Raw genomic sequence first — 57,671 nt, 5'->3', positions numbered from 1 at the left:
TGTACGAGACGCCGTGGACCTTGAGGCCGTTCGCGTCGAGGAGGGTGATCTCACCGCCCTTGTTGCCCAGTTGGACGCCGTCCGTGAGCGGGACGAGGAGCGGGGCGCCTGCGGCGAGGAGGCCGACGGCCGGTACCGCGCAGGAGCCGCCCAGCCGGTCCCGGACGCGCCAGCCGGTCAGGTCGACGGGATCGGGCGAGGCGTTGAGGAGCGTGACGCTCTCCGCCTCGGGCGCCGGGCCGCGCGGGTTGACCAGGGCCGCGACGACCCGGACGGGCTGTCCGCCGGGCTCGTCGCGCGAACCGTCGGTGCCATCCAGGGTGTGGCCGGTGGTGTCGTCGGTGTGCCAGGACTGGCTCTGGAAGGCGAGGAAGACGGCCACCCACCGCGACTGCGCCGGGAAGTGGATCAGCAGGCCACCGTCCTGCCAGATCCCGTCGTCGCCGCTGAAGCGGCGACTGTTGCCCTGGTTCATGTGGATGTCGTGGACGCCGTTGCCCGGCAGGAAGCCGAACACCTTGTCCTTGACGGTCGGTTCGGGCCCGAAGCGCTCGCCGAAGACGTACAGCCGGGCCTCCGGGTCGTCCACCGCGCGGCGTACGTAGTGGTCGAGGAGGTCGGCCAGGTCGTTGTCGGGACCGCTCGCGTCCGGAGGCAGCGTGCGCAGGTTCGCCGGGTCGAAGAGGTTGCCGCGCACGAAGTCGAGGTTCGGGCCGCCGGGTCCGGGCGGCAGGGTGTTCCAGCCGCTCGAGAGGCCCTCCAGGCGCGCGGTGACCGGGTGTTGGAAGTCCTCGCCGACGAGGTAGAGCAGCTCGGAGGGCTGCTCGGCGGACAGGACGTTGACCGCGGCACGGTAGTGCGTGCCCGAGTCGTCCGTGAGATGGATCTGGTAGTGCGGTGTACCGGCGGCGCCCTCGCGCCGGGTGTCCACCGCGCGTGTGATCAATACGCCATAGGCCTTCAGTGGCATGACGACCGACTCCCCCTGTGGTGTACGTCTGCATACCTGTGAACCGCTGGGCCAAGGGTGTGAGCCCTCGACGAAAGTACCGCCGATCAAGAAGCGTTCTCTACGATTCCTACATGGTCGACTTCCGTCTCGAACGCACGGCCCCGCTTCCCCTTGAGGAGGCGTGGCGCCGGCTGACGGAGTGGCCGCGCCACGGCGATGTGGTGCCGCTGACCCGGGTCAGCGTGCTGACTCCTCCGCCGACCGGCGAGGGCACGGTGTTCGTGGCCCGCTCCGGGCTCGGCCCGCTCGGTTTCGACGACCGGATGGAGGTCACCGTGTGGCGACCCCCGACGGACGACGAGCCCGGTCTGGTCCGGCTGGAGAAGCGGGGGCGGGTCGTCACCGGCTGGGCGGAGATCGAGGTGCGGCCGGGGCCGGGGGGCCGTAGCCGGGTGGTCTGGCAGGAGGAGCTGGCGGTCAGTTTCCTGCCGCGCCTCTTCGACCGGCCGCTTGAGTGGGCGGCGCGGTCGATGTTCGGGCGAGCGGTGAACGGGCTGCTGAGACAGCCGTAGCGGAGACGGTCGTGGCGCAGCCGGCCGTAGCGGAGACGGTCGTAGCGCAGTCAGCCGGTAGCCGGGACGGTCGTGGCGGAGTCAGTCCTTGCGGCCGGTCACCGCGACCGTCACGCCGAGGCCGATCATCGTGAGGCCGCCGACGCCGCCCACCGCGGAGAGGCGGCGGGGTGAGCGGGCGAACCAGTCGCGGGCGGTGGCGGCGACCAGCCCCCACAGGCTGTCCGAAGCCACGGCGATGAGGTTGAAGACCAGGCCGAGCAGCAGCATCTGGGTGGTGACGTGGCCGTGTTCGCGGTCCACGAACTGGGGCAGTACGGCGGCGAAGAACACGATCGTCTTGGGGTTGGCCACGCCGACCGCGAACCCCTCCCACAGGGTGCGCAGGCCGCTGTGCGGAGCGGTCTCCTCCCCCGCGAACGCGCCCCGCAGCGAGCCGCGTTGACGCCACGCCCTCACTCCGAGGTACACGAGGTAGGCGGCGCCGGCGAGCTTCAGTGTCGTGAAGACGAGCACCGAGCGTTCCACCAGCGAGCCGACGCCGAGTGCGACGGCGACGACGAGGAGGTAGGCGCCGAGCGTGTTGCCGACCACGGTGGTCAGCGCGGCGCGGCGGCCGTGGGCCAGCGCCCGGCCGATCACGAACAGCACGCTGGGGCCGGGCACCACGATCAGCAGGAAGGACAGGGCCGCGAAGGCGAGCAGTCGGTCGGTGGACACCATGGGCCCATGGAAGGCGGGACCACCCCCGGCTCGCAACCCATTTCCCGCTCCCTCGACGGCAGTGTCCGCTGACAGGTGCGCACGCTTTAGTGTGATGGGGCTGAACGGCCTTTGTGGGCACGGGAATCAGGGAAGGGTGACCGGCCGATGTCGCTTCACCGTGGTGACGCGGAGTCCGTGGGCGGCTATGTGCTGGGCGACCGGCTCGGCAGCGGTGGGATGGGCGTCGTGTATCTCGGGCGGTCGGCCTCGGGGCGGCAGGTCGCGGTCAAGGTCGTGCACGCGCAGTACGCGCAGGACGAGGAGTTCCGGGCCCGGTTCCGGCAGGAGATCGCCGCCGTCCGGCGGGTGAGCGGCGCCTTCACCGCGCCCGTCGTGGACGCCGACGCCGAAGCCGAGGTCCCGTGGATGGCGACGCTCTATGTGCCGGGTCCCACGCTCGCCGAAGTCGTCGAGAAGGACGGCCCGTTGGACGGCCGGACCCTGCGCACCCTGGCACTCGGGCTCGTCGAGGCGCTGCGGGACATCCACCAGGCCGGTGTCGTGCACCGGGACTTGAAGCCGAGCAACGTACTGCTCGCCGAGGACGGACCCCGGGTCATCGACTTCGGCATCTCGCGCGCCGCCGACAACCAGACCCTCACCATGACCGGGCGGCTGATCGGCACCCCGCCCTTCATGTCCCCGGAGCAGTTCGCGGCGCCCCGGGACGTCACCGCCGCCTCCGACATCTTCTCGCTGGGCTCCCTGCTGGTGTACGCGGCCACCGGCAACCGGCCCTTCGACGGCGCCAGCCCGTACCTGACGGGTTATCAAGTCATGCACGAGCAGCCGCGGTTGGACGGTGTGCCGGAGCCACTGCGGAGCATCGCCGCACGCTGCCTCGACAAGGAGGCGCCGGCCCGTCCCCAACTCACCGAACTCCACGGAATGTTGCTGGCCCTGCCCGAGTCCACGACGGTGGTGGACCTCCCGGGAGCGGCACGCCCCGGCACCCCCTCGACCGTCCAGGGCGGCGGACGGCGTCCGCGCCGGGTACGGCGACTCGTCGTCCCGCTCGCCGTCGCCCTCGCCGTCACCGCGCTCGGTCTCGCGACCCTGCACCGGGTGTCGGAGAGCGGCACGGGCTCGGGCACGCCCGCCGCGGCGACGCGCTCCGCGTCCTCGGCCGCCGTGGCGCTGCCCGCCGGCTGGCAGCCGTGGCGGGCGGGTCTGCTCACGGCCAAGAAGGGCGACCCGCTGGACGAGTTGGAGTCCGGCTGTGTGGCGGGCGGCACCACCGTCTACTGCGCCGGTACCGGCTTCACGGTCACCGCGCTCGACGCCGCCTCCGGCCGGGTCGTCTGGCGCTCGGGCACCAGTCCGGAGACCTCGCGCCCCATCGGCGTCCAGGACGGCCGCGTCTTCACCTACGTCAAGCCGGACTCGACCCAGACCTTCATCACCCGGCGCCTGGTCGCCCTGGACGCGAAGACCGGCGCCCGGCTGTGGGCGCACCCGGTCTCCGAGGACCGGAACGCCGTCCTGTTCGACGGTGGCGTCCTGGCGATGGACGAGGACGCGACGAAGTTCGTCGCCTACGACACGGCGGGCCACGAACTGTGGACCGCGCCGGCGAAGTCGTCGGCCGGGGACGCCTGTACCCCGGCCGTGCTGGACGGCGCCCCCTACGGCCTGTGCACGCCGGCGGACGATCCCAGCACGGGCGGTGTCGGCCTGCTGCATCTGAACCCGGCGGACGGCACGTCCAAGGAGATCGCCCAACTGCCCACGGGTGCCGATGCGTTGGGCGTGATCGGCGAACGGCTGGTGTTCGCGGTGCCGAAGCTCGCGGAGGGCTCCTTCGGCAGCGGCGAGGACCAGCCGTACACCACGCTGGAAGAGGTGGACCCCGTCGACGGAGGCGTACGGGTCCCGCTGCCGAGCGCGGTGCGCGGCACGCCCACCCTCGTGAAGGGCGTGATCCATTTCGTCCGCCCGAACGGCACGGTCACCGCCGTAAGGGCGACCGACGGCAAGCAGCTGTGGCAGCGGGAGACCGACATCGAGAACCTGTCGGCCCCGGTGCTCTCGGCGAAGTTCAACACCCTTTATTTCTCGAACCAGTTCGGCCGACTGCTTGCTCTGGACGTGAGCACCGGCGCGGTCCACTGGCGCACTTCGGCGCTCCGGAACCCCGGTGACTCCACGAGCGACACCGTCCCGTACATCCTGCTCGTCAAGGACGCCCTCGTGGCGGTGGCGGGCGACACGGCCTTCTCCGTACGACCGGACCGGCCCGTCCTGCCGCGCTGAGAGCGGGAGTTCAGGCCACCGAGCCGATCCGCCCGACGCTCGCCGAACTCCCGTCGTGATGGATCGGGGTGTGCGCGCCGGTGAGGGAGATGCCGCTGCCGCCACGCCTGTTGGCGACGATCTCGGAGGCGATCGACAGGGCCGTCTCCTCCGGTGTCCGGGCGCCGAGGTCGAGGCCGATCGGGGACCTCAGGCGGGCCAACTCCAGTTCCGTGACGCCGACTTCACGCAGTCGTTCGTTGCGGTCGAGGTGGGTGCGTCGGGAGCCCATCGCGCCGACGTACGCCACCGGGAGGCGCAGCGCGAGCCGCAGCAGCGGCACGTCGAACTTGGCGTCGTGGGTGAGGACGCACAGCACGGTGCGGGCGTCGGTGTCCGTGCGGTCGAGGTACGTGTGGGGCCACTCGACGACGATCTCGTCGGCGTCGGGGAAGCGGGCCCGGGTGGCGAAGACGGGGCGGGCGTCGCACACCGTCACCCGGTAGCCGAGGAACTTGCCGATGCGGACCAGTGCGGAGGCGAAGTCGATCGCGCCGAAGACGATCATCCGGGGCGGCGGCACCGAGGACTCGACCAGGACGGTGAGCGGGGCTCCGCAGCGGGAGCCCTGCTCGCCGATCTCGACGGTGCCGGTGCGGCCCGCGTCCAGGTGGGCAGCGGCCTCGGCGGCGACCGTGCGGTCCAGTTCGGGATGGGCGCCGAAGCCGCCGTCGTAGGAGCCGTCGGGGTGGACGACAAGTGCGCGGCCCCGCAGGTGAGTCGGGCCCGAGACGATCCGGGCCAGTGCCGCCGCCCCACCGCTCGTCGCGGTCGAGAGGGCGGCGGTGATCACCGGGCGTGCGGGGTCCTCGGACCGTACCGGTGTGACGAGGATGTCGATGACCCCACCGCAGGTCAGACCCACGGCGAAGGCGTCCTCGTCGCTGTAGCCGAAGCGCTCCAGGACGGTTTCGCCGTCCTGGAGGGCCTGTTGGCACAGGTCGTAGACCGCGCCTTCCACACAGCCCCCGGAGACCGAGCCCATGGCCGTGCCGTCGGTGTCCACCGCGAGGGCGGCGCCCGGCTGGCGGGGTGCGCTGCCGCCGACGGCCACCACGGTGGCGACGGCGAAGTCGCGGCCCTGCCCGACCCACCGGTGCAGCTCTTCGGCGATGTCCAGCATCTCTCGGTCTCCTGACGGGGTTGTGGGGAAGGGGAGTTGGGGGCGGGGCTAGTGCACGCCCAGCCAGCTCTCGACGGGGTTGAGGGCGAAGTAGACCAGGAAGATGACGGTCAGGCCCCACATGAACGGGCCGATCTCCCGCGCCTTGCCCTGGGCCGTCTTGATGGCGACGTACGAGATGACTCCCGCGGAGACGCCCGCGGTGATGCTGTACGTGAACGGCATCACGACGACGGTCAGGAAGACCGGGATCGCGGTGGCACGGTCGGCCCAGTCCACGTGCCGGGCGTTCATCAGCATCATCGAGCCGATGACGACCAGGGCGGCCGACGCGACCTCCTGCGGGACGAGCGCGGTGAGCGGGGTGAAGAAGAGACAGGCCGCGAAGAAGAGGCCGGTGACGACCGAGGCGAGGCCGGTGCGCGCGCCCTCGCCGACGCCCGTCGCCGACTCGATGAAGACGGTCTGGCCCGAGCCGCCCGCGACACCGCCGATCGCGCCGCCGGCGCCGTCGATGAACAGCGCCTTCGACAGACCGGGCATCCGGCCCTTGGAATCGGCGAGTCGGGCTTCCGTGCCGACGCCGATGATGGTGGCCATCGCGTCGAAGAAGCCGGCCAGCACGAGCGTGAACACGATCATGCCGACCGTCATCGCGCCGACCTTGCCCCAACCCCCGAACTCCACATGCCCGAAGAGCGAGAAGTCCGGCATCGAGACCGCGCTGCCGTGCAGTTCGGGGGCGGCGCCGCTCGCCCACTGCTTGGGGGCGATGACCCCGGCGGCGTTCAGGACCGCGGCGACGACCGTGCCGGTGATGATGCCGATGAGGATCGCGCCGGGCATGTTGCGGGCCTGGAGCATGAAGATCAGCAGCAGGGTGCCGGCGAACAACAGGACGGGCCAGCCCGTGAGTTCACCCGCCGGGCCGAGGGTGAGCGGGGTCGCCCTGCCCTGGTGCACGAAGCCCGATTTGTAGAAGCCGATGAGGGCGATGAACAGCCCGATGCCCATCGTGATGCCGTGTTTGAGCGCGAGCGGAATCGCGTTCATGATCATCTCGCGCAGGCCGGTGACGACGAGCAGCATGATGACCACGCCGTACATCACGCACATGCCCATCGCCTGCGGCCAGGTCAGCTGCGGGGCGACCTGCGAGGAGAGCACCCCGGAGACGGAGAGACCGGCCGCGAGGGCGAGCGGCACCTTGCCGACGAAGCCCATCAGGAGCGTGGTGAAGGCCGCCGCGAACGCGGTCGCGGTGATCAGGCCCTTCTGTCCGAGCGTGTCGCCCGCGACGTCCTTGCCGGACAGGATCAGGGGGTTGAGCAGCAGGATGTACGCCATCGCCATGAAGGTGGTGACTCCGCCGCGCACCTCGCGCGCGACGGTCGATCCCCGGTGCGTGATGTGGAAATAACGGTCGAGCCAGGACCGGCCGGCCGGGACGCGGGTTCCTTCGCCCGCGTCGTCGGCGGCGGTCCTGGGTTCCACTGACTGCTGGGTCATGGGGCCATCTCCCAAGGTTCACAGGGGCACTCGCGAACCGCTCTCGGCGGTGCGCGGGATTTGGGATGGACGACCCGGGGGACGGCCCGAGACGAACAAGGGGGCGCGGAGGCTCACATACCGGTGAGGTGCTCCGGGCGTACCGGTGTCCTGTTCAGTTCCAGCCCGGTCGCGTTCCGAATCGCCGCGAGTACGGCGGGAGTCGACGACAGGGTCGGTGCCTCGCCGATGCCGCGCAGCCCGTACGGGGCGTGCTCGTCGGCGAGTTCGAGCACATCGACCGGAATGGTCGGGGTGTCGAGGATGGTGGGGATCAGGTAGTCCGTGAAGGACGGGTTCCTGACCTTGGCGGTCTTCGGGTCGACGATGATCTCCTCCATGACCGCGATGCCGAGACCCTGGGTGGTACCGCCCTGGATCTGGCCGATGACGGACAGCGGGTTGAGCGCCTTGCCGACGTCCTGCGCGCAGGCCAGTTCGATGACCTTGACCAGGCCGAGTTCGGTGTCGACCTCGACGACGGCGCGGTGCGCGGCGAAGGTGTACTGGACATGGCCGAAGCCCTGTCCGGTGCGCAGGTCGAAGGGCTCGGTGGCGCGGTGGCGCCACTCGGCCTCGATCTCGACGGCCTCGTCTTCGAGGACGTCGACGAGATCGGCGAGGACCTCGCCGGCGTCGGTGACGATCTTGCCGCCCTCCAGGAGGAGTTCGGCGGTGGCCCAGGCCGGGTGGTAGGTGCCGAGCTTGCGGCGGCCCATCTCCAGGACCTTCTCGCGGACCAGCTCGCAGGAGTTCTTGACGGCACCGCCGGTGACGTACGTCTGCCGGGACGCGGAGGTCGAACCGGCGCTGCCCACCTGGGTGTTCGCCGGGTGGATCGTCACCTGGGTGACGCCCAGTTCGGTGCGGGCGATCTGCGCGTGGACGGTGACTCCGCCCTGGCCGACCTCCGCCATCGCGGTGTGCACGACGGCGACGGGCTCACCGGCGACAACTTCCAGGCGGACCTTGGCGGTTGAGTAGTCGTCGAAGCCCTCGGAGAAGCCGACGTTCTTGATGCCGACCGCGTAGCCGACGCCTCGTACGACACCTTCGCCGTGCGTGGTGTTGGACAGTCCGCCCGGCAACTGCCGTACGTCGGCGGCCTCTCCGGCGGCGAGCCACTGCTGCTCGGGCGGCATGGGCATCGCCTTGACTCGGCGCAGGAGTTCGGCGACCGGCGCCGGGGAGTCGACCCGCTGCCCGGTCGGCATGATCGTGCCCTGTTCCATCGCGTTGAGCTGACGGAACGCGACCCGGTCCATGCCCACCTTGTCGGCGAGCTTGTCCATCTGGGCCTCGTAGGCGAAGCACGCCTGGACCGCGCCGAAGCCGCGCATCGCGCCGCAGGGCGGGTTGTTGGTGTAGAGGGCGATGGCCTCGATGTCGACGTTGTCGATGACGTAGGGGCCGGCGCCGAGCGAGGACGCGTTTCCCACGACCGCCGGGGAGGCCGACGCGTAGGCGCCGCCGTCCAGGACGATGCGGGCCTTGAGGTGGGTGAGCTTGCCGTCCTTCGTGGCGCCGTGCTCGTAGTGGAGCTTGGCGGGGTGGCGGTGGACGTGGCCGAAGAAGGACTCGAAGCGGTTGTAGACGATCTTCACGGGTTTGCCGGTGCGCAGGGCCAGCAGGCACGCGTGGATCTGCATCGACAGGTCCTCGCGACCGCCGAACGCGCCGCCGACGCCGGACAGCGTCATGCGCACCTTGTCCTCGGGCAGGCCGAGCACGGGCGCGATCTGGCGCAGGTCGGAGTGCAGCCACTGGGTGGCGATGTAGAGGTCGACACCGCCGTCCTCGGCGGGTACGGCGAGGCCGGACTCGGGGCCGAGGAACGCCTGGTCCTGCATGCCGAAGGTGTACTCGCCCTCGACGACGAAGTCGGCGCGCTCCCGGGCCGCCGCCACATCGCCGCGAATGATCGGCTGGCGGTGGACGATGTTCGGGTGCGGGACATGGCCGATGTGGTGGTCGTCGCGGCCCTCGTGGACGAGGATCGCGTCCGGCGCGGTCGCGGACGACTCGTCGGTGATGACCGGGAGTTCGCGGTACTCGACCTTGATCTTCGCGGCTGCGCGCCGTGCGGTCTCCGGGTGGTCGGCGGCGACGATCGCGACCGGCTCGCCGTGGTGGCGGACCTTGCCGTGCGCGAGGACGGGGGTGTCCTGGATCTCCAGGCCGTAGTTCTTCACGTCGGTCGGCAGGTCGTCGTAGGTCAGGACGGCGTAGACGCCGGGGGTCTTGAGCGCCTCGACCGTGTCGATGGAGACGATCTCGGCGTGGGCGACCGGGGAGCGCAGGATCTGGCCCCAGAGCATGTCCTCGTGCCACATGTCGGAGGAGTACGCGAACTCGCCGGTGACCTTGAGGGTGCCGTCCGGGCGGAGCGTGGACTCGCCGATGCCGCCCTTGGTCTTGGAACCCTGGGTGACCTTGGTGGGAGTGCCGATGGGGGCGCCTTTTGCGGAGATGCCGGGCATGTCAGACCGCCTCTCCCTGCCGGGCGGCCGCCAGGCGGACCGCGTCCATGATCTTCTCGTAGCCGGTGCAGCGGCACAGGTTGCCCGAGAGCGCCTCGCGGATGTCCGCGTCGGTCGGGGTCGGGTTGTGCTCCAGCATCTCGTCGGCGGCGACGAGGAGACCGGGGGTGCAGAATCCGCACTGGACGGCGCCGGCGTCGATGAACGCCTGCTGGATGGGGGCGAGTTGGGTGCCCTCGCCGGTCTGCGAGTCTAGCGGCTTGGCCTGTCGGCCCCTGGCCTCGTCGACCGACGTACCGCAGGCGGCTGTTGCGCAACTCCCGTGCTCCGCGCGCTGTTTGGCGTAGTCCGCGAGCCCCTCGACGGTGACGACCTCGCGGCCCTCGACCTGGCCGGCGGCGACGAGACAGGAGCACACCGGGATGCCGTCGAGCCGGACCGTGCAGGAACCGCACTCGCCCTGCTCGCAGGCGTTCTTCGAACCCGGGAGGCCCATGCGCTCGCGCAGCACGTACAGCAGGGACTCGCCCTCCCACACGTCGTCCGCTTCCTGCGGGCGGCCGTTGACCGTGAAATTGACGCGCATCAGGCGACACTCCCCTTCTCGATGGAGCGGCCGTCAGTGCCGCGGTAGGACTCCCAGGTCCAGGTCAGGGTGCGGCGGGCCATGATGCCGACCGCGTGGCGGCGGTAGCTCGCGGTGCCCCGGACGTCGTCGATCGGGTTGCAGGCGGCGGAGCAGAGGTCCGCGAACTGCTTGGCGACCGACGGGGTGATGATCCGGCCGTTGTCCCAGAAGCCGCCCTCGTCGAGCGCCGCGTTCAGGAATTCCTCGGCGGCCTTCGCCCGTACGGGGGTCGGCGCGGCCGAACCGATGCCGGTGCGGACCGTGCGGGTGTCGGGGTGCAGGGCCAGACCGAAGGCGCACACGGCGATCACCATGGCGTTCCGGGTGCCGACCTTCGAGTACTGCTGCGGGCCGTCCGCCTTCTTGATGTGGACGGCGCGGATCAGTTCGTCGGGGGCGAGCGCGTTGCGCTTCACTCCGGTGTAGAACTCGTCGATCGGGATGAGCCGGGTGCCGCGCACCGACTCGGCCTCGACCTCGGCGCCGGCCGCGAGGAGCGCGGGGTGGGCGTCACCGGCCGGGGAGGCGGTGCCGAGGTTGCCGCCGACGCCGCCGCGGTTGCGGATCTGCGGGGAGGCGACGGTGTGCGAGGCGAGGGAGAGGCCCGGCAGTTCGCCGCGCAGGTTCTCCATGATCCGGGTGTACGGGACCGAGGCCCCGAGCCGCACGCTGTCGGCGCCGACCTCCCACTCGTAGAGATCGCCGACGCGGTTCAGGTCGAGCAGGTACTCGGGCCGACGGTGGTCGAAGTTGATCTCGACCATCACATCGGTGCCGCCCGCGATCGGGACTGCGGTGGGGTGCTCGGCCTTCGCGGCGAGCGCCTCCTCCCAGCTGGCGGGGCGAAGGAAGTCCATGACCGGCTCTCTTCTTCGTCTCGTGGGTCGTACGGATCAAGCCAGTTCGTGTGCGGCGGGCCCGGCTCGTTCATGCGCTGTTAATGCAGCGTGAGGTCAGTACACAGCGCCGTGCGCGGAGTGGGTCAGTCACGGAAACCATGAAGGAGTTGGCTGGCCAGCGCGGGCATCTTGTAGATTCATATGAACAGAGGTCATCAGTAACCCCTTCGATTCCCTGTGGAAACGTGGGAAACAGCCCCGCACGGCCTCGCACCCACAGCACCTCTTGGTTCATCGTAGTTTTCTAGACAAAGAACGGCGGCGACGGCGATGCGGCTGCGCGCACTTCTGGACACCGATGCGCTGGGGCTGCGGCTGCTCGGCGGCACGGACGAGCTGGACCGCACGGTACGCGGGGTGATGACCACCGACCTGCGGGACCCGAGCCGTTATCTGGCGGGCGGCGAGCTGGTCCTGACCGGTCTGGCCTGGCGCCGGAGCCCGGCCGACGCCGAGCCGTTCGTACGGCTCCTGGTGTCCGCCGGGGTGGCCGCGCTGGCCGCCGGCGAGGCGGAGCTCGGCGATATCCCGGACGACCTGATCACCGCCTGCGCCAAGCACCGGCTGCCACTGTTCGCGGTCCACGAGTCGGTGGCGTTCGCGACGATCACCGAGCATGTCGTACGGCAGGTGTCCGGCGAGCGGGCCGGTGATCTGGCGGCCGTGGTGGACCGGCACCGCCGGATGATGACCTCGGGCCCGACGGGCGGCGGCCCGGACGTGGTCCTCGACCTGCTCGGCTCGGACCTGGATCTGCGGGCGTGGGTGCTGTCGCCGACCGGGCGGCTCATCGCGGGCGCGAAGATGTCGGGGGCGGGGCCCGCGCTGCCCGTCGACGTGTGCGCGAAGCTGGCCGCCGAGCATCTGACCGCCGCGCGCACGGGCCGCCGGGGTCCGCACCGGCTGGCGCTGGGCGGTTCGACGTACTCCCTGTTCCCGATCCGGGGCGGCGGGCGCTCCGCGCAGGGTTCGCGGGACGTGCGCGAGACGGTGCTGTCGGACTGGCTGCTGGCGGTCGAGGCGGACGCCGGGGACTGGCCGGACGAGCGGCTCGATCTGCTCCAGGGCGTCACGCAGTTGATCGCGGTCGAGCGGGACCGGCGGGACGCGGCGCGCACGGTCCGCAGACGGCTCGCGCAGGAGGTCCTGGAGCTGGTGCAGGCGGGCGCCGCACCGGCCGAGATCGCCGCGCGCCTACGGGTCGCCGCTCCCGTCCTGCTGCCCGGCCTCGGGGCGGCCCCGCACTGGCAGGTGATCGTGGCCCGGGTCGAGTGGGACGGCGGCGACATCGAGGCCGGGCCGGTCGCCCAGTCCCTCCTGGAGGAGATCCTGGTCGACCCGCTGGCGACGGGGCCCGAGCCCTCCGACCGGATCGCCGTGGCCCACTCGGGCGACGAGGCGATCGCGCTCGTGCCGCTGCCCGCGGTGTCGGCGGAGCACGACGGTTCCGAGGCCGGGATCCACGCGGACGTCCTGCTGGAGGCTGTACGGGATCCGCTGTCGGCCGGGCTCGACGACGACGGGCGGGTCACGCTCGGGGTGAGCGCGGCGGTGCACTCGGCGGAGGGGCTGCGCGGGGCGCTGGAGGAGGCGCGGCACGCGCGGCGGGTGGCGGCGGCACGGCCGGGGCGGGTGTGCGCGGCCGGGCACCAGGAACTGGCCTCGCATGTGCTCCTCCTCCCCTTCGTGCCCGACGACGTACGGCGGGCCTTCACCGCGCGCCTGCTCGATCCGCTGCGGGACTACGACCGGCGGCACCGCGCGGAGCTGATTCCGACGCTGGAGGCGTTCCTGGAGTGCGACGGTTCCTGGACGCGCTGTGCGTCCCGGCTGCACCTGCACGTCAACACGCTGCGCTACCGGGTCGGCAGGATCGAGCAGTTGACGAGTCGGGACCTCTCTCGCCTTGAGGACAAGCTGGATTTCTTCCTGGCACTGCGGATGAGCTGACCGGAAGATCCCACGACTTTGTGAATTCTTTCACCCACCCTCTTGGCCGGGCCGCCCGATCCGTGCTGAGATGCGGCCACCACTCAACAGCTCAATGGTGTGCTCGGGGAGGGCAACGTGGCGTATTCCGCCATGTCTGGGAACGGAACGACCGAAGGTGACGATCCCCTCCAGACCGCGGTGTGGCGGTTGCGCTCGCGGGCCTGCTGGGTCGACGCGGCGGCGCTGCTGCGGCCCGACGCCGCGGCACCGGCCCTGCAGCGGACCGCGCTGCTCGTGGAGCGGTGTCTGTACACCGAGCAGGGCTGGGAGGACGCCGACGACGCGCTGCGCACGGCGGAGGCGCTGGCCCACAGCGACGACGAGCGGGGCGCGGCGGCCTGTGAGCGCGGGTACCTCGCCTACGCGGCGACGCTGCACGGGGTCCGGGACCGGGCGGACGAGGCGCGGGCCGCGCTCGGGCGGGCGGCGGCGCTGATCCCGCCCGGCGGCGAGGGCCGGGCGTTGCTGGACTTCCGGCGGGGGCTGGTCGCGGAGAACCTGGCGCGTTCGCCGCAGGCCGCGCGGGCCGCGTACCGGCGGGCGCACGCGGGGGCCGCCGACCAGGCCGATCCGCTGCTGCTGTCGTTCACCTGGCGTCATCTGGCCGGACTGGCCCTGCGGGACGGGGAGTTGGCGGAGGCCCGGCACGGGTTCGCCGAATCACTGCGGATCCGGGAGGAGTTGGGCTACCTCGTCGGCACGGCACCGGCTCTCGTGTCGCTCGCGGACGCGGAGGCCGAGCCGGAGGCGTCCCGGTTGCGCGAGGAGGCGCGGCGGCTGTTCCGGCTGCTGGGCGGTGTACCGACGTGGCTGGCGCGGCAGTTGGCGGTGCCCGCGCCGGGCGCGGCCACGGCGTAGGTCAGGAGCCGTTCGTCCGGTTCTGCGCGACGTTCACGATGTGGTGGACGAACTGCAGGACGGACGACCGGAGTTCGGGGTCGCGGACGACCAACACCCCGACGGCGACGAGCAGCAGGAAGGACAGGAGGCCGCCGCCGCGACCCGGGCGGGAGTGGCCGCGCCGGGCTCCCGCCTGCGCGGCCCGCATGCCGTCCTGCGCCGCCTGTCGCGCCGACTGCTCGGCACCTCGCCGTGCGGACTGCTGTGCGGCCTGTTGGCCGGGATTCGGAAACATCGGCGCTCTCCCCCACGGAACGGTCGTCCCTTTCCGTGGAGCACGTCGCCACCGTCCGGGCGGGTTCCCGGTGCGGCCCGCGGTGGCCGGACCCGGACCCGCTCGTGACCGGAGTCACATATTCGGGTTCACGCGGACCCCGCGAGGCTCACGCGGCTCCCGCGAAGTGCTCCTGCACCAGGGACCGCACCACGTCCCACTCCCCCGCGGCCAACGCGTCGAGGAGCGCCAGGTGTTCGGCCGCGTCCGCGACCAGGTCGGCCCGCCCGCGCGTGACCGGAGCGCCGACCAGCGGCCACTGGGCGCGGCGGTGCAGGTCCTCGGCGATCTGGACGAGCTGTTCGTTGCCGGCGAGGGTGAGCACCGCGCGGTGGAAGGCCCGGTCGGACTCGGCGTACGTCGCCCGGCACCCGGTGGACGCGGCGCGGACGGTCCCCTCGGCCAGCGGGCGCAGGTCGGTCCAGCGGGCGGCGGGCACGGTACGGGCGAGCCGGAGCATCACCGGCACCTCGATCAGGGCGCGGATCTCGGCGAGTTCGGCGAGTTCGCGGGCGCCCCGCTCGACCACCCGGAAGCCCCGGTTCGGTACGACCTCGACGGCGCCCTCGGTGGCGAGCTGCTGCATGGCCTCGCGCACGGGGGTGGCGGAGACGCCGAACCTGTCGCCGAGCGCGGGCGCGGAGTAGACCTCGCCCGGGGTCAGTTCGCCGCCGAGGAGCGCGGTGCGCAGGGCGTCGAGTATCTGGCCGCGCACGGAGGACCGTTGGACGACGACACGGGGACGCGGGACAGGCGTCTCGCTGTGCGTGTGCTCACCGCGCACCGCACCGGCACCGTCCGCGAGATCCCGGGCCCGGGCCACCTCGGCGCGCGACTGCGGCGGCACCCGGGAGCTCCGGGGACGCGGATCCGGAATGCCGGTACCGGCGGAGCCCTGCGTGCCTTGCCTCACGGGTCCTCCTCCGGACGTGTCGGTACTTGGGGTCATTACGGCGTCTTGTTACTCGTCCGTCAAGCACCTTAGGCGCAGATCGGACTAGTTCAAATCTCCGGAGGGTTGGGTAAGGTAAGCCTTACCTCTAAACCAACGGTGAATCGGTGGTCCCGGCATGCCCCTGCCCTCTTCGGCCGTAGCGGACTCCTACGCCCGCCTCACCGAGGTCATCCCCGGGCTCGCGATCACCGAACTCCCCCTGGAACAACCGCTCCCCAGCGGCGGCGGCTGGGCCTCGGCCGCCGAACTCGCCGAAGGCGGACCCGGCCTGGAGGCGTTCCTGGCCCGGGACGACGCCCAGGTTCTGCGCGACCACGGCCGGCCCGGCCGCCCGGACGTGATAGCCACCTTCGGTCTGCACCGCTACGCCTGGCCGGTCTGCCTCCTGTTCACCGTCCCCTGGTTCCTGCACCGCCGGGTCCCCCGTCTCCCCGTGAGCCACGTCACATACGACCGCACGGCCGAGGGTCTCGACATGGGCCACCTGGTCGTGCGTACCGACTCCTTCACCTGTCTGCCCGGCGACCCGGCGTCGGCGCTGCCCGGTGCGCGGGTGGTCGCGGACGAGGAGGCGCTGCGGGCCGAGGTGCGGGTCGCGGTCGCCGAGCACATGGAACCCCTGCTGGCCGGCTTCGGGCCGCGGATGCGGCGGCGGGGCCGCGCCCTGTGGGGCATGGCGACCGACGAGGTCGTGGAGGGGATCTGGTACGTCGCCGACCTCTTCGGCGAACAGCCGCGCGCGGTGCGGGAGTTGGAGCGACTGCTGCCCGGCGCGACCAAGCCGTACGTCGGTTCCGCCGCGTTCCGCGAGGTCACCGGGCCGAACGGCGAGGCGCTGCCCACCCGGGACCGGGCGAGCTGCTGCATGTACTACACGCTGGACGCGTTGGACGCCTGCCCCGCCTGCCCGCGCACCTGCGAGGCGGAGCGGGTCACCAAACTGCTGGCCGCCGCCGCGAGTTGAGGGACCCTCAGTGCGGTGCCCGGATCCGGGCCCGCTAGGATCGGCCGCGAACGAGACGCCCGCCCGGTTACAGGTGCTTCACAACTTCCTCACTTGTCGCAGGAACTTTCCGTGGAACCACCCGTACGGGTAGTCTTATTCGAACTCAACTCCCGCCCCTCAAGCGGCAGTTCGAGCAGAAAGCCGCCCTGGGCATCCCCTTGCACCTCCTTGGCGGCCTCTTGCCCCGAAAACGCCTGAGGGCCGTTGGGATTGGGCCACTATGGCGGGCGTTACGCCCTATCCCAATGCAAGGGACCCCAGATGAGACTGACCGACATATCGCTTAACTGGCTGCTTCCCGGCGCCGTACTGCTCCTGGGCATGCTGGCGGCGGTTGCGGTGCTCGCGCGGAGCAAGCGGTCCGGCGGGGAGCACGCGAAAGACGACTCGTGGGAGCGCACGGAGGAGCGCCGCAGGCGCAAGGAGGCCATATACGGCATCGCCTCCTACGTCCTTCTGTTCTGCTGTGCGGCGGTCGCCGCGGCACTCTCCTTCCACGGACTGGTCGGCTTCGGCCAGGAGAACCTCGGCCTGACCGACGGCTGGGAGTACCTGGTTCCGTTCGGCCTCGACGGCGCGGCCATGTTCTGCTCCGTCCTCGCGGTGCGCGAGGCCAGCCACGGTGACGCGGCCCTCGGCTCCCGCATACTCGTGTGGACGTTCGCGGCCGCGGCCGCCTGGTTCAACTGGGTGCACGCGCCCAGGGGTGTCGACCACGCGGGCGCTCCGCAGTTCTTCTCCGGCATGTCCCTGTCGGCCGCGGTCCTGTTCGACCGCGCGCTGAAGCAGACCCGTCGGGCCGCGCTGCGCGAGCAGGGTCTGGTGCCGCGTCCGCTCCCGCAGATCCGTATCGTCCGCTGGCTGCGGGCCCCCCGCGAGACCTACAGCGCCTGGTCGCTGATGCTCCTGGAGAACGTGCGCAGCCTGGACGAGGCGGTCGACGAGGTGCGCGAGGACAAGGCGAAGAAGGAGGAGACCCGACTGCGCCGCCGCGACCAGCAGCGGATCGAGCGGGCCCAGCTCAAGGCCATAAGCCGCGGCCAGCGCGGCCTCATCGGACGGGGCGGCGGCCGGTCCTCGGAACCGCAGGCCCTGGAGCGCGGCTCCGGACAAGCATCCGCGGAGCCTGCCCTATCGACGCCGGAACAACTGCCGGTTCGCACGCGTCCCTCACTCCAGCCAGTCCGCGGGGCATCTGACCCGATAACCGTCGACCTCACGGCGGAGGACGACACGATGGCCCTGCCGCGGCTCGACTCCCTGGAGCGCAAGCTCAAGGACCTGGAGCAGCAGTTCGGCTGAGATCCGGGACCACGAGGTCCGGGACCGGGCGACAACGGGACGGGGGCGGCATCCAACTGGACGCCGCCCCCGTCCCGTTGCTCATGCCGCGTCCGAACCCAGCTCGAACCAGACGGACTTGCCGACCCCGTGGGGCGACACTCCCCAGGCGTCCGCCAGGGACTGCACCAGCACCAGGCCCCGCCCGTGCGTACCGTCGTCGGCGTCCGGTACGCGCAGTCGGGGCCTGCGGGCCACGAAGTCCCTTACTTCCACGCGGAGTCCGGCCGGTCCGACGGTCGCCGTGAGCACGGCGTCGTGGTCGGTGTGGATCAGCGCGTTGGTGACGAGTTCACTCGTGAGCAGCTCCGCTATCTCCGATCGTCCCGGCCTCCCCCAGTGCCGTAACAGTTCACGCAACGCTCTGCGCGCCTCGGGCACAGCCCGCAGGTCCGCGCGTCCGAGTCTGCGCCTCAGTTGAGGCGGCTGCGCCGGTTCCGTGGCGCTGTCGGCCTTGTCCTCCACCGCTTTCGCCGAGGAGGCCCCGATCGCCATGGGACCGCCCCCTCGTGCTTGCCTCTTCATGACCCCCGCCTGCACGCCGGTTTCCGGTTCCCTCCTGCTCGCACACGTTCACGGGGATCCATGCCCTCGCCGGGAACAGGGCAGTCATGTCGAGTTGTCAACGACCAGGTGTTCGGCCACAGTTGCGCCGAGTCCGGCGGGGCGGAGGAATCGGGGGCGATCCTGTCCGTACGGTCGAACGACCACCGTACGGAGGATGCGACGCGGGTGGGGCGGTCGGGGCGTTCCCCTCCGGGGTGAGCCGGTTCCCGGCGTCGGGACCAGACACCCCGTGACGTCCTGACCACCGGCGATCGAACCGACTGCCGATGCGGGGCTGCCGATCCGGCCGTAGTCCGCGAAGGCGTGGGGCGGTTGGTCCCCCCGGACCTCCGTAGGACCCACGCTCCGCGAATCTGGCCGGAATCAGCCGCTCAGGAATCGCGAACGGCTCCGCCACGGGGGCTACTTGCCGCCGATCCCCTTCGTTCCGATGTGGAAGATCTTGTGGGTCGTGCGGGTCATGTCGACGATCAGTTTGGTGGTGTCCCCACCGCCCCAGGTGAGGGTGATGGCGGCCTCGGTGTAGTCGGCGGTGCCGTTGTCGGTGACCTTCCAGCTCAAGGGGGTGTTCTGGGCCTGGAGGACGCCGTCCGCGTGGTTCTTGTTCTCCCAGGCCGTCAGCTCCCTCAGGTAGGCCGGGGTGAGGTAGTACGCGCGCAGTTGCCGGGCGAGCTTTCCGCCGCCGCCGTCGAGGTCGCTCTCGGCGTCGACGTAGGCACCGTAGAAGTCGGCGATGCGGGTGATGTTGTCGTCGGGCGAGCCGCTCACCGAGCGCGGGGCGCCGGCGGAGGCCTGGGCCGCCACGCCCAGCCCGAGGGCGAGGGCGAGGCCGGCGGCGAGGGCGGTGCGGCGCGTGGCCTTCTTGCTGTTCACGTGTGGTCCCCGTTTCGGATCTGTGCGGTGCGGTGCGGTGATCGGTTGCCGTGGTGCGTTTCCGCGGTCGGTCAGAGCTTCGGCGCCCGACGGCGGCGACCGCAACGACCGACACCGATCGCGCAACGATGGAACCGTCCCACCCCTTCTGACCTCCTGATATACGGAGTGCCTGGGATGCCGTCCCGGGACGGGACACGCACGGGGGCGCGGTGTCGGACCAGGGTCAGGACATGGACGTCGAGGAGTTCGCGGCACTGCTGCGGCGGCTGAAGGACCGCACGGACCGCAGCTACAGCCAGTTGGCCCGCCGCCTGAACATGAACGCCTCGACCCTCCACCGCTACTGCGTGGGCGAGGCGGTCCCCCTCGACTTCGCCCCCGTGGAACGGTTCGCGGCGCTGTGCGGGGCGACACCGGAGGAGCGGCTGGAGCTGCACCGGTACTGGATCCTGGCGGTGGCGGCACGGCAGCGGCCCCGGCCCGCCGGGAATCCGGTCCCTGAACCGGTGCCGGAGGAAGTCCCCGCGCCGGCGCCCGGCCCCCGGTACCGACGGCGGCTGACGCTCACCGCCGCCGTGGTGTGCGCGGTGCTCGCGGTGTGGGGCACGCTGTCGGCGGTGAGCACCCACCACACCGCGAAGCCGAAGGCATCATCGCCCGCGCTCCCCGCCCCCCTCGCCTGGACCGCCGACTCTCAGGTGTGGGACCTCCATTGCAGCCACGACTACGTCGTCGACGCGTCCCCCGCGCACGTGCCGCCGCCCCCGGCCCAGGAGGGCGCCGGTGCCTGGGCGGCGCACCAGCACGCGGTGCACGGCAGGGAGACGGACGTCGAGATCTCGGTGCAGGGGCGGACGTCCACGGCGGTCGTCCTGGAGGCGCTGCGCGTCCACGTCGTGGGCCGGGCCGCCCCCGTCCACGGCACCGCGTACGCCATGGACCAGGGCTGCGGCGGCGAGGTCACCCCGCGCTACTTCGGGGTGGACCTGGACGCCCGCCGCCCCCTGGCCCGCCCGGTCGCCGGGAGCAGCCTGGGCACTCCGGTCCCGGCGGCGCACCTGCCGTACCGGGTCTCCGCACAGGACCCCGAGGTGCTGCTGGTCAAGGCCCGCACCGGTACCTGCGACTGCCGCTGGTACCTCGAACTGGACTGGTCCTCCCAGGGCCGCACCGGCACCCTCCGCATCGACGACCACGGCAAGCCGTTCCGCACGACGAGCGTCAAGGGCCTGCCTCGCTACTGGTACTCGGCGAACGGCTGGGCGCCGTACGACGGTTAGAGCCCGCGTACGTTCCTGATGTTGGACCGGGCCATCTGCACCATGCGTCCGACTCCCCCGTCCAGCACGATCTTCGACGCCGACAGCGCGAAGCCCGTCACCATCTCGGCGCTGATCTTCGGCGGGATGGAGAGGGCGTTGGGGTCGGTGACGACGTCGACGAGGGCCGGCCCCTTGTGCTTGAAGGCGGCCTTCAGCGCGCCTTCCAGATCCTTGGGCTTCTCGACCCGCACACCGTACGCACCGCAGGCGCGCGCCACGGCACCGAAGTCGGGGTTCTTGTTGGTGGTGCCGTACGACGGGAGACCGGCGACCAGCATCTCCAACTCGACCATGCCCAGGGAGGAGTTGTTGAACAGGACGACCTTCACCGGCAGGTCGTACTGGACGAGGGTGAGGAAGTCGCCCATCAGCATGGAGAATCCGCCGTCGCCGGACATCGACACGACCTGCCGCTCGGTGTCGGTGAACTGCGCGCCGATCGCCATGGGCAGCGCGTTCGCCATCGACCCGTGCGAGAACGAACCGATCACCCGGCGGCGGCCATTGGGCGTGATGTAGCGGGCGGCCCACACATTGCACATGCCCGTGTCGACGGTGAACACGGCGTCCTCGTCGGCGAGTTCGTCGAGCACGGCGGCCACGTACTCGGGATGGATCGGGACCTGCTTGTCGACCTTGCGCGTGTACGCCTTGACGACACCCTCCAGCGCGTCGGCGTGCTTCTTGAGCATCCGGTCGAGGAACCGCCGGTCCTCCTTCGCCCGCACCCGCGGGGTGAGACAGCGCAGCGTCTCCTTCGCGTCGCCCCACACCGCGAGGTCCAACTTCGTGCGCCGGCCGAGGTGTTCGGGCCGTACGTCGATCTGGGCGATCTTCACGTCGTCGGGGAGGAAGGCGTTGTACGGGAAGTCGGTGCCGATGAGGATGAGGAGATCGCACTCGTGGGTGGCTTCGTAGGCGGCGCCGTAGCCGAGCAGCCCACTCATCCCGACATCGAACTTGTTGTCGTACTGAATCCACTCCTTGCCGCGCAGGGCGTGTCCGATCGGGGACTTGATCTTCTCGGCGAACTCCATGACCTCGGCGTGCGCGCCGGCGACGCCGCTGCCGCAGAACAGGGTGATCTTGTCCGCCGCGTCGATCAGCTCGGCGAGCTTGTCGATCTCGGTGTCGCCGGGGCGGACGGAGGGGCGGGAGGTGACGAGGGCGGTCTCGGCGGCCTTGTCCGGGGCGGGTTCGGAGGCGATGTCGCCGGGGAGGGAGACGACGCTGACGCCGCTCTGTCCGACCGCGTGCTGGATGGCGGTCTGGAGGAGGCGGGGCATCTGCTTGGGGTTGGAGATGAGTTCGCTGTAGTGACTGCACTCCTGGAAGAGCCGCTCCGGGTGGGTCTCCTGGAAGTAGCCGAGGCCGATCTCGCTGGACGGTATCTGCGAGGCGAGGGCGAGTACCGGGGCCATGGAGCGGTGGGCGTCGTAGAGGCCGTTGATGAGGTGCAGGTTGCCGGGGCCGCAGGAGCCGGCGCAGGCCGCGAGCTTGCCGGTTATCTGCGCTTCCGCGCCGGCGGCGAAGGCGGCGGTCTCCTCGTGCCGTACGTGGATCCAGTCGATGGCGGAGTTGCGGCGGATCGCGTCGACGACGGGGTTGAGGCTGTCGCCGACGACGCCGTAGAGGCGCTTGACTCCGGCGCGGACGAGGATGTCGACGAACTGTTCGGCAACGTTCTGCTTGGCCATGGTTCTCGCGTGCCCTTCGGTTTCCGGTGTGCTGCGGATCCCTCTGGGTTCCATGAATTCACAGCCCGGGCGCTCACGCCTCCCAAACGGCAGCCGCCGTGCGGTCGTCCGCGTAACCCTTGACCCGCACTTGGGTGTCGGCGAGGAACGCGGCGAGACCGGGCGGGGTGGTGCCGGCCCACCGCCCCGCCAGGTGGGCGGAGAGCGCGGGCTCGCCGCGCAGCGGTTCCGCGAGACCTCCGGTGCACATGAGGAGCGTGTCTCCCGGGCGGGCGACGGAGGCGCGGAAGCGGAAGGGTTCGCGGGGTGGTTCGGGGGCGGGTTCGTACGGGCTCGGGGGTGTCGGGATGCCGAGGTCCATGGTGAGCCGGTCGCCCTCGGGGGTCTCGGCGGGCTGCGAGCCGAAGCCGAGGACGGCCTCGCCGGTGATGTCGCCGACCGCGGGCTCGATGTCCTGCCACTCGCCGTCCCGCAAGCGGAACAGCCCGCCGGGGCCGACGCCGAAGAAGACGCGGGTACGGCATTCCGGGTGCGCGGGGAGGAGGAGACAGCGCAGGCCGGCCGAGTACTCCTCGGGGTCGATGCCCTGTTCGGCGGCGCTGGCGCGGAGCTTGCCGAGACTCCGGTCGGTGAGCCGGTGCAGGCCGGACTTGAGATCACCGCGCCGGGCGGCGCGAATGTCCTCGGCGAGACGGGCATGGCTCCGCCCGACAGCCCGCCCGATCCAGTGACAGGCCTCGGCGGCGGCCCGGTGCGCCCCCGGCGTGGCCCGGGCCCCGGTCGCCATCGCCACCAGCACGAGGGCCTGCTCCCCGACCCCGAACCGCGCCGTCAGCAACGAGTCCCGCCGCGGCTCTCCCCGGAACCTCGCGGAGTCCCCCCGCACCGAAGCGGCTCGGAGCGTACTCGTCCCGTACCGCGCCCCGTCCAACACCGTGTCCGCGACCAGATCGTCGAGGTCGTCCGGGTCGGCGAGCGGGAGGGCGGTGGGCTCGGCGTCGTAGGTGGGAGGGCCCGAGCCGACGTAGTCGAGGGTGAGGGATTCGGGTGCGGGTGGGGGTGGTGCGAGGGCGGGAAGGTTCGGGGGTGGGTCGATCGGGAGGGGTTGGCGGTGCGGGGACGGGCGGGGGAGGTTCCTCGGGGTCGGGATGGGGGTGGGGTTGCCGACGAGGGGTGCGGGAGCGGCCGGAGGCTGGGGGTAGGGGCGGGGGTCGAAGGGGCGGGGGGGTTGTGGGGGTGAGGCGGGGAGAGCGGGAACGGCGGACGACTGCGGGTAGGGGCGGGGGCTGGACGGGTCCTCCGCACGCAGATCCCGCGGAGCGACCGCGGGACTGTCGACGGGGGGTGCGGGAACGGCCGACGGCTGCGGAAAGACGTGCGGGGAGGACGGGGCATCCGGACTCCGGCCCTCCGCAGCGATCGCGGGACTGTCGGCAGGGCGTGCGGGAGCCGCCGATGGCTGCGGGGCGGACAGCCCGTCCGGCCGGCTGTCCTGCGGAGCGGCGGTGGGCCTGTCGGCAGGCGGTGCGGGAACGGCCGACGGCGGCGGGTAGCCGGGCGGGAACTCCCCACCGGCCTGCCGCTGAGGCGCTGCCGGTGGGAGGCCGGGAGGTGTTGCGTCCGAGGGGAGACCCGGCCAGGTCGGGACGGGCTGGGCCTGCTCCCCTGGGACGGCGGGGGTCAAAGGCGTGAACAGCGGAGCATCAAGGTACGGGTCGGCACCGTCACCGGGCGCGGAAGGCGCCACGGGCGTGAACGACGGAGGCCCGACAGGCCGGTCCGCGCCAGCACCCCCCGGGGCCGAAGGAAGCGAGCCCCCGTCGCCGGGAGCAGCGGGTGCCACCGGCGTGAACAACGGAGCATCAAGATACGGGTCGGCGCCATCGCCGGGCGCGGAAGGCGCCACGGGCGTGAACGACGGAGGCTCGACAGGCCGGTCCGCGCCAGCACCCCCCGGGGCCGAAGGAAGCGAGCCCCCGTCGCCGGGAGCGGCGGGTGCCACCGGCGTGAACAACGGGGGATCAAGATACGGGTCGGCACCGTCACCGGGCGCGGAAGGCGCCACCGGCGTGAACAGCGGACGCTCGGCGTATGAATCCGGGCGAGTGCCTCGCGGGGGCGGCGGCGGTGAAGTGCCATCAGCGATGGCCACGGTCGGGCGGTCGCCCGGCACCCCGGCGCCTGCCTCGTCGCCCCGGAGGCCACGGGACCCATCGGTGCCGCCCGCCGAACCGCCCCCGGCACCACCCGTCCCTGAATCGCCGGACGAGCCGCCTCCACCGCCGTCCCAAACCTCACCGGGCGTCGGCCTCCCGACCGGCACCCGTGGCGCCGGGGCAGAGGCGGCCGGTGTCCCCGTCGGCCCATGGAGCGGGGGGCGTGGTGGGAATGCCGCAGCACCCGGAGGCGCACTGGACGGTGGCTCCCAGAAAGCACGCGGGGCGGCCGAATCGGCGCCGGCCGGCACCTCGGAGTCGGCTGCCGCGCGGGACCCCGGGCCACCCGGACCCACCCGGCGCGTCACCTCGTCCACCGGACGCGTCAGCTCACCCGCCGAAGCCACACCCTCCCCGGCATCGAGGGACCCGGACTCACCGGACCCCCCACTCACCGTCCCCGCCGCCGAGACAAACCGGTCGTCGACGGAGTCGCCCGCGGTCGTGGGCCCCGTGTCCTCCGGGGTGTCGTCGTACAGCTGGCTCCACCAGTCGTCCTCGTGACCGGTCGGCGTTCCCCCCTGCTGGCTCATGCCCCTAATTGTCCACCGCCAGGGCCAGTTGGAAACGGGGCGTCCGGAAAATCGGGTGCGCGCCCCTGCTCGAAGGGCGTGTCGGACGACGTACCGAACGCTCATCCGGAACAGGTCGGCGCAGGACAGCACAGAGCCGCCGGGCGGACCCACCCCCCACGGGAGGCCCGCCCGGCGACATCTGAGTGACCCGGCCCCAGCTCCCCTGCGTGCCGGCGCACCGCATGGGTCCGGGTCACGTTCCAACTGGCCGGATCCCGTTGCGGGTTCGGCCCGTACAGGCCCGAGTGTGACCCGCTTTCCTGAAGATCCGCTGTGATTCCCGCCCGGCTTCCCCACAGCCCGTCGGACACGAACCCGCAGGCCAACCACGCCCAATACGCGCATTACGGGCGGCAGTTGATGCCCCTGGGGCGCAACCTTGGCAGAGTGACGGGTGGTACGGCGATGATGTGCCGAGGCGGGTTCACGCCGTGGCTGTTTTCCGCCACACCGCACACACCAAACCGCACACATCGCACACGTCGCACAACGCACCGCACCGCACACCGCACCGCACACCGCGAAGGAGGGACGGCACCTCATGCTGGCCGCGATAGGCCTCGACGGGTGAGGCGGCTGATGGAGCTGACCGGCGCGACGACCCGGCTGCAACTGGGCTGGCACGCCCACAACCGGGGCTGGGTTGCCCGTGGCTGACCTGCGGTTTCACCCGGGATCCCGCAGGCTGGGCAGATGGGAGTGGGTGAACTCCTGCTGGTCGGCGTTGTCATCCTGCTCGGCCTGTGCGGAGTCTTGGTGCCCGGAGTGCCGGGGTCGTGGCTGGTGTGGGCCGCGGTCCTGTGGTGGGCGCTGAAGGACCCGCAGCCGGTGTCCTGGGGCGTCCTCGTGGGCGCCACGGTCGTCCTCTTCCTCTCCCAGGTGGTGCGCTGGGCCCTGCCGCCCCGCCGGCTGCGCGCGAGCGGCGCGACCCCCCGAATGGGCGTGTACGCGGGAGTCGGCGCGTTCCTCGGCTTCGTCCTGGTCCCCGTGCTCGGCGCGATCCCCGGCTTCATGGCCGGGATCTACCTCCACGAACGCGTACGGCTGGGCCGCCACGGCGAGGCCATGGCCTCCCTGCGTACGGCGATGCGCTCGGGCGGCTCCAGCGTGCTGACCGAGCTGTTCACCTGCCTGCTGATCGCGGGCGCGTGGCTGGGCGCCATCATCTGGGGCTGACCCGTCCAACCCATCCGACCCATCCGACCCACCGGGTCCGTCACGTCAGCGCGGTGAGGTCGACCGCGTCGGCCAGTGCCCGCATGCCCGCGTCGCTGAAGTGCAGATGGTCGCCGCTGTCGTAGCCGGGCCGGATCCGCTGCGGCTGTGCCGGGTCGCGGACGGCGGCGTCGAAGTCGACCACCCCGTCGAAGGGCCCGCCGCCGCGGATGAAGACGTTGACCTTCTGCCGTACGGCCTCCCGGGCGGCCGTGAAATTGCCGGCGCCGCCGTACGGCGTGAGGGTCGCGCCGATGACACGGATGCCGTGCGCATGGGCACTGGTCACGAGGGTGCGGTACGCGTCCTCGAAGGCTCCGGGGTCGGTGGCGTTCGGGGTGCCGTTGATGTCGTTGATGCCTTCGAGGACGATCAGCACGCGCACGCCCGACCGCGACAGGGCGTCGGCGTCCACGCGGGACAGCGCGCTCGGGCCCACGCCCTCGCGCAGCAGTCGGTTGCCGGAGATGCCGGCGTTGAGGACACCTAGGTGGCGGTACGCGGGCAGGGCGCCGAGGCGTTCGGCGAGCCGGTCGGGCCAGCGGTGGTTGGCGTCGCGGGTGGAGCCGTTGCCGTCGGTGAGGGAGTCGCCGAGGGTGACGACACTGCCGGCCGCCGGGGCGTCGAGGACGTCGACGCCGGTGACGTAGTACCAGGAGGTGGTGGTCGTCCTGTACGCGGAACCGTCGACGTCCGCGGCCCGATCGCCGCTCGGGGCAAGGTAGTTGGTCTGTCCGGCCGCCCGGTGGTAGGTCGCCGGGCCGGAGTCGTCGGGCGTGTGGACCGTGACGAGCAGGTCCGCGCCGTCGGGCACGGCGAGCGCGACGGGGTCGCTGACCAGGTCCTGGCCCGCCGGGATCGTGACCGTCCGGGCGCCCGCGAAGGTGGCGACGCGCATCGAGCCGGGCACCGCGTCCGGACCGTCCTCGCGCAGGGCGACGGTCACCGCGTCGAGCCGCAGGGGCGCGGTACCGAGCCGGTTGGTGAGCCGGACGCGGGTGGCAGTGCCGCCGACGCTGAGGTGGACGACGTTGCGGAGGGAGGCGCCGGGCCGGGCCGGGGCGGTTCCGGAAGGGGCGGCTTCCCAGGTGCCGGTCCAGGTGCCGAACGGGTCGGCGGCCGGGGCGTCGGCGGTCGCCGTACCCTGCCCAACTCCCGCTCCCAGTACGGCCACCAGCATTGCCACGACGATCCGTCCGGCCCCGACCATGAACGCTCCACCTCTCCCCACCGACCACGAGGAGGCGACCGTGCCACGCGGGAACGGGCCGACGGCGGAGCATCACCGGGGAAGGGCTGTGCGTCCCCTGTCCGGCCTATGTCCGGGCCTATGTGCGGCCCGTGCCCGGCTTGGGGCGCAAGGCCCGGGACCGCAGGCCGATGCGCGGGGCGGGCAGGCGTGTTTGGCTGCGGTCATGACCGAATTCACCGCGGCCGAACGCGCGTACCTCACCTCGCAGCGGCTGGGACGCCTCGCCACCGTCGACCCGCAGGGCCAACCGCAGGCGAACCCCGTCGGCTTCTTCCCGCAGCCCGACGGGACGATCCTGGTCGGCGGCTACGCGATGGGTACGACCAAGAAGTGGCGCAATCTGCGGAAGAACCCGAAGGTCGCCCTGGTCGTGGACGACATCGTCAGCGTCAGTCCCTGGAAGGTACGGGGTATCGACATCCGCGGCGAGGCCGAACTCCTCGTCGGCCCGCACGAGTTGGGGCCACACATGAGCAAGGAAGTGATTCGCATCCATCCGCGCCGGATCCACAGTTGGGGCCTGGAGGCCGACTAGTCCGAGGATTCCAACACGTCCTCCAGGGTGAGGAGTTGGACCTTGCGGTCGAGGCCGCCCGCATAGCCGGTGAGTGATCCGTCCGCGCCGATCACACGGTGGCAGGCGCGGACGACCAGCAACGGATTGGCGCCGATCGCCCCGCCCACGGCTCGAACTGCGGCCCGGGACGCGCCGATCCGCGCGGCGATCTCGCCGTACGTCGTCGTCGCGCCGTACGGGACGGAGTCGAGGGCGGTCCACACACGCTCGCGGAAGTCGGTGCCGGAGGTGTGGAACTCCAGGTGGAATTCCTTGAGTTCACCGGCGAAGTAGGCGGCGAGTTGGTCACCGGCGGCGCGGAAGGGGCCGGGGTCCCGCCGCCACTCCGGCTGGACGGTACGGCCGCCCTTCTGCCCAGGGACGGAGAGGGAGGTGAGGGCGCCGGACTCGTCGGCGGTGAGGAGGAGTTGCCCCAGGGGGCTCTCGAAACTCGTCCAACGGGTGGTGTTCGGAGCGGTCATCGGCGTGGTGATCGGTGTGGTCATCGGTGTGCTCATCGGGACTCCAACTCCCCTGCGGTGTACAGGTGTTGTGCGGCATAGGAACGCCAGGGGCGCCAGGCTTCCGGAATGTCGACGCCGGGCGGCGCCACATCGGGGTCGCCGAGGGCGCGGGTGCGGATGACGGCGACGATGGCGGCGTCCATGCCGGGCAGCGCGAGCAGGGCCTGCTGCGCGTCGTCCCGGTCGGCGCCGGCGTCGAGTCGTAGGGTGCCGTCGGCCAGGGCGGTGGCGAGGGCGGTCAGGGGGTCGCCGGGCGCGGCCGCCTCCAGCAGCGCGGACGGCTCGGGGAAGAGATGGGTGAGGCCGCCGGACGGGACGTCGAGCGCCTTGCCGTACCGCCGCACCAGCCGCTCGGCCGCCGCCCGCCCGACCAGCGCCCGTACGGCGAGTTCCTCGGGATCGGCGGTGCCCGGTGAGCGCAGGCCGGGTCGGGCGGCGACGAGTGGGGCGAGCCGGGGATCGTCGCCGAGCCGTTCGTCGACGGCGTACGGGTCGGCGTCGAGGTCGAAGAGCCGGCGCAGCCGCTGGACGGCGGTGGTCAGGTCGCGGTGGTCGGTGAGATGCAGCCGGGCGTCGAGCCAGCCGCCGGGATGGGCGGGGGACGCGGCTCTGAGGGCGCCGGGTCGTTCGTCGACGGCGGCGATTCCGGTGCCGTAGGGGAGGCGGAGGGTGCGGCGGTAGGTGCGGCGGCCGGGGGTGCCGGTGATCTCCTCGATGCCGGGGACGGCTTCGTGTGCCAGCAGGTCGAAGACGGCGGTGGAGCGGTAGGGGCCCCGGCAGGCGAGCCGCAGCGGGATTCCGCCGGCCGGTCCGGTCGCCTTCGTCGCTGCCTTGGACGCGCCCGGTGCCTTGGGTGCGTTGGTGCGCAACTCGCTCGGGGTCGACGCGTACACGGCACGGATCGTGTCGTTGAACTGGCGGACGCTGGCGAAACCGGCCGCGAAGACGATCTCCGTGATCGGCAGATCGGTGGTCTGTACGAGCACGCGGGCGGTGTGCGCCCGTTGGGCCCGGGCGAGGGCGACGGGGCCTGCGCCGAGTTCGGCGGTGAGCTGCCGCTGGACCTGCCGTGCGCTGTATCCCAGCCGCACGGCGAGCCCGGCGACACCCTCGCGGTCCACCACGCCGTCGCCGATCAGCCGCATGGCGCGGCCCACCACGTCGGCCCGCACGTTCCACTCGGCCGACCCCGGCACGGCGTCCGGACGGCACCGCCGGCAGGCCCGGAACCCGGAACCCTGCGCGGCGGCGGCCGTCGCGTAGAACCGCACATTGCGCCGCTTCGGCGTCACGGCGGGGCAACTGGGCCGGCAGTAGATCCCGGTCGTGGTCACCCCGAAGAAGAACTCACCGTCGAACCGGGCGTCCCGGCTCCGTACGGCTTCGTACCTGGTGTCTTCGTCCATCACGCGATCCAGTCTCCGCCATCCCCGGGGGTGGGGCTGGCGGAAATCGGACGCGGCGTTGACGTGCCGCCGAGCCGGGCCGCTACACCCGGCGCCCCCGCTTGGCCTCCATGGCGGCCTTGCCCTCCGCGCCCTTCCGCTTCCAGTCGCGGCGCAGTTCGGCCCGGGCCCGGGCGTCGGTCTTGGCGACGATCCACTGGTTCTCGCGCATGAGCTTGCGGTAACTGTCGAGCCGACGCTCGGACAGTTCACCGCTCTCGACGGCGGCGAGCACCGCGCACCCCGGTTCGGCGACATGGCCGCAGTCGTGGAAGCGGCACCGCCCCGCCAGTTCCTCGATCTCGGCGAACACCTGCCCGACCCCGGTCTGCGCGTCCCACAGCCCGACCCCGCGCAGCCCCGGTGTGTCGATCAGCACCCCGCCGCCGGGCAGGGCGAGCAGGTTGCGCGTGGTGGTCGTATGACGGCCCTTGCCGTCGACGTCACGCGTCGCCTGGACGTCCATCAGGTCCTCGCCGGTCAGCGCGTTCGCGAGCGTCGACTTGCCCGCACCGGACTGCCCGAGCAGCACGGACGTACCCCCGGCGGCCACCGCGGCGAGGACATCGATCCCGTCCCCGGCTGCGGCACTGACGGTCAGCACCGGCACGCCCGGCGCCGTCGCCTCCACGTCGTCGACGAGATACGACAACGTCGTCGCGTCCGGCACGAGGTCGGCCTTGGTCAGCACGACGACGGGCTGGGCGCCGGACTCCCAGGAGTCCGCCGCGTTATGCAGCAGTGCCTCGCCAGTGGAGCAGGACATGGCCAAGGCCAGGAACCGCTCGATCCGCCCGAGGTCCAGCTCGGCCGCGAGCGACACACAGATGACGACGTGATCGATGTTAGTAGCCAGCACCTGGCCCTCGGAACGCTTCGACGAGGTCGAGCGCACGAAGGCGGTACGGCGGGGCAGGAGCGTCCGCACGTAGCGCGGGTTACTGCCTTCAGGGTCGATGGCGACCCAGTCGCCCGTGCATACGACCTTCATCGGGTCACGGGGGACGACGAACTCGGTGTCGGCGCGGACGGTGCCGGCCGGAGTGACGACGTCGCACAGGCCACGGTCGACCCGTACGACACGGCCGGGCAGGAGCCCCTGCCCGGCGAACGGGGCGAACTCGGCTTCCCACTCCGCATCCCAGCCGTACGGCTGCAACGGATGCATGGAGGAGAGCGACGAGGACGAACCCGGGAGCGAAGAGAAAGACAAGGGGTGACCCTTCACAAGGGTGGCCCCGGCACCGCGCACACAGACGCGGGAGAAGAAGAGAGGTCAGCCGGTGGCCACAGGGGTGGACTTAATGAACTTCCGGATGCGGGCAGCGCCCATCTCAACGACAGCCATCGGTCACACCTCCCACAGCACAAGCAGAGTCGCCAACGACACCTCGGGGGCGCCGCTCGAACGAGACCGATCTTAGGAGAGGCACGGGCCACGACGCCACCGATTTTCGGCACACACCGCGCAAGACCTTCACGTCCTCTGCGGACACCCGCATCCTGCGCCCACACCACCAGGTAACGAGGAGCCGTTGCCACTGCACGCCGACCGTCCGCCTCATCGGCTCGTGCTCCACCGGCCGTTCGACATTCACTGGTGTGATCCGACCATCTCGGCGTCGGGCCTGCGACGACGTCCGATCGACGTGGCCGGTCTCACGGACTGTGGCGCCCTGTGCGCCGGCACATGGTCAGGGCTGTAGTCGCCATTGCTGGCAGTAGTTGTTCAGCCAGGTCCACAGCCGTACGTCGGTGCCGTCGGTGCTCGCGCAGTTGGCCACGTCGGCAACCTTGCCGCTGTTGGGGTTCTGTAGGCGCGTCCATCCGCTGTCGGTATCAGTGAGGGTCCAGCGCTGGCAGGCGTTGTCCAGCCAGGCCCACTGCTGGATGTCCGTGCCGTCCGAGGTGCCGCAGTTGGACACGTCGAGGGCCTTGTCGCTGTTGGTGTTGATGATCCGGCTGGTGCCGTCGCCCAATGCCTCGACCCGCCAGCGCTGGTTCGTGCCGCCGGTGCAGGTCCACTGCTGGACGTTCGCTCCGTTGTCGCTCGACCAGCCGTTCACATCCAGGCACTTGCCGGTCGCCCGGTTGACCAGCGTGAAGTCGTTGGGGGTGTAGATGAAGCCGATCTTGTCGACCTCGTCGCCGGTGCGGCCGTGGAAGCCGGAGATCTGCCAGCCCGACGGCGCGGTACGTGTGACGCAGTCGGACGTGGTGGCCCCGCCGGCCAGCGTCCGGCCGAGGCTGGTGGTGAACTTGACGTAGAACACGCGGGTATGTCCGTCGTGCTCGGCCCGGCACAGGAACGCGCTCGTCACGTACTCGGTGCTGCCCAGGGTCAGTGACGCGGCGTCGCCGCCTGTCCCGCCGTGCTTGAGTGTCGTGCCGTTGCTCAGTGTGACACCGACCTGGTCGACACGGGCGCCGGTGCGGATCGAGATCGCGGTCGCCTGGGCACCCCACGGCACGCTGTCGACGTCGTCGAAGTAGTCGCCGTGCGGGCCGCCGAACTGCTCGCTGAACTGGTAAGCGGGGTTGGTCTTCCAGGTGAACCCGGCCGTGATCGGGTCGTGGTCGGACAGCATGAGCCCGTCGGAGTTCAGGAACTTGGCGTGTTCGTTGTTGTAGGACGTCGCGTTGAGAGTGACGAACTTGCTGCTGCGGTAGAGGATCTTGTCGACGACCTCGCAGGTGTTGGTCACGGCGGACTCGTCGCAGAGCAGCGGGTCAGTGCCCTTGGCAGGGGCGACGCCGCCGTGCTCCAACTGCACCCAGGCGTCGGTGAGTCCGTTGGCCGCGCCGAACTCCGCGATGGTGTCGGCGAATCGGGTGTAGCGGGTGTTGGTGTCGCCCATGACGACGACCGCGTTGCCCGCGGAGTGGGACTGGATGAACGAGGTCAACTGACTGAGGTTGTCGGCTCGGGAGGCCTCGTCGCCGTCGTTGGTACCGGCGTTGGTGTGCAGGTTGTAGAAGTCGACGTAGACGCCCTCGGAGAGGCGCTCGCGCATGAACGTGAAGCCCTTGGGGGTCAGGCAGTCACCTGAGTCCAACTGGCAGGAGTTCCAGTGGACGCGCTCGAAGTCGTCGCCGTCCCAGGCGTAGTTGGAGACGGTGTTGAGCCCGCTGCCGATGCCCGCGCCGCCGCTGGTCGCGGTGCGATAGGGGTGGGTGTCGGTCGAGTACAGGTAGGCGTGGTAGTTGAAGTCCTCCTGCACGTTCACGATGTCGTAGGAGGCGATGCGCCGACCGATTTCCGTCGTGCTGGTGTCGCGCGGGGTGTCGGCGCTCGACAGCGACTCGGGGAGACCCGCGACGTTGTACGCCAGCACGCTGAAGCTGCCGGAGTCGGCCGCGGCGGCGGGGCCCGCCGCGGCGATGGTCACCCCGGCCAGGCCGGTGAGCATGAGGGCTCCGGTCGCCAGACCGGAGAACAGTCTTCGCATCGAATTCCTTTTGGGCATGGTGAACACACTCCGCAGACTGAGGCGTTCACGGGGAGCGGAAAGGGGAGGGGGCGACATACTCCTGGCAAGTGCGGAGGTATGCCGGTCGGCACTGTACCCACCAGTAGCCATCCCATGAAAGAGCCCGTCACGGCTTCGTTCGAACTCACAGGTTCACACAGGAAGAGCCAGAATCGCCTGTGCAGAAAGCGAGTTGGAGGCCGAGGTCGCACATACGGCAAGCCTCATTCATCCAATGAAACCCTCACGCCTTGATGTGACGCGACACTGCTCAGGGCTCCGCGCACGAGGACCGAACCTGCGGCGCGGATGCCCGCCGGATCCACCGGCCACCGGCGGGGCAGATCGCAGGATCGACGTCGTCCACGCCATCCTGTGCGGCCGGCAATCCTACGAAGCCCGACCGCCCCTGTGTCTCGTGGCTGCACAACTGCACCAGGCAGCCACGCGGTCGCCGACCTCTCCTACCTCGATCAGCTCCAGACCCGTGAGCTCGGCGACCGATCGCAGTTCGGGAATGATGTGGCCGGTGGCGAGCGCCCAGTGGTGGGCGACGCCGCTGGCGCTCCAGGCGTCGGTCCACTCCCCCGGGTCGGCGCGGAAGTCGACGCGGGACGTGGTGTTGCCGATCTTCAGGAGCGGCCCGTTGACGACCTCGCCCTGGGAGGCGATCAGCTTGTACCGACCGTCGCGGGTCTGGCCGAGGCCGACCACCGTGACCGGGCCGTGTCTCACGTCGAATTCGACGGACACGCCCCAGCCGCGCTTGCCGTGATAGACCCCGAGGCCGCGCAGCAGCGGGCGACGTTCGCTGATGCCGAGGTGGGCAGGACCGTCGTGGCCCATCTCTACTACGCCGTCACGGAAGTTGAGCGCCTGAAGCTCGGTGAACGAGCCGCCGGCGCCGAGGCGGTCGGTGATGAGCATGGCAAGCGAGGTGCGCAACTCGTACTCGCCGGCCGCGGGGATGCCCCGGGCGGTGAGCAGCGAGGCGCCGAGGATCATGCCGGCGCCGAGCCTTTCATGGGTCTCGCCGTCGAGGCCCCGGTGGTAGTAGGCGAGCGAGTCGAGGTCGTAGTCGCTGACGAGTCGGTCGAGTCCGACGGACACCTTGGCGGCCCATCTGAGGTCGTCCTGGACGACGGTGTCGGCGAGTTCGAAGGTCTTGAGAGTGTCGGCGAGCTTGTCGCTGACCTCGGTGTCGGTGACCTTCTCGACCCGTACGCGCAGGTCGTCGAATTCCAGGACCTCGACGTGGCCGCCGAGGTTACCGGTGACCATGGTGAGGTCGGTGGAGACGTCGTACATCCCTGGGTAGAGGTGGCCCATGAGTCCGTGACGACCGTGACGCAGCACCGAGCGGACACCGGCGGCGCGAATCCAGCGGCCGATGCGTGACCATGCGCGCTCGTCCTCCAGGTGGCCCGAGACCGAGCGGAAGGGGATGCCTCCGCGCTCGAAGGCGTTCGCCATCTCAGGGAGCGGGCAGGCGCCGCAGTAGGCGAGCCACTGGCCGGTGTCGAAGGCCGCGTGATCCATCGCCTCCGTGGGTTGGAGGTTGATCAGCAGTACGGGTGCGCCGGACCGCTGGGCGATCGGGACCAGCATGGTGGCGGTCATGTAGGTGGTGAGGAAACCGACGATGAGGTCGCAGTCGGCGGCGCGCAGTCTCTCGGCCGCGGCGGCGCCTTCCTGAGCGTCGGAGATGAAACCGACGTCGACGACCTCGGCGTCGAATTCCCGCATCCGCTCCGTGACGCGGGCCGCCGAGCGTTGCAACTGCGGGAGGAGATCGGGGAACTGCGGCCAGTAGGCGCCGAGTCCTCCCGCGACAAGGCCGATCTTCGGCTTGCGGGCGGTGGCGGGGGTACGGGTCATGACAGATCGCTCCACTCAAGTCGGGCGGGGAGGTGGGAATCGACAACGGGCGGCGGGGAGGCCGTGGCTCCGGTTCCTTGATCGACGAGATCGTCGGCAAGGGGTGCCCAGTGACTGTTCGCCGGGCACCCTGGAGCCGGCCAACTCGACGCCTGTTGCGTCGAGTTGGCCGACCGCTACGAGGGATCCTCGTCGCCGACAGGATTCAGGCGGTCATCTCAGCGCTACTTCGGCGAACTGCATGCGGTAGTTGCCGGAGTCGTTCGCGTTCGCCCGGAGGGTCGTGCCGGTGATCCGGACGTATCTCGCCGAAGTCGCCGTGAAGGTGAAGGGCTGGACGACCGTCGGCTGGGCATACCCGGTCTGCGTGGACACCGTCGTCCACGTCGAGGCGTCGTTGGACACGGCGATGGTGAAGTTCACCGGGAAACCGGCTCCCCCATTCCCGGTGTCCAGCCTCGGGTACAGATCGACCTCGGAGATCGTGGTCGCCGCACCCTCGTCGAGCTGTACCCACTCGGTGTGACTGCTGGCCACACCGGAGTCGCCGCTCGACCATCCGGTCGCCAGGCCCTTGTCATTGACGTTCGCGACGGACCAACTGTCGCCCTCGTGACTGGAACTCGCGGTCGGGGTGGCGTCGAGCGCGAGGTCCGTGGGTCCGAAGATCTTCATCTCCGCGAGTTGCATGCGGTATTGGCCTCCGTCGGAGGCGTTGGCGCGCAGGCTGGTGCCGGTGACCCTGACGTAGCGTGCGGACTTGGTGGTGAAGGGGAAGCTCTGCACCCCCGACGGCAGCGCGTAGCCGGTCTTGGTGACCACCGTCGTCCAGGTGCTCGCGTCGTTGGAGACCGCGATGGTGAAGTCGACCGGGAAACCTTGTCCGACGTTGCCCGAGTCGCTTCGTGGATACAGGTCGACCGCGCCGATCAACTGGCTGGATCCCAGGTCGATCTGGGCCCACTCGGTGTGGTTGCTGCTCGTACCCGAGTCACCGCTGGACCAGCCCGCCGACGCGCTCGTGCTGGCCTCGACACCGTCGTTCAGGCTCGGGACACTCCATCCGTCCCCGGTGTGGGTCGAACTCGCCGACGCCGTTCCCATGCCCGACAGGTTGAGCCGGGTGTAGTCGTGGCTGCCGGTACCGGTCAACTGGTAGGTGTGGCCCGCGGTCGTCGCGAACGACACGACATTGCGTGTTCCGGTGGTCGTCGACACGGTGGAGCCGGTGGTGGTGTCGGTTACCGAGATGGTCCCCGCTGCCCACGGGCTCGCCACATGCGCGTCCGCGCCGGTGTTGCTCGTCAGGCTGGTGGTTCCGACGACACCCGAGGCAAGGCTGCTCGTGACGCTGAAGCCGCCCGACGCGAGCATGTTGGTGAAGGAGGCGTTCTTGCCGTGCGGCCAGTCGGGGAAGAGCCGGATCGAGTTCGTGGCGCTGGTGAGTAGCATGCTGTTCACCGTCTCCATGCCGCCGAAGGTCTCGGCCCCGCCGCCCCACTGGGCGACCGTGGAGTTTCCGCGCAGTCCGACTTGGCTGGAACCGCACCCTCCGCCGAGGTAGCTGCTGAACTTCTTGTACGTCTCGGGCAGTCCGACCCGGGCGGCTGCCGGGAAGATCCAGGCGAAGGAGTTGCCCTGGCACCAGACGTTGAGATCCTCGACGGTGTTCTGCGCCGTGGTGACCAGCGCGGCCGAGGAACCCAGGTCGATGTTGTTGCCCGGATTCACCGCGTTGACCGGGTTGGCGTCGCCGCCGTAGAAGCCGGGTGCGTCCTGCGTGGCCTTGAAGTCCGTGTGCCCGATGTTCGTGAAGGTCGGGTAGGGCGCCAGGTTGGTGTTGATGTCCTGCCAGAGCGCGCGCCGCGAGGAGTCGACGCCGAGCGCCGTACTCATCTGGACCAGGGCCGGGTACATGTAGTGCAGCCAGGACATGTCCCCGATCGGGTTGAGGACGTAGCTGCTCCACTCGTTCTGGGCGCTGTTGGTGATGTTGTAGACGCCGCTGGAGTCTTTGCTCAGGTCGTGGTCCCAGAAGTTGGCGACCTCGATGAGGAACGGGTAGCCCGTGCTGGCGGCCCACGCGGTGTCGTGCGTGTAGTTCCAGTGGTTCACGAAGTTCGTGGCCAGCCAGGCGGCGTTGCCCTTCATGCCGTCGGTGACGAAGTCGCAGCCCTGGCCTCCCGTCATCATGTTGTTTCCGTAGATCGCACCCTGGGAGCCGGCTGCCGTCGCGATGGTCTTGGACTGTGGCAGGCAGTCGAGCACGCCCCGCTCGTACGGGTCCGTGAGCTCGATGTGGTTCGCCGCGTAGAGCCCCTGGTAGGGCATCTCGAAGTTGTAGTCGTTGGTCCAGTTGCCGCCCCAGACCGGTGTGTCGTCGGTGAGGAAGTTCGGCATACCGGGTGCTGACCTGCCGGTGCGGTTGCTTGCCGCCATCGCGTAGAGCGAGGTGTACCAGTAGCGTTCGATCGCCCCGCCGCCGAGGTCGATGGTGGCGCCGGTCATCCAGAAGTTCTTCCACCACGCCAGGTGGGCCGTGTGCAGGGCGTCGGCGTCGAGCACCGAGTTGGAGTTCCCCGAAGTGACGTTCAGCTGACCTGCGCGGGTCTGGGCCGCGGCGAGTTCGGTGCTCATCGACGCCGGCGCGGGCCAGGGCGAACCGCTGACGTTTCCGGCGCTGTCACCGAGCGCCGTGACGATGTGGACCGTCTGTCCGGGAGCGAGGGTGAAGGCCGCGGACGCCTTCGTGCTGCTGTCGGTGCTGTACGTCACCGAGGAGCCGTCCAGCACCCTGCTCGCGAGCGCGGCGTTGGCAAGCCACGTCGAACCGTTCGAACTGCGCGTCGCCCACATCGTGTTGCCCGAGGTCAGTCCCGCGGTCGTGGGGAGCGACACCGTCGATCCGGCGTAGGTCGACACGGTGATGGCCGGACTGGCGGTCGCAGAGGAGGAGTTGGTGAGGCTCAGGACCATGGTGTCCTCATTGGCCGACACCCACGACCGTTCGACGACCTGCGCGGTGGAGGTGGTGAACGTCGAGCGGACCTCCGCGTTGCGAATGTCCTGCTCCTGCTTGTAGGCCGTCACCGACGCCAGGGACGGGATGGACACCGTGACCCCGCCGATGATTCTCGGCACCTTGTCCGACCAGAAGTCGGTGGACGAGACGTAGTACGTCTGCGCCGCCGCACTGCCGCCGACGACCGCTGTCAGGTGTCCGTTACCCATCAGCGGACCGTCGGGCACATTGTCGCTCGGAGTCGCCGTGGGCGCGCTGGTCGTCGTCGAGGTCGCCCTGGTGAGAACCGTCTGCAGGGCGTTCCAGTCGACGGTCGCGGCATCCGCCGGGTTCGCCGTGAGGACGGGAACAACGAGTGTCGATGCCGACAGCGCGGCGACAACGATCAGTTTCAAACGTCGATGGGACCAGGCCGTAGCCCACATGGAGTACTCCTTGTGCGGGGTGCCGTAAATTTTTGATCACCATCGTGGGTCCGGCTAATAGCGAGTGGTTAACCAATCGCTGACATTCAGTTGGAAATTCTTGACCTCGCCGTCTCGGTCCTTGGAGACAAGCGCGTCCAATTCTCCGGTGGGTCATTTCGGCTGTTCGCGCTGGTGGCGATCGGGGCGGCGTCGCGAACCTCACCCGTCCCCGCGTCACTCCCGGCCCGCTGGACGCGAGGCCTGCCCGGCGTGATCACACGCGGGAATTCAGAGCCGCTCCAACTTGGCGCGGAATGCCGCGCGGTACTGGGCGGGGGCCATGGCGAAGCACGCTTTGAAACGACGGCTGACGTAGGTGGGATCCGTCCAGCCAACCTGGGCTCCGATCGTGGCGACCGGAAGATCCGTCTCGATCAGAAGCACACCGGCTCTCTCCGCCCGGATCCGGTTGAGGTAGGCAATCGGAGGTATGCCCAGATGCTTGCTGAAGAGCCGTACGAGATAGGCGGGCGCGAGGTTGACCTCCCCGGCAAGGGACTCCAGTGTCCAAGGGGCCGCCAACTCGTCCCCCATCAGCCGCACCGCACGCAGCACGGACCGGTGGATGGTCGCCGGCAGGTAGCCTCCGTTCGCCCCCGGAGCCACCGCTGCCGCCGCCTCACCCAGGATCAGTACGGCGTGGCCGATCCTGATGGCCCGGTCCTGGACCGCGTCCCGGTCGGCGGCGGCCAGCACCCCGCACCACGCCTCGATTCGCTCAAGAGCGTCGGTGCCGAGTCTGACCTGCCCGCTCACCAGGGCGGTCCGACCGGGGTGGGGAGGCTTGAGCAGGATCCCCAGGGTCGGGTCCTCAGCGACCCAGGCCAACTCGCGGGCGAACAGGTCCAGTCCGATGTAGACATCGTGGATCACCAGGTTGTCGCAGTCCTCGTACCCGTGCCACTCGCCCGGCCGGAGCAGGACCAGTGCCCCTCTCTCGATCGGCTGGGGGCCCGTCGCGGACACATGCGTGGCGGTTCCCTCACGGACGATCGCCACCTCCATGAAGCTGTGGGCGTGAGCCGGCAGGTCCTGTTCGTGCACCACCTGGCGGGAAACGATCGGTGTCGAGAGCCTCGGCAGCACGTGCTCCGGAGGAAGTGTTTCCACGGCTCCACTACTCCCCGATGTCAATATCGTCCAACTTCTGGTTAGCGTTAAGACTACGTGAAACGACTCAATCGGCGGCTACAGTCCTCGCAATGCAGTCGAGGGACGAGTGCCTCAAGGTAGACCGGATCGGGAGAAATCAACCAACCCGCGACCGTTCCGGCGCCAGTTGAAAGGAACGCCCGTGAAGTCTCGCCGAGCGACGGTTCTCACAGCCGCGCTAGCCATATCCGCGACGCTGCTCACTGCCTGCGGATCGGGGTCGTCCGGTAGTAGCGGCGACGGGAAGGCGGAACTGAAGTTCCTGACCTTCACCAGCCCCAACGTTACGAAGTCCCTGTGGGAAGGCGCCGCCGCCAACGTCACCAAGAAGTACCCGGACATCGGCATCAAGCTGCTGTACACGCCCAACCTCGACCGGCAGGCGTACGCCAAGCAACTGCTGGCCACCGGACAGCTCCCGGACATCCTGTGGGACGCTCCCGGGTCCGAGTTCGTGAAGGCGGGAGCCCTGCTCTCCTTCGACGCCGCCGACCTGAAGGGGATGAACGTCCCGTCCGGGTACGGCACCATCGGCGGGAAGACCTACAACCTCTGGAACGGATCGTTCCTGGTCCCAGCGCTGCACTACAACACCGAGGCGTTCGCCAAGGCCGGCCTCAAGCCCCCGACCACCTTCGACGAGCTGCTCACCGACGCGGTCAAGCTCAAGGCGGCGGGCATCACTCCGTTCCTGGTCCAGAGCGGCTCGGATCTCTGGTCCGCGGGGTACCTCCTCCAGGGAATCGTGAGCGCCGACGTCTACGGCAAGACGCCCGACTGGCTGGCCCAGCGCAAAGCAGGCAAGGTCAAGTTCTCTGACGCCGACTTCCTCGGCGCGGTCGACAAGTTCGTCGAACTGCGCGACAAGGGCTTGATCAACAAAGACGCGCTCAGCATCAACTACGCCCAGGCGACCACGCAGTGGAAGGCCGGCAAGGCCGCCATGTGGCCCATGGGCTCGTGGGCGACGGCGACGAAGACGTCCTTCAAGGTGGGCGTGTTCCCGTTCCCGACGGCCGACGGCAGCAAGGTCCTCCCGGTCTCGATCGGTGCCGCCGTCTACGTCTCGGCGAAGACCGCGCACCCGGCCGAGGCCAAGAAGGCGGCCGTCTCGCTGATCACGAATCCGTCCTGGCAGGCGAACGACATGAAGTCGGACGGTGTCCTGCCGATCGTCTCGGGGATCAAACCGCTGGCGGGCACCAGTGACGCGACCTTGTCCTCACTGGCGCTGCTCAACGACACCTCGTACAAGCACGTCGTCGGTTTCCTGAACGAGGTGGGCGACGACTCGCCTCCTCCGGGATTCAGCGACGCCTTCGGCAAGGCCATGCAGGGCCTGATCGGTGGCGATTCCGCCAAGACGTTCACCGCCAGTCTCGACAAGTCCTGGGACAGCCTCGACAAGTAAGCAACCCTGTTCGACTGAACCGGCCAGGAGCCGGGCCGGCTGCGGGGCACGTATCGATCGTGATCGCGCCCCGCGGACCGGCGCCTGCCCACCGCCCGATCGAACGTGAACCACCCGACCCGGGAGGGACCCTTGGCAGGAGAACGAACCACCTCGGTGGCGAGAAAACAGCGGGATTCCCCGCCGCGGACGAGAGAGAACCTCCCGATGAAGGACGACAAGTCGGTGCGGAGTGCGGCTGACGGCGCTCCGCGTGCACGGGCCCGCAGACGCCGGACCGGTGGATCCGGCAGGGCGATCGGCACGTTCGCCGTGCTGGGCGCACCCCCCTTCCTTCTTTATACGTTCGCGGTGCTGATACCGCTCGCGCTGTGCGTTTTCTACTCCCTGGAGGACTACAACCTCCTCAGCTCCAGCGGCCGTTTCATCGGGCTGGACAACTACCGTGAGCTCTTCTCGGATTCCACGTTCTGGCACGCCTACGGCTTCACACTGACCATCACGGCGTTCCTGATCGTGATCTCCAACGCCGGCGGCGTAGCACTGGCCGTGGTGCTCAACCGCCCGTCACGGACTTTCCACGCCCTTCGTACGGTCACGTTCATCCCGGTCATCCTCAGCGGCGTCGTCATCGCCTTCCTCTGGTCGTCCATCCTCACGGACGCGGGCATCCTCAACTCGCTCCTGCACAGCCTGCACCTCACATCGCTGCAGCACAGCTGGCTGGGAACGACACGAGGCGCACAGCTGAGCGTGCTGATCGTTTCGGTCTGGCCCATGATCGGATTCGCGACCACTATCTACATGGCGGCACTACAGGGAATTCCCGTGGAACTCCTGGAAGCGGCCGAGGTGGACGGAGCCGGGTCGATCCGGAGGTTTCGCCACGTCGTCTGGCCGCTGCTGAGGCCCGCTCTCGCGGTGAACTCGACCATCATGCTCATCAATGGCGCCAAGAGTTACGAGACATCCCTGATCCTCACCGGCGGTGGCCCCAACGGCGCTACCGAAACGGGTGCCCTACAAGTGCTGCGGATCGGGTTCAACGAAAACCGGTCCGGCTATGCGGCGGCCATCGCCATGGTCATCCTGGCGACCATCGCGCTCCTGTCGGTCTCCGGGATCGCTCTTACCCGAAAGGCTGACCGATGACGTCGAAAAGAGCCTTGGTCACCAGCACCCGCACCGGCGTCCGTCGCTATGCGGTGGCGATTCTCGTGACGGCGGCGTACTCACTCCCCCTCTACCTGGCCATCGTCAACGTCTTCAAGAAGAACTCCCAGATCACGTCGGACCCGATGGGTCTGCCGGGCCCTTTCACGCTCGGCAACCTGATCTCGGTCTTCGACTCCCCGGACGACGACCTGGTCGGCACCCTGGTCCGAACACTGGTCATCACCGCCGTCAGCATGGCCGGCGTGGTGCTGCTCGGCTCCATGCTGGGCTATTACCTGGGGCGCCACCAAGGACCGATCCAGCGGCTGATGACCATGACCCTGCTCCTGGGCCTCGCCGTTCCGTTCCAGGTCATCCTCATTCCGGTGACCCAGGTGCTGAAACCCCTGCATCTGCTGAACACCTACGCCGGGCTCGTCATCTTCAATGTCGGGTACTACATTCCATTCGCCGTTCTCGTCTTCTCGCGCTTCGTTCGGGAGATTCCGCGGGAACTGGACGAAGCTGCCGCTCTCGACGGCGCCGGGCCGGTGCGTGTCTTCACCCGGATCATCTTTCCCCTGATGCATCCCGCCATGGCATCGGTCGCGATCTTCGTGAGCGTCTGGGTCTGGAACGATTTCGTGAATCCCCTGATCCTGCTCGGCCCGGAAACGGGAACCACGATCATGACCGGAATCTATCGGTCACTCGGGCAGTTCAATTCAGATTTCGGAACGACTTTCGCCTTCATGTTCGTGGCCAGCCTGCCGCTGCTGATCCTCTTCCTGGCGCTGCAGAAGCGCTTCGTTTCCGGCCTCGCCTCAGGTGCCACCAAGGGCTGAGTTCGCCGCAGAACCGAAATCGATACGGAGAGCGGAATCAGCATGCCCTCAAATCGTCCACATAGACATCATTCATGGAGCCCGCGCTCCATCGAGAAGGACCGCACGAATGACTGAGGCAGAACCATCGGGTCCGATACCGCTGCACACGCGGTTCCTGGATCCGGGGCCGGGCTGGGGCCCGATGCCCTTCTTCTGGTGGTCCGGCGGCCCCGTCGACCGGGACCGGCTCACCTGGCAACTGGACCAGCTCGCCGGATCCGGTGTCGCCGGTACCGTCGTCGGGTACAGCCACCGCGCCGACAGCACACTCGACGCAGACGACCCGCAACCCCTGACCTCGGACTGGTGGGACCTCTTCACCTGGTTCGTCGAGGAGTGCGCCCGCCGGGAACTCAGCGTCGGCCTGCAGGACTACATCCTCCTGAACGACATCCTGCGTTCGGCCGGCGCCGACACTCCAGGTACCGGTGCCGGCAGTCTCCGGGCCGAAGTGACAGCGGTAGGGCATCCCGGCCCGGTGACGGTCACTGTGCCGACCGACGCACTGCAGGTCGTGGCCCTCGGTCCCTCCGGCGAATGCGTCGATCTGACCGCCGAGGCGGGCAACTCCAGGACACTCACCTGGGCCGCGCCGGGCACCGGCTGGGAGATCGTCGTAGTGACGGTCGAACCCGCCAGCCTGTACGGAGAGCCGCTCTCCTTCGACGTCCTGCACCCGGATTCCGGTCAGGCTGTGATACGTCGGCTCTACCAGCCGTTCGCCGACCGGCTGGGAGACCGGCTGGGCACGACCTTCACCGTCTTCTTCCAGGACGAACTCGACCTGGGCATCAGGATGCCCATGTGGTCGGCCCGAGTGCCGGAGGAATTCCGCCGCCGGACGGGATACGACCTGATGCCGCTGCTGGCCGGGCTCTGGCGGGACATCGGCCCCGACACCCAGAAGCTACGGCTCGACTACAGCGATGTGGTCGTGGCTCTTCTGGAGGAGAGCTACTTCAAGCCGGTGTACGAGTGGCACCGGGCCCACGGCACGATGCTGGCCATGGATCAGCTCGGCCGCGGTGATCCACGGATCGGGCGCAGTGTGTACGGCGACTACTCCCGCACCATGCGCTGGTACGACGCTCCGGGAAACGAGGATCCGAAACTCCAAGAACCCCGCCGCCTGGAGAGTTTCAAGGTGAACAGCTCGCTGGCTCACCTCTACGAACGGCCGCGGGTATGGAACGAGGCTTTCCACAGCAGCGGTTGGGGCGTCACCCCGGAACAGGTCCTGGCCGGCGTGAACGAAGGGTTCGCCTACGGGGCGACCAGTGTGAGCCTGCACGGCCTTTACCACTCGACCCGCGGCGGATGGTGGGAGTGGGCGTCTCCGGACTTCCACTTCCGGCAGCCCTACTGGCGTCACGCGGCGGGCCTGTGGCGTCACATCGGCCGCCTGAGCTGGCTGCTGTCCCAGGGCACCCACGGCTGCGATGTCGCCGTGCTGGACCCGGCGGCCGACCTCGCGATCGAACCCGCGCAGGTGGCCGGCGAGCCTCTGGCCCAACTGGGCCACCAGGACGCGGGACAGTCACCCGAAGCGGCCGAGTGTGCCCTGGAGATCATCAGGCAACTGGTCCGGGCGGGATGCGACGCCGACCTGATCGACGACGACTCCCTCCAGCGGGCGACGAGTTCCGACGGCCGACTGCGAATCGCGGGCGAAAGCTACCAGGTACTGATCGTTCCGAGCATGCGGTGGATCCGCGCCGAGTCCCTGCACGCGCTCTCCCTCTTCCTCGACGCCGGCGGCCTGGTCATCGCCTACGACCGGCTGCCCGAACCGATCCAGGCGCACGGAGACCACGGCACCGTCGCCGGTCAGGTGCAGAAACTCTGGGGAAGGCCGTCGCCGACCCTGGCAACCGAATACCGGCACACCAGCGGGGGCCTCGCGGTTCTGCTCCCGCGCCTCGCCCACGCCGGTGCCACCCTGGGCAAAGGGATCCTCGACGCCATCGACCGCCACCGCACCCGGGCTGTGCGTACCGGCGACGCCGACGTGCTGGTCACCCATCGGCGCGCACCGGACTTCGACGCCTACCTGGTGGTCAACGCCTCGGACGCGGCCCGCACAGTATCGGTGAGCCTGTCGGCGCGCGGCCCCGTCGAACTCTGGAACGCCGAGGACGGAAGCCGCCGTCCCGTGGACGCGCGCTGTTCCGGTCAGCGGGCCGAGGTCGAGGTGGACCTGCTGGCCGGCCAGGCCGTCGTACTCGTGGCCGGTGATCATGCGCGGGCCGAACCCTCGCACAGCGGCGAACCGGAGGTGTCCGCACGGCAGACCTTGGCGGCGACCGGCACCGGACCGAAAGCCGCCCACGGCCGACCCGCCGCCGGCACGTCGCCGAAGCCGGCCCGTCGCCGTACGATCGCCGATCTTGACGGAACCTGGCAGTTCCAGCTGATCCCGACCGCGGACAACGAGTTCGGGGACTTCCGGCTCCCGAGCGGCCCGCTCGGGCCGGAGGGACACCTGCTGGACACGGTGCCGACGGCCGGACGCGAACCGACCCGCGTCTCGTACGGTCCACGGATGTGGCGGCTCGGGCCGATCCCGCCCGGCGCCGACAGCGCCGGACTCACCGAGGCGCTCCGCGCCCTGGGACCGGGAGGACCGATCGCCGGGCCGGCGGACGTCGCGAAAGCGCTCGGGCCGGACGTCGATTGGCGGCCGTACGAGTTCTCCGAACAGTTCGGGATCGAGAAGGACCCGCTGTTGGCGGATCCCCTGACCGGGCCCCACGGGCTCAAGGGCCAAGTACCGCTGGAATTCATCGACTTGGGCGGTCCGGACGACGCACCCGCCGGATCGGTGACGTATCTGTGGACCTCGGTCCACTCCCCTCGCGGCGGCCCGGTGCGGGTGATCGCAGGCAGCCGGGCGGAGTACTCGCTGTGGCTGAACGGTGCGGAAGCGATCCACCAGGCGCAGGCACTGGCACCCGCCAACTTTCCGCCGTGGGAGGTTCCTGACTACCGGTCACCGCGGAAGCTCACCGAGGCTTCCGTCATCCCGGGCAGCAACGGCGTCCTGGCCCGCTTCGTCCACTCCGGCGAACGGCGCCTGCGCGGGTACTTCGTCATCGAGTCCGCCGACTTCCCCATCAGTCCCCCGTCGCCGGACCACGCGCCACCGCTTCTGCACTGGTGGGCGGGCGACCGTCCCGCGCTGAGCTTCGACCCCGAACCGGACCGCCGACCCGACTGGACCGACTACGTCCTGACAAGTCCTCCGGGTCTGACGGGCATCACCGTGGCGGTGTACGGCGATGTCAGGATCCGATCCGCGGCCGGCGCTCCCGACCGGATCCATACCGCCATGACGACCGGGGGCGCCCGGCGGGTGGACGCCGAATGGAACAGAGCGATCTCGTCCTCATGCGCACTGCGTCTGCGGGTCCGTCCGGACGCCGGGCGATGGGGAGGATCGGTCTTCCGCGAACCGGTGGCCTTCCGATGCGCCAACGGCGTCGCGCGCCTCGGGGACTGGTCACGGATCGGACTGGCGGCTTACTCCGGAGCGGCAAGGTACACGAGAACGATCACGATACGGCGCGTCCTTGAAGGCCGTGTGCGGCTCTCCCTGGGTGAGGTCCGGGCCACCGCCTCCCTGACGATCAACGGCCAACCGGTCGGCACGACCATCTCGCCACCTCACGAATTCGACGTGACCGGGTTGATCCGCCGGGGTCGCAACGTCATCCAGATCGAGGTGGCCAACACCCTGGCGAACTTCTACTCCACCCTTCCGACGCCGTACGTCCTCGACGGGCAACTTCGATCGGGTCTGCTGGGTCCGGTGACCCTGAGCCACGGCGGAGCCTAGGCCTCCGGCTCGGTCTCCCACTTGCCGTGCCCATGGACGACGCCGGACGCGTCGCCCGCCGGTTTCGTCAGGCGCCCTCGACGACCTGCCCCCTCGACATCCCACCTCTACCGCCACAGGAGTCGCCGCCATGCCCTCTGCCGTACCCGCGTCCACCCGCATCACCGCCCTGGACGTCCTGGACGTACGTTTCCCGACGTCCGAGCACCTGGACGGTTCGGATGCGATGAACCCCGAACCCGACTACTCGGCCGCCTACGTCGTGCTGCGCACCGACGCCACCGACGAACTGGAGGGCCACGCGCTGGCCTTCACGACCGGCCGCGGCAACGACGTGCAGGCCGCTGCCATCGCCGCGCTCGCCCCGCACGTCGTGGGTCTGTCCGTCGAGGAGGTCTGCGCAGACCTCGGCGCGTTCTCCCGCTCGCTGGTCCACGATCCCCAACTGCGCTGGCTGGGACCGGAGAAGGGTGCCATCCACATGGCGACCGGTGCGGTCGTCAACGCCGCCTGGGACCTGGCGGCGAAGCGGGCCGGCAAGCCCGTCTGGCTCTTCCTGGCCGAGATGCCGCCCGAAGAGCTGGTGGCGCAGGTCGACTTCCGCTGGCTGTCCGACGCCCTCACCCCCGAGGAAGCCCTGGAGATCCTTCGCCGGGCCGAACCGGGCCGCGAGGAGCGGATCAGCCGACTGCTGGAGCACGGTTACCCCGCCTACACCACCACCCCCGGCTGGCTCGGCTACTCCGACGAGAAGCTCTCCCGTCTGGCACGCGAGGCCGTCGCGGACGGCTTCACCCAGATCAAGCTGAAGGTCGGCGCCTGCCTGGAGGACGACGTACGGCGGTTGCGCACCGCCCGCGAGACGGTCGGCGACTCGATCCGTATCGCTGTGGACGCCAACCAGAGATGGGATGTCCAGCCCGCCATCGACTGGATGCGCGCCCTGGCCCCCTACGACCCGTACTGGATCGAGGAACCAACCTCCCCGGACGACATCCTCGGTCATGCCGCCGTCCGCAAGGCCCTGAGCCCCATCAAGGTCGCCACCGGGGAGCACATCGCCAACCGGGTCGTCTTCAAGCAGCTGCTAATGGCCCAGGCGGTGGACATCGTGCAGATCGACGCGGCGCGCGTCGGCGGCGTCAACGAGAACATCGCGATCCTGCTGCTCGCCGCGAAATTCGGAGTCCCGGTCTGCCCGCACGCCGGCGGCGTCGGCCTGTGCGAGATGGTCCAGCACCTGTCGATGTTCGACTACGTCGCCGTCTCCGGCACCACCGAGGACCGGGTCATCGAGTACGTCGACCACCTGCACGAGCACTTCGTCGACCCGGTCCGCCTCACCGAAGGCCACTATCTCGCGCCCACGCTCCCCGGGCTGAGCGCCCAGATGCACCAGGCGTCCCTCAAGGAGTACGCCTATCCCGACGGACCTGTCTGGACCGCCCGTGTCTGACGCCTCGCCGATGCGGCTGGTCGACGCGCACCACCACGTGTGGGACCTCGACCGGCGCCCCCAGCCCTGGCTGGACGAGCCCGGCCACGAGCCGATCCGCCGCACCTTCGCCGTCGGCGACCTGCGCGCGGCAGCGACCCGTACGATCGCCGGCCGCCGTCTGGAGGGTGCGGTCGTCGTCCAGTGCGTGCCGTCCGTCGCCGAGACGAGGGAACTGCTGGCCCTCGCCGACTCCGACCCCCTCATCGAAGCGGTCGTGGGCTGGGCCGATCTCACTTCACCGGCCGTCGGCGACGTACTGGACGAACTGCGCGCCGGTCCCGGCGGGAACCGTCTGCGAGCCCTGCGCCACCTTGTCCAGGGTGAGCCGGACCCGGCGTGGCTCCAGCGCCCGGCGGTGGAGCGCGGGTTGAGAGCGGTCCACGACCGCGGACTCGGCTACGACGTCCTGATCCGCAGCCATCAATTCGTCCAGGCGATCCGGCTGGCCGCACGCATCCCGGACCTGCCACTGGTGCTGGATCACGCCGGAAAGCCGCCTGTCGCCCGTGGTGACCTGGCCGACTGGGAACTCCGGATACGGAGGCTGGCTGCACATCCGCAGGTGATGTGCAAGGTGTCGGGGCTCATCACCGAGGCCGACCACGAGAGCTGGACGATCCGTAACATCCGGCCGATATGGGAGATCCTGCTCTCCTCCTTCGGCCCCGACCGGCTGATGTTCGGCTCGGACTGGCCGGTCTGCGTCCTCGCCGGCGGCTGGAACAGCTGGGCGGCCACCGTCGACGAACTCCTGCGCGGCTGCTCGGAGTCCGAGACCCGGGCGATCCTCACCGACACCGCCACCGACTTCTACCGGCTGGGGCACACCGCGACGACCGTACGGAACGACGACCCGAGGACGGCTCCGTGCTCCTGACCGAACTGCTGCACCCCGCCATCCTCGAAGCCCTCGCCGGAGCCGGACACGGCGCCCGAGTACTGCTCGCCGACGGGCACTACCCCGCCAGCACATCGACCAGCGAACGGGCCACCACTGTGCACCTCAACCTCGCACCCGGACTGCTCGACGTCACCACCGTGCTCGACGTGCTCCTGCGCGCCGTACCCGTCGAGTCGGCCCAGGTGATGGTCCCGCCCGCGGGCGAGCCGGAGCCGCCGGCCATCGCCGAGTACCGCTCCCGGCTGGCACCCCTGCCTGTAGAGACGCTGGACCGCTTCGCGTTCTACGACGCCGCCCGCTCCCCGGACCTGGCCCTGGCCGTCGTCACCGCCGACATACGCACCTACGCCAACCTGCTGCTGACCATGGGCGTCCGCGCCGAAGGGACCCTGACCCCACAATGACCCTCGCCGTCCGCTACACCTCCGCACGAACCCTGGACACAGGTCCCGGCGTCAGCGCCGCGCCCGGCCCCGGCGAGGTGGAACTGGCCCCCGCCTACGTCGGCATCTGCGGCACCGACCTGCACATCTTCCACGGCGACATGGACGCCCGGGTCACCACACCCGCTGTTCTCGGGCATGAGATGTCCGGCCGTGTCGTCCGCGTCGGTCCGGATGTGGAGGGCTGGCATCCCGGTGACGCGGTGACCGTGATGCCGCTGCGCTGGGACGACACCTGCCCCGCCTGCCGTTCCGGCCATCAACACATCTGCCAGCACCTCGACTTCATCGGAATCGACTCCCCCGGCGCGATGCAGCAGCGCTGGACCGTGCCCGCCGCCACCCTTGTCCGCCTGCCGGACTCCGTCGCCCTCGACCGGGCCGCACTCGTCGAGCCCACGGCCGTGGCGGTGCACGATGTCGGGCGCGCAGGGGTACGGGACGGTGACCGTGTCGTCGTGGTCGGCGGCGGACCCGTGGGCATCCTGATCGCGCTGGTCGCCAGGGCCGCGGGAGCCGACGTGCGCGTCGTCGAGCTGAGCAGCCACCGGCGGCTGCTAGCCGAGGAACTGGGGCTGAGTACCTGGGATCCCGCCGCGGACGACGTTGCCGAGTTGGTCCATCAGTGGACGGACGACGCGGGTGCAGAAGTCTCCTTCGAGGTGTCCGGTGCGGCGGCCGGCGTCGAGACGGCGGTCGAGGTACTGGGCGTTCGCGGCCGCCTGTGCCTGGTGGCCATCCATCCCCGCCTCCGCGAGATCAACCTGCACCGGTTCTTCTGGCGCGAACTGACCCTGGTCGGCGCCCGGTTGTACGACCGGACGGACTTCGAGAAGGCGGTGACACTGGTGGCGGATGGCACCATTCCCGCCGAGCGGCTCATCAGCAAGGTGGTGCCACTCACCGACGCGCCCTCGGCCTTCGAAGCCCTGGAGGCCGGCGGCGACGTGATGAAGATCCTCGTCGACTGCGGCAACGACAAGGCGGAGGCCTCGGCATGACCGTCCTCGACATGATGAACCTGACCGGCAGACTCGCCGTCGTCACCGGTGCCCGGCGCGGCATCGGCCGGGCCATGGCCCGCGCGCTCGCCGAGGCCGGTGCGGATGTCATCGGCGTCAGTGCGAACCTTGAGGAGTACGGCAGCGCGGTGGAGAAGGACGTCATCGCCGCGGGCCGTACCTTCGAGGCGATCCGTACCGACTTCGCCGACCCCGAGGCCGTGCGGGCCCTCGGCGCCGACCTCGCGGGACGCGAGCGACCGGTCGACATCCTGATCAACAACGCGGGCACCATCCGCCGCGCCCCCGCCGCCGAACACACCGACGCCGACTGGGAGTTGGTCCTCCAAGTCAACCTGAACGCGCAGTTCACCCTGACCCGCGCGGTGGGCGCGGCAATGGTGGCCCGCGGCCGGGGAAAGGTCATCTTCACGGCCTCGCTGCTCAGCTTCCAGGGCGGCATCAACGTCCCCGGCTACACCGCCGCCAAACACGGCATCACCGGACTGGCCAAGGCGCTGGCCAATGAATGGGCCCCGCACGGCGTCAACGTCAACGCCATCGCCCCCGGTTACATCGCCACCGACAACACGCACGCACTGCAAGTCGATCCGATACGCAGCCGCGCGATCCTCAGCCGCATCCCGGCCGGACGCTGGGGCACCGCCGACGACCTCGCCGGCGCCACCGTCTTCCTCGCCTCCGACGCGGCTGCCTACGTCCATGGCACGGTCCTGCCCGTCGACGGCGGATGGCTGGGCCGATGAGTACTGATCCGGCGTCCGTGCTGGGCTCTCGGATCCTGCCGGTGCTGACCGTGCCCCGTGCCACGATGGCCGGTCCGCTCGCGGAAGCACTCGTGGAGGGCGGTGCGCGGTGTGCCGAGGTCACCTTCCGCACAGCGGAGGCGGAGCAGGCGCTGAAGTCCATGGCGGCGCACGGTGGGCTGACCGTCGGCGCGGGCACGGTACTCACACCGGAGCAGGCCGAGCGGGCCGTGGCCGCCGGGGCCCGCTTCATCGTGTCGCCCGGCTTCGACTCCGAAGTGGTAGCCAAATGCCGGGAGTTGGGCGTGCCCGTCCTCCCCGGCATCGCCACCGCCACCGAACTGCTGCGGGCCCTGCGAGCCGGAATCGACACCGTCAAGCTGTTCCCAGCCGAGGCACTGGGCGGCGTGCCGATGCTCACTTCCCTGGCAGCGCCGTTCCCCCAGGTCCGCTTCGTACCCACCGGCGGAATCGGACTCGCCCACATGTCCGGCTACCTCGCCCACCCGGCCGTCCTGGCCGTCGGCGGCAGCTGGATGGCGACCGCGGGACATCTGGAGCGTGGCGAGTACGCGGAGATCCGGCGGCTGACCGCCGAGGCCGTGCGGCGGAGCGTCGCATGACGGGCCCCGGGGCCGAGGTGATCGCGCTGGGCGAGGTCATGCTGCGTTTCGATCCGGGCGAGGGGCGCATCCGTACGGCCCGTTCGTTCCAGGTCTGGGAGGGCGGCGGCGAGTACAACGTCGTACGCGGACTGCGCCGCTGCTTCGGTGTGCGGACGGCGATCGTGACGGCCCTCGTCGACAACGCGGTGGGCCGGCTCGCCGAGGACCTGATCCTGCAAGGAGGGGTCGACACCGCGCTGATCCGGTGGGAGCCCGGCGACGGAGTCGGCCGCAGCGCCCGCAACGGGCTGAACTTCGTCGAGCGCGGCTTCGGCATCCGGGGAGCGCTGGGCGTCAGCGACCGCGCCAACACCGCGGTGTCCCAGCTACGGAAGGGCGACGTCGACTGGAACGCTGTCTTCTCGGCGGGCCCGCGGTGGTTCCACACAGGTGGCATCTTCGCCGGCCTGTCGGACACCACGGTGGACGTGGCGCACGAGGCTATGACGGCAGCCAGGCGGCACGGGGTGACGGTCTCCTACGACCCCAACTACCGCCCCAGCCTGTGGGCCGACCGGGGTGGCGCCGACCGGGCCCGTGAGGTCGACCTACGGCTCGCCCGGCACGCGGACGTCGTGGTGGGCGCCCTGGGCCTGGCCGGCCGGCATCCCGGGGCGGTGCGCGTCGGCGCCGACGAACTGCCCGACGCCCTCGCCGAAGCAGCGGCCCGATTGCCCGACGTGAAGGTGCTCGCCACGACCCTGCGGGACGTGCTCTCCGCCGGGGTGAACGACTGGTCCTCGGCAGCCTGGTCGGCCGAGACCGGCTTCGTCACCGGTCCCCCGATGCCCGGCCTGCAGGTCCTGGACCGCATCGGCTCCGGCGACGGCTTCGCCGCCGGGCTCGTCTACGGCCTGCTGAGCGGCGCTCCCCTGGAGCGCGCCCTCGCCTACGGCACAGCGCACGGCGCATTCGCCATGACAACCCCGGGCGATGTGTCCATGGCCTCGCTCACCGAGGTCGAAGCCCTTATGGCGGGCGGCTCCGCCCACGTCAGACGCTGAGCCCGCCGAACCGGCCAGCGCCCAACAGGTCCCAGGAGGACATACCTTGAGGCACCGAAAGATCGGGAACAGACCTGTCGAACTCACCGAACTCGGCTTCGGTGCCTCCCCGATCGGCAACCTCTATCGGATCACATCCGCCCGGGAAGCGACGGCGGCCGTCGACACGGCCTGGGCAGCCGGCATCCGGTACTTCGACACCGCGCCCCACTACGGGCTGGGCCTCTCCGAGCACCGCCTGGGAGCCGCCCTCAAGAACCGTACGCGCCAGGAGTACGTCGTCTCCTCCAAAGTGGGACGACTGCTCGTGCCCAACGAGCGACCGCAAGGCGTCGACACGGAGGGCTTCGTCGTGCGCGACGACCTGCGCAGGCAGTGGGACTTCAGCCGCGACGGCGTACTCCGCTCCATCGAGGACACCCTCGCCCGCACCGGCCTGGACCGTCTCGACATCGTCTATCTACACGACCCCGACGACCACTGGCGTCAGGCCGCCGATGAGGCCATGCCCGCCCTCGCGGACCTGCGCGACCAAGGGGTCGTCGGCGCCATCGGCGCCGGCATGAACCAGTCGGCCATGCTCGCCCGCATGCTGCGCGAGACCGCAGCGGATGTGGTGATGCTGGCCGGACGCTACACACTCCTCGACCAGTCGGCCCTGGACGACGTGCTGCCTGCCGCGACGGAACTCGGCAAGAGCGTCGTGGCGGTCGGGGTCTTCAACTCCGGCCTGCTCTCCCGGGATCGGCCCGCCGAGGGCATGAAGTACGACTACCAAAACGCCCCGCCGGACCTCGTCACGCGGGCCGGGGCGATCGCGGAGGTCTGTGAACGGCACGGCACGACCCTGCCTGCCGCCGCGATCGACTTCCCCTTCACCCACCCCGCTACCATCAACGTCACCCTCGGCATGCGTAGTCCGGAACAAGTCGCTCGGAACGTGGAACTGCACAGTCGGCACACACCCGAGGATCTGTGGGACGATCTTCGCGCCCAAGGCCTGATCAGGGCAGACGTACCCGTCGCCCCTCCGCGGTAGGCCGCGGGCAAAGCCTCCACGCCGAAGACGCTCACGGAAGGAGTTCCCTGTGTCCCTGACGGACAAGGCCATCAAGCAGATCCGTGAGCTCATCGGCTCGGGCGCGCTGCCGCCGGGCTCAAAGCTGCCTCCGGAGCAGGACCTGGCCGCTCAACTGGGCCTCTCCCGGAACCTGGCGCGGGAGGCGGTCAAGGCGCTTGCGGTCGCACGGGTGCTGGAGGTCCGGCAGGGCGACGGAACATACGTGACCAGCCTCCAGCCGAGCCTTCTTCTGGAGGGCCTCGGCGGTGCCGTGGAGCTTCTCCAGGGCGACGCGGGCGCGCTGCTGGACCTGATGGAAGTACGGCGGTTGCTGGAACCCGTCGCCACCGCGCTGGCCGCCACCCGCGTCTCGGACGCGGACCTGGCCGAGGTCAAGCGGCACCTGGACGCCATGCGGGACGCGCGTGACGACGTGGAGCAACTGAACCTGCATGACGCCGCGTTCCACCGGGCCGTCGTCTCCGCCACGGGCAACGAAACGCTGCTGACCATTCTTGAGGGAATCTCGGGCCGTACCCTCCGCGCCCGCGTCTGGCGCGGACTCGTCGATGCCCAGGCCTCCGGACGCACGCTCGCCAAACACGAGGCCATCTTCGAGGCCCTCGCCGCCCGTGACGCCTCCCTGGGCCAGGCCGCAGCCCTCCTGCATGTCAACAACACCGAGCGCTGGCTACGGCAGCACCTGGAGTCCACCAACTCCGTTCGCGACGAGACACCGGTGATCAGGAAGGCCGAGGACCGGCAGGCGTCCTGAGTCTTGCGGCCATCCCCTCGTCTCTTCGCTGCGCGGCGCTTCCCGCGCGCGCCGACACGGGAGATCCACACCAAGACATCCCGTCCCCCTGCCCGAACTTGACCGGTGAACGCATCGCGCCTGTCCCGTTTCCACGTGACTTTTATCCATCGACCGTGGGCCTTCAAGGGTGAGGAGTTCTCCTCGTGCTCAACTCCCCCAGAGAACATGGGATTTCTACCGCTTCACCACGAAGAATACGAGGAACACAAGACGGACAAGCTCCTGATGACCCTGCGCAACGGTCAAACCGCGGACCATGAGCTGGATCAGCTTCCTCCCGACCATGCGCACGGTGCGCAGCAACCCTGTGTTCCACGTCAGTCGCTACTCCTGGGGGGCTCTGGGCGGCGGACAGATCAACTCGGCACCCTGGCGTGGTCGCGGATACAGCGACATCAATTCCTATGGTGCGTACTACGACGCCAGCGCGAACACCGTTCACTCCGATGGCACCCCGGTGGGCACCTACGTGATCCGGGACCGTGCGGCGACCAGTTCCGACTGCGGATGACACCGTCCACCGTCCGATGGTCTCCGGCATCCACAAGATGACGGAGACCATCCCCCTGCCGGACTTCCAGGGCGAGTTCCAGACCCGCTATCCCCCGCTGTTCGCGGGCGTGGTCGTCACATCGGCGCCGGTGATCATCGCGTACGTGCCGCTCCAACGCCGCTTCGCCTCCAGGCCGGGGCGGTATAAAGCTGACACGCACACGCTCTTGACGGTGCGTCAGCTACCGCATGCATACGATCGGCCGATGCCCGGCGAAAAGGATCGGCGACTCGTCGGGCCCGGCGCCCGGCTGTGCTGTCCGGTGAATGTGAGCAGTGACAGCCAAGTACGCCAGATCCCGTTTGCCGGGCGCTACCGTGGTGAGCCTGGGCGCCGCACAGCGGGACGCCTCGATGTCGTCGAGCTCGACCATCGCGCTGTCGGCAGGCCCCGGGAGGCCGCGTTCGCGTACGGCGCGCAGCGGGCCCTCGGCCACAGCGTCGGCGCCGTCCGCCCGGCGGGAGACGGCGACGGCGGGCGCAAGCCCATCGCGTACACCTCGCAACGGCAGGCGGCCTGGCGGTGAGTGGCACGGAGCACGACGCCCCGGGCCACGAGGAGATCACCGCGGGCCGGACGCAGGAAGTCGACGCCGAGCCCCGCTGTGGCCGACCCCCTTACCGACCTGGTGGTGGGAGCCAACGTGAGGTCGCCGTCCGCCGCACGGCAGATGACGCCCTCATGCACCGACCCGTACTGATGCCGCAGGCGCTCCGCGAGGTCGATGACGAGTTCGACCTCGGATTCCGTGTACGCGGTGAGGCGAGCGCCTGCTGAGCGGTGTCCAGCGTGCAGTGAACGGGAACCGACGTCGCTAGGCCTTCACCCCGCCAAGCCCGAAGATCCGCTCCGCGTGACCGTGCAGGTAGAGACCGGTCGCGGTGTCGTCCAAGCCCAGTTCGTCAAGATCGGCGAGGGCTTTGTCGGCCGTGATCATGGGGTAGTTGGTGCCGAAGAGGACCTTGTGGCGACTGCTGCGCATGTAGCCGACCAGTTCGGGAGGAATGCGTTTGCTGGTGTAGGCCGAGGTGTCGATGTAGACATTCTGGTGCTTGCGCGTCACGGCGATCATCTCCTCCGTCCACGGGTAGCCGATGTGGCCGCCGACGATGGTGAGTTCGGGAAAGTCCAGCGCCACGTTGTCCAGGTACGGGATCGGGCGGCCGGTCTCCGAGGTCCGCAGCGGGCCGGTGTGACCGACCTGGGTGCAGAAGGGGATGCCGAGTTCGACACATTCGGCGTACAGCGGGTAGTAGCGGCGGTCGTCGGGCGGCCAGCCCCACAGCCATGGCACGACCCGCAGGGCCTTGAACCCCAACGCGCGGACGCAGCGGCGTAGTTCGCGGACCGCCTCCATGGGCTTGCGCAGGTCGACGGAGGCGACGCCGACCAGGCGGTCTGGGGCGTGGGCGACGAAGGACGCGACCTCGTCGTTGGAGATGAGGGGGCCCTCGGGGCCGTACCAGGCGCTGAGAAGGGAGATGTCGACGCCGCCAGCGTCCATCGCAGCGAGGGTGAGATCGACGGGGATTTCCTCGGTGAGGAGGTCGGCTCCGGTCCAGCGGCGCAGGGAGGCGAACATGTCGTGCCGGATGAAGCGCAAGGTGGGGTGTTGGGCCAGGGCTGTTCCAAAGTCCTGCCGGGTGGGTGAAGTTGCTGGTCACGGGGTCATGCCGAGGAGGTGCAGGGGACGGGTGAAGGGTTCGTAGGACA

47 protein-coding genes and 1 pseudogene (1 of these 48 running past the window's edge) are annotated in these 57,671 nt (G+C 70.0%); 23 read left to right on the top strand and 25 right to left on the bottom strand.

All coding sequences use genetic code 11. The features are described 5' to 3' along the window. A protein-coding gene (locus tag ACIRRY_RS00240; protein ID WP_403965883.1) for a DUF2278 family protein crosses the window boundary here: on the bottom strand, window positions 1-970 show its 5' portion. 44 nt of this gene lie to the left of the window's left edge; 970 of the gene's 1,014 nt are visible here — the first part of the coding sequence; the start codon lies at window positions 968-970; the stop codon falls past the left edge of the window. Between the two features lie 113 nt (window positions 971-1,083). Between ACIRRY_RS00240 and ACIRRY_RS00235 the strand changes: the two genes are divergently transcribed. Further along, entirely contained in the window at window positions 1,084-1,524 is a 441-nt protein-coding gene (locus ACIRRY_RS00235) for an SRPBCC family protein (protein ID WP_403965880.1), read from the top strand. Window positions 1,525-1,605: 81 nt separating this feature from the next. On the opposite strand, the gene ACIRRY_RS00230 is transcribed toward ACIRRY_RS00235, so the two are convergent. Continuing rightward, window positions 1,606-2,247, bottom strand: a complete 642-nt coding sequence (locus ACIRRY_RS00230; protein WP_403965877.1) for a LysE family translocator — start codon at window positions 2,245-2,247, stop codon at window positions 1,606-1,608. A gap of 147 nt (window positions 2,248-2,394) precedes the next feature. Here ACIRRY_RS00230 and ACIRRY_RS00225 point away from each other — a divergent pair, with 147 nt between their 5' ends. Next, window positions 2,395-4,542 (top strand): serine/threonine-protein kinase, encoded by a 2,148-nt coding sequence (locus ACIRRY_RS00225; RefSeq protein WP_403965875.1) that lies wholly within the window; start codon window positions 2,395-2,397, stop codon window positions 4,540-4,542. A gap of 10 nt (window positions 4,543-4,552) precedes the next feature. On the opposite strand, the gene ACIRRY_RS00220 is transcribed toward ACIRRY_RS00225, so the two are convergent. The 5 genes from ACIRRY_RS00220 to ACIRRY_RS00200 form a co-directional block, all read right to left on the bottom strand. Then, on the bottom strand, window positions 4,553-5,704 hold the full coding sequence (locus ACIRRY_RS00220; RefSeq protein ID WP_403965872.1) for an XdhC family protein: 1,152 nt from the start codon (window positions 5,702-5,704) through the stop codon (window positions 4,553-4,555). A gap of 48 nt (window positions 5,705-5,752) precedes the next feature. Further along, window positions 5,753-7,213 (bottom strand): NCS2 family permease, encoded by a 1,461-nt coding sequence (locus ACIRRY_RS00215; protein ID WP_403965869.1) that lies wholly within the window; start codon window positions 7,211-7,213, stop codon window positions 5,753-5,755. A 113-nt stretch (window positions 7,214-7,326) separates the two neighbouring features. Continuing rightward, window positions 7,327-9,732: a xanthine dehydrogenase family protein molybdopterin-binding subunit gene (locus ACIRRY_RS00210; protein ID WP_403965866.1), complete on the bottom strand. Its 2,406-nt coding sequence runs from the start codon at window positions 9,730-9,732 to the stop codon at window positions 7,327-7,329. Window position 9,733: 1 nt separating this feature from the next. Further along, on the bottom strand, window positions 9,734-10,318 hold the full coding sequence (locus ACIRRY_RS00205) for a (2Fe-2S)-binding protein (protein WP_403965863.1): 585 nt from the start codon (window positions 10,316-10,318) through the stop codon (window positions 9,734-9,736). Next, the gene (locus ACIRRY_RS00200) at window positions 10,318-11,217 is read right to left on the bottom strand and encodes an FAD binding domain-containing protein (RefSeq protein WP_403965860.1); all 900 of its coding nucleotides are present in this window, start codon (window positions 11,215-11,217) and stop codon (window positions 10,318-10,320) included. The genes ACIRRY_RS00205 and ACIRRY_RS00200 overlap by 1 nt, the downstream gene beginning before the upstream one ends. Before the next feature lie 312 nt (window positions 11,218-11,529). Between ACIRRY_RS00200 and ACIRRY_RS00195 the strand changes: the two genes are divergently transcribed. Together ACIRRY_RS00195 and ACIRRY_RS00190 are read left to right on the top strand one after the other, a co-directional pair. After that, the gene (locus ACIRRY_RS00195) at window positions 11,530-13,209 is read left to right on the top strand and encodes a PucR family transcriptional regulator (protein WP_403965857.1); all 1,680 of its coding nucleotides are present in this window, start codon (window positions 11,530-11,532) and stop codon (window positions 13,207-13,209) included. Between the two features lie 132 nt (window positions 13,210-13,341). After that, window positions 13,342-14,109: a hypothetical protein gene (locus ACIRRY_RS00190; RefSeq protein ID WP_403965855.1), complete on the top strand. Its 768-nt coding sequence runs from the start codon at window positions 13,342-13,344 to the stop codon at window positions 14,107-14,109. 1 nt (window position 14,110) lies between these two features. On the opposite strand, the gene ACIRRY_RS00185 is transcribed toward ACIRRY_RS00190, so the two are convergent. After that, window positions 14,111-14,386: a hypothetical protein gene (locus tag ACIRRY_RS00185; RefSeq protein WP_403965853.1), complete on the bottom strand. Its 276-nt coding sequence runs from the start codon at window positions 14,384-14,386 to the stop codon at window positions 14,111-14,113. A 148-nt stretch (window positions 14,387-14,534) separates the two neighbouring features. Further along, window positions 14,535-15,338: a GntR family transcriptional regulator gene (locus tag ACIRRY_RS00180; protein ID WP_403965850.1), complete on the bottom strand. Its 804-nt coding sequence runs from the start codon at window positions 15,336-15,338 to the stop codon at window positions 14,535-14,537. Between the two features lie 157 nt (window positions 15,339-15,495). Between ACIRRY_RS00180 and ACIRRY_RS00175 the strand changes: the two genes are divergently transcribed. Further along, on the top strand, window positions 15,496-16,344 hold the full coding sequence (locus ACIRRY_RS00175; RefSeq protein ID WP_403965847.1) for an iron-sulfur protein: 849 nt from the start codon (window positions 15,496-15,498) through the stop codon (window positions 16,342-16,344). A gap of 303 nt (window positions 16,345-16,647) precedes the next feature. Further along, the gene (locus ACIRRY_RS00170; RefSeq protein WP_033279537.1) at window positions 16,648-17,688 is read left to right on the top strand and encodes a DUF2637 domain-containing protein; all 1,041 of its coding nucleotides are present in this window, start codon (window positions 16,648-16,650) and stop codon (window positions 17,686-17,688) included. 81 nt (window positions 17,689-17,769) lie between these two features. Here ACIRRY_RS00170 and ACIRRY_RS00165 read toward each other — a convergent pair whose 3' ends face one another. Then, complete coding sequence (locus ACIRRY_RS00165; protein ID WP_403965844.1) at window positions 17,770-18,222, bottom strand: ATP-binding protein; 453 nt, start codon at window positions 18,220-18,222, stop codon at window positions 17,770-17,772. A gap of 474 nt (window positions 18,223-18,696) precedes the next feature. After that, window positions 18,697-19,167 (bottom strand): hypothetical protein, encoded by a 471-nt coding sequence (locus ACIRRY_RS00160; protein ID WP_403965841.1) that lies wholly within the window; start codon window positions 19,165-19,167, stop codon window positions 18,697-18,699. 233 nt (window positions 19,168-19,400) lie between these two features. Between ACIRRY_RS00160 and ACIRRY_RS00155 the strand changes: the two genes are divergently transcribed. After that, window positions 19,401-20,450: a helix-turn-helix domain-containing protein gene (locus ACIRRY_RS00155; RefSeq protein WP_403965838.1), complete on the top strand. Its 1,050-nt coding sequence runs from the start codon at window positions 19,401-19,403 to the stop codon at window positions 20,448-20,450. Here ACIRRY_RS00155 and ACIRRY_RS00150 read toward each other — a convergent pair. Then, complete coding sequence (locus ACIRRY_RS00150) at window positions 20,447-22,189, bottom strand: pyruvate dehydrogenase (protein ID WP_403965835.1); 1,743 nt, start codon at window positions 22,187-22,189, stop codon at window positions 20,447-20,449. The genes ACIRRY_RS00155 and ACIRRY_RS00150 overlap by 4 nt on opposite strands. Before the next feature lie 73 nt (window positions 22,190-22,262). Further along, on the bottom strand, window positions 22,263-23,936 hold the full coding sequence (locus tag ACIRRY_RS00145) for a protein phosphatase 2C domain-containing protein (RefSeq protein ID WP_403965832.1): 1,674 nt from the start codon (window positions 23,934-23,936) through the stop codon (window positions 22,263-22,265). Between the two features lie 1,737 nt (window positions 23,937-25,673). Here ACIRRY_RS00145 and ACIRRY_RS00140 point away from each other — a divergent pair. After that, complete coding sequence (locus ACIRRY_RS00140) at window positions 25,674-26,156, top strand: DUF456 domain-containing protein (protein ID WP_403965829.1); 483 nt, start codon at window positions 25,674-25,676, stop codon at window positions 26,154-26,156. 40 nt (window positions 26,157-26,196) lie between these two features. Here ACIRRY_RS00140 and ACIRRY_RS00135 read toward each other — a convergent pair whose 3' ends face one another. Further along, the gene (locus ACIRRY_RS00135) at window positions 26,197-27,405 is read right to left on the bottom strand and encodes an SGNH/GDSL hydrolase family protein (protein WP_403965826.1); all 1,209 of its coding nucleotides are present in this window, start codon (window positions 27,403-27,405) and stop codon (window positions 26,197-26,199) included. A gap of 205 nt (window positions 27,406-27,610) precedes the next feature. Between ACIRRY_RS00135 and ACIRRY_RS00130 the strand changes: the two genes are divergently transcribed. Then, entirely contained in the window at window positions 27,611-27,982 is a 372-nt protein-coding gene (locus ACIRRY_RS00130; protein ID WP_403965823.1) for a PPOX class F420-dependent oxidoreductase, read from the top strand. Here the strand turns inward: ACIRRY_RS00130 and ACIRRY_RS00125 are convergent. The 8 genes and pseudogenes from ACIRRY_RS00125 to ACIRRY_RS00090 all read right to left on the bottom strand — a co-directional run bounded on the left by ACIRRY_RS00125 (window position 27,979) and on the right by ACIRRY_RS00090 (window position 39,919). Further along, complete coding sequence (locus ACIRRY_RS00125; protein WP_403965820.1) at window positions 27,979-28,521, bottom strand: methylated-DNA--[protein]-cysteine S-methyltransferase; 543 nt, start codon at window positions 28,519-28,521, stop codon at window positions 27,979-27,981. The genes ACIRRY_RS00130 and ACIRRY_RS00125 overlap by 4 nt on opposite strands. Then, complete coding sequence (locus tag ACIRRY_RS00120; protein WP_403968256.1) at window positions 28,518-29,933, bottom strand: bifunctional transcriptional activator/DNA repair enzyme AdaA; 1,416 nt, start codon at window positions 29,931-29,933, stop codon at window positions 28,518-28,520. Before ACIRRY_RS00120 ends, ACIRRY_RS00125 begins: the two co-directional genes overlap by 4 nt. 82 nt (window positions 29,934-30,015) lie before the next feature. Beyond that, window positions 30,016-31,140 carry a ribosome small subunit-dependent GTPase A gene (rsgA, locus tag ACIRRY_RS00115; protein ID WP_403968254.1) on the bottom strand — a complete coding sequence of 375 codons (1,125 nt, stop codon included), beginning with the start codon at window positions 31,138-31,140 and terminating at the stop codon, window positions 30,016-30,018. Between the two features lie 526 nt (window positions 31,141-31,666). Further along, complete coding sequence (locus ACIRRY_RS00110) at window positions 31,667-32,095, bottom strand: RICIN domain-containing protein (protein WP_403968252.1); 429 nt, start codon at window positions 32,093-32,095, stop codon at window positions 31,667-31,669. Beyond that, window positions 32,087-33,421 (bottom strand): annotated as a pseudogene (locus tag ACIRRY_RS00105) (jacalin-like lectin); the annotation flags it as partial. The gene ACIRRY_RS00110 and the pseudogene ACIRRY_RS00105, both read right to left, overlap by 9 nt. A gap of 411 nt (window positions 33,422-33,832) precedes the next feature. Further along, the gene (locus ACIRRY_RS00100; RefSeq protein ID WP_403965817.1) at window positions 33,833-35,320 is read right to left on the bottom strand and encodes an arabinose isomerase; all 1,488 of its coding nucleotides are present in this window, start codon (window positions 35,318-35,320) and stop codon (window positions 33,833-33,835) included. Window positions 35,321-35,533: 213 nt separating this feature from the next. After that, the gene (locus ACIRRY_RS00095) at window positions 35,534-38,737 is read right to left on the bottom strand and encodes a discoidin domain-containing protein (protein ID WP_403965814.1); all 3,204 of its coding nucleotides are present in this window, start codon (window positions 38,735-38,737) and stop codon (window positions 35,534-35,536) included. Between the two features lie 300 nt (window positions 38,738-39,037). Next, the gene (locus ACIRRY_RS00090; RefSeq protein WP_403965811.1) at window positions 39,038-39,919 is read right to left on the bottom strand and encodes an AraC family transcriptional regulator; all 882 of its coding nucleotides are present in this window, start codon (window positions 39,917-39,919) and stop codon (window positions 39,038-39,040) included. Between the two features lie 184 nt (window positions 39,920-40,103). Between ACIRRY_RS00090 and ACIRRY_RS00085 the strand changes: the two genes are divergently transcribed. The 14 genes from ACIRRY_RS00085 to ACIRRY_RS00020 all read left to right on the top strand — a co-directional run bounded on the left by ACIRRY_RS00085 (window position 40,104) and on the right by ACIRRY_RS00020 (window position 55,916). Continuing rightward, window positions 40,104-41,372 carry an ABC transporter substrate-binding protein gene (locus ACIRRY_RS00085; protein ID WP_403965808.1) on the top strand — a complete coding sequence of 423 codons (1,269 nt, stop codon included), beginning with the start codon at window positions 40,104-40,106 and terminating at the stop codon, window positions 41,370-41,372. Between the two features lie 207 nt (window positions 41,373-41,579). Further along, window positions 41,580-42,524: a carbohydrate ABC transporter permease gene (locus ACIRRY_RS00080; RefSeq protein ID WP_403965805.1), complete on the top strand. Its 945-nt coding sequence runs from the start codon at window positions 41,580-41,582 to the stop codon at window positions 42,522-42,524. A 14-nt stretch (window positions 42,525-42,538) separates the two neighbouring features. Further along, window positions 42,539-43,372 (top strand): carbohydrate ABC transporter permease, encoded by an 834-nt coding sequence (locus tag ACIRRY_RS00075; RefSeq protein WP_403965802.1) that lies wholly within the window; start codon window positions 42,539-42,541, stop codon window positions 43,370-43,372. 109 nt (window positions 43,373-43,481) lie between these two features. Then, complete coding sequence (locus ACIRRY_RS00070) at window positions 43,482-47,249, top strand: glycosyl hydrolase (protein WP_403965799.1); 3,768 nt, start codon at window positions 43,482-43,484, stop codon at window positions 47,247-47,249. Between the two features lie 130 nt (window positions 47,250-47,379). Further along, window positions 47,380-48,705, top strand: coding sequence for an enolase C-terminal domain-like protein (locus ACIRRY_RS00065; protein WP_403965796.1), 1,326 nt, complete (start codon window positions 47,380-47,382; stop codon window positions 48,703-48,705). Next, entirely contained in the window at window positions 48,698-49,624 is a 927-nt protein-coding gene (locus tag ACIRRY_RS00060; protein WP_403965793.1) for an amidohydrolase family protein, read from the top strand. The genes ACIRRY_RS00065 and ACIRRY_RS00060 overlap by 8 nt, the downstream gene beginning before the upstream one ends. Beyond that, complete coding sequence (locus ACIRRY_RS00055) at window positions 49,615-50,052, top strand: RbsD/FucU domain-containing protein (protein WP_403965790.1); 438 nt, start codon at window positions 49,615-49,617, stop codon at window positions 50,050-50,052. The genes ACIRRY_RS00060 and ACIRRY_RS00055 overlap by 10 nt, the downstream gene beginning before the upstream one ends. Continuing rightward, entirely contained in the window at window positions 50,049-51,092 is a 1,044-nt protein-coding gene (locus ACIRRY_RS00050; RefSeq protein ID WP_403965787.1) for a zinc-binding dehydrogenase, read from the top strand. The genes ACIRRY_RS00055 and ACIRRY_RS00050 overlap by 4 nt, the downstream gene beginning before the upstream one ends. Beyond that, window positions 51,089-51,859 (top strand): SDR family oxidoreductase, encoded by a 771-nt coding sequence (locus tag ACIRRY_RS00045; RefSeq protein ID WP_403965784.1) that lies wholly within the window; start codon window positions 51,089-51,091, stop codon window positions 51,857-51,859. Before ACIRRY_RS00050 ends, ACIRRY_RS00045 begins: the two co-directional genes overlap by 4 nt. Continuing rightward, complete coding sequence (locus tag ACIRRY_RS00040) at window positions 51,856-52,482, top strand: bifunctional 4-hydroxy-2-oxoglutarate aldolase/2-dehydro-3-deoxy-phosphogluconate aldolase (RefSeq protein ID WP_403965782.1); 627 nt, start codon at window positions 51,856-51,858, stop codon at window positions 52,480-52,482. The genes ACIRRY_RS00045 and ACIRRY_RS00040 overlap by 4 nt, the downstream gene beginning before the upstream one ends. Next, window positions 52,479-53,528, top strand: coding sequence for a PfkB family carbohydrate kinase (locus ACIRRY_RS00035; protein WP_403965779.1), 1,050 nt, complete (start codon window positions 52,479-52,481; stop codon window positions 53,526-53,528). The genes ACIRRY_RS00040 and ACIRRY_RS00035 overlap by 4 nt, the downstream gene beginning before the upstream one ends. A 46-nt stretch (window positions 53,529-53,574) precedes the next feature. Next, a complete protein-coding gene (locus tag ACIRRY_RS00030) occupies window positions 53,575-54,567 on the top strand; it encodes an aldo/keto reductase (protein WP_403965776.1) in 993 nt (330 codons plus the stop codon). 49 nt (window positions 54,568-54,616) lie between these two features. Continuing rightward, window positions 54,617-55,363 (top strand): FadR/GntR family transcriptional regulator, encoded by a 747-nt coding sequence (locus tag ACIRRY_RS00025; RefSeq protein WP_403965773.1) that lies wholly within the window; start codon window positions 54,617-54,619, stop codon window positions 55,361-55,363. Window positions 55,364-55,661: 298 nt separating this feature from the next. Next, window positions 55,662-55,916, top strand: coding sequence for a hypothetical protein (locus ACIRRY_RS00020; RefSeq protein ID WP_403965772.1), 255 nt, complete (start codon window positions 55,662-55,664; stop codon window positions 55,914-55,916). 223 nt (window positions 55,917-56,139) lie between these two features. Here ACIRRY_RS00020 and ACIRRY_RS00015 read toward each other — a convergent pair whose 3' ends face one another. The 3 genes from ACIRRY_RS00015 to ACIRRY_RS00005 all read right to left on the bottom strand — a co-directional run bounded on the left by ACIRRY_RS00015 (window position 56,140) and on the right by ACIRRY_RS00005 (window position 57,561). Then, window positions 56,140-56,379, bottom strand: a complete 240-nt coding sequence (locus tag ACIRRY_RS00015; protein ID WP_403968250.1) for a hypothetical protein — start codon at window positions 56,377-56,379, stop codon at window positions 56,140-56,142. Further along, complete coding sequence (locus tag ACIRRY_RS00010) at window positions 56,271-56,645, bottom strand: PaaI family thioesterase (protein WP_403965769.1); 375 nt, start codon at window positions 56,643-56,645, stop codon at window positions 56,271-56,273. Before ACIRRY_RS00010 ends, ACIRRY_RS00015 begins: the two co-directional genes overlap by 109 nt. Before the next feature lie 127 nt (window positions 56,646-56,772). Then, the gene (locus ACIRRY_RS00005) at window positions 56,773-57,561 is read right to left on the bottom strand and encodes an amidohydrolase family protein (protein ID WP_403965766.1); all 789 of its coding nucleotides are present in this window, start codon (window positions 57,559-57,561) and stop codon (window positions 56,773-56,775) included. Window positions 57,562-57,671 lie beyond the last annotated feature (110 nt).

The organism is Streptomyces sp. NPDC101776, from assembly GCF_044766845.1.
Classification (GTDB): domain Bacteria; phylum Actinomycetota; class Actinomycetes; order Streptomycetales; family Streptomycetaceae; genus Streptomyces.
The sequence above is the reverse complement of the archived record's forward strand: the minus strand, read 5'-3'. Positions and strand labels throughout refer to the sequence as shown.

Excerpts from the sequence above, each read along its gene's own strand:
- ACIRRY_RS00235 (WP_403965880.1), top strand. The coding sequence starts at position 1,084 with ATGGTCGACTTCCGTCTCGAACGCACGGCCCCGCTTCCCCTTGAGGAG.
- ACIRRY_RS00230 (WP_403965877.1), bottom strand. The coding sequence starts at position 2,247 with ATGGTGTCCACCGACCGACTGCTCGCCTTCGCGGCCCTGTCCTTCCTG.
- ACIRRY_RS00225 (WP_403965875.1), top strand. The coding sequence starts at position 2,395 with ATGTCGCTTCACCGTGGTGACGCGGAGTCCGTGGGCGGCTATGTGCTG.
- ACIRRY_RS00220 (WP_403965872.1), bottom strand. The coding sequence starts at position 5,704 with ATGCTGGACATCGCCGAAGAGCTGCACCGGTGGGTCGGGCAGGGCCGC.
- ACIRRY_RS00215 (WP_403965869.1), bottom strand. The coding sequence starts at position 7,213 with ATGACCCAGCAGTCAGTGGAACCCAGGACCGCCGCCGACGACGCGGGC.
- ACIRRY_RS00210 (WP_403965866.1), bottom strand. The coding sequence starts at position 9,732 with ATGCCCGGCATCTCCGCAAAAGGCGCCCCCATCGGCACTCCCACCAAG.
- ACIRRY_RS00205 (WP_403965863.1), bottom strand. The coding sequence starts at position 10,318 with ATGCGCGTCAATTTCACGGTCAACGGCCGCCCGCAGGAAGCGGACGAC.
- ACIRRY_RS00200 (WP_403965860.1), bottom strand. The coding sequence starts at position 11,217 with ATGGACTTCCTTCGCCCCGCCAGCTGGGAGGAGGCGCTCGCCGCGAAG.
- ACIRRY_RS00195 (WP_403965857.1), top strand. The coding sequence starts at position 11,530 with ATGCGGCTGCGCGCACTTCTGGACACCGATGCGCTGGGGCTGCGGCTG.
- ACIRRY_RS00190 (WP_403965855.1), top strand. The coding sequence starts at position 13,342 with ATGTCTGGGAACGGAACGACCGAAGGTGACGATCCCCTCCAGACCGCG.
- ACIRRY_RS00185 (WP_403965853.1), bottom strand. The coding sequence starts at position 14,386 with ATGTTTCCGAATCCCGGCCAACAGGCCGCACAGCAGTCCGCACGGCGA.
- ACIRRY_RS00175 (WP_403965847.1), top strand. The coding sequence starts at position 15,496 with ATGCCCCTGCCCTCTTCGGCCGTAGCGGACTCCTACGCCCGCCTCACC.
- ACIRRY_RS00170 (WP_033279537.1), top strand. The coding sequence starts at position 16,648 with ATGAGACTGACCGACATATCGCTTAACTGGCTGCTTCCCGGCGCCGTA.
- ACIRRY_RS00165 (WP_403965844.1), bottom strand. The coding sequence starts at position 18,222 with ATGGCGATCGGGGCCTCCTCGGCGAAAGCGGTGGAGGACAAGGCCGAC.
- ACIRRY_RS00155 (WP_403965838.1), top strand. The coding sequence starts at position 19,401 with ATGGACGTCGAGGAGTTCGCGGCACTGCTGCGGCGGCTGAAGGACCGC.
- ACIRRY_RS00150 (WP_403965835.1), bottom strand. The coding sequence starts at position 22,189 with ATGGCCAAGCAGAACGTTGCCGAACAGTTCGTCGACATCCTCGTCCGC.
- ACIRRY_RS00140 (WP_403965829.1), top strand. The coding sequence starts at position 25,674 with ATGGGAGTGGGTGAACTCCTGCTGGTCGGCGTTGTCATCCTGCTCGGC.
- ACIRRY_RS00135 (WP_403965826.1), bottom strand. The coding sequence starts at position 27,405 with ATGGTCGGGGCCGGACGGATCGTCGTGGCAATGCTGGTGGCCGTACTG.
- ACIRRY_RS00130 (WP_403965823.1), top strand. The coding sequence starts at position 27,611 with ATGACCGAATTCACCGCGGCCGAACGCGCGTACCTCACCTCGCAGCGG.
- ACIRRY_RS00125 (WP_403965820.1), bottom strand. The coding sequence starts at position 28,521 with ATGAGCACACCGATGACCACACCGATCACCACGCCGATGACCGCTCCG.
- ACIRRY_RS00120 (WP_403968256.1), bottom strand. The coding sequence starts at position 29,933 with ATGGACGAAGACACCAGGTACGAAGCCGTACGGAGCCGGGACGCCCGG.
- rsgA (WP_403968254.1), bottom strand. The coding sequence starts at position 31,140 with ATGCATCCGTTGCAGCCGTACGGCTGGGATGCGGAGTGGGAAGCCGAG.
- ACIRRY_RS00100 (WP_403965817.1), bottom strand. The coding sequence starts at position 35,320 with ATGACCCGTACCCCCGCCACCGCCCGCAAGCCGAAGATCGGCCTTGTC.
- ACIRRY_RS00080 (WP_403965805.1), top strand. The coding sequence starts at position 41,580 with ATGAAGGACGACAAGTCGGTGCGGAGTGCGGCTGACGGCGCTCCGCGT.
- ACIRRY_RS00070 (WP_403965799.1), top strand. The coding sequence starts at position 43,482 with ATGACTGAGGCAGAACCATCGGGTCCGATACCGCTGCACACGCGGTTC.
- ACIRRY_RS00065 (WP_403965796.1), top strand. The coding sequence starts at position 47,380 with ATGCCCTCTGCCGTACCCGCGTCCACCCGCATCACCGCCCTGGACGTC.
- ACIRRY_RS00050 (WP_403965787.1), top strand. The coding sequence starts at position 50,049 with ATGACCCTCGCCGTCCGCTACACCTCCGCACGAACCCTGGACACAGGT.
- ACIRRY_RS00045 (WP_403965784.1), top strand. The coding sequence starts at position 51,089 with ATGACCGTCCTCGACATGATGAACCTGACCGGCAGACTCGCCGTCGTC.
- ACIRRY_RS00040 (WP_403965782.1), top strand. The coding sequence starts at position 51,856 with ATGAGTACTGATCCGGCGTCCGTGCTGGGCTCTCGGATCCTGCCGGTG.
- ACIRRY_RS00035 (WP_403965779.1), top strand. The coding sequence starts at position 52,479 with ATGACGGGCCCCGGGGCCGAGGTGATCGCGCTGGGCGAGGTCATGCTG.
- ACIRRY_RS00020 (WP_403965772.1), top strand. The coding sequence starts at position 55,662 with ATGAGCTGGATCAGCTTCCTCCCGACCATGCGCACGGTGCGCAGCAAC.